The following is a 42,735-nucleotide window of genomic DNA, read 5'->3' on the forward strand; positions in this document are numbered from 1 at the left end:
CCATGCCGAACTCAGAAGTGAAACGCGGTAGCGCCGATGGTAGTGTGGCATTCGCCATGCGAGAGTAGGACACTGCCAGGCACCCAATTAAACAGCGATGTGAAGAATCACGTCACTGGCTGCGAGGATGACACCTCACTGACGCGGCAAACAATTTAGCGCAAGCTAACCGAATGCGGAGCGGTAGTTCAGTCGGTTAGAATACCGGCCTGTCACGCCGGGGGTCGCGGGTTCGAGTCCCGTCCGCTCCGCCACTAATTCGAAGGCCTTCCCGATTGGGAAGGCCTTTTTGCTATGGGCGTTCTTTACCCAGTGACCTCCAGATTTGCACACCAGAACGTGCGCCAAAGCCCGGCCCCATGACCGAGCTTTGGTGTTTTTAGCTTGTTAAACCAGCCAATGGCTCGCTTTTATCTGTCGGAAGGATGGCCAGATAGCCGATTATTTCCACCATTTTCTGGCTATATCCGAGCCTTATCAGCCATTTGAGCGAGTTTACAGGCGGCCAAATCAGGCTTCTGCCGCCTGCTGGTTGCAGGGCAGTTCCATATTGACCACCCCCTCTTCCATTTGCACATCGATCTTGAAGCCAAGCCGTTTGGCGAGGTTGATCATGCCACGATTGCTGGGCATGGTCATGCCGGATAACTGGCCAATCCCCTGCTCTTTGGCGTAACGGATGATCTTCTCCATCATCAATTTTCCGAGACCCACCCCTTTCAAGTCCGATCGCACCAGAATGGCAAACTCGGCATCGCTCAGGTCCGGGGTCGAAATGGCGCGCACCACGCCGAGGATCTGATCCTGCAGCTCGCCATCTTGCCCCACTGCCACAAAGGCCATCTCCCGGTCGTAATCGATTTGGGTCATACGAGCCAGCTCTTCATGACCCAGTTCACCCACATCGGCGAAGAAGCGTTTGTACCTGTCTTCATCGGAGACTTGCAGCACGAACTGCTTGTGAGCCGGTTCATCTTCCGGCCGGATCGGGCGCAGCAGGATATGGCGCTGATCTTTAAGCCAGGCGCCTTCCTCCAGTTCGGTAGGATAGGGGCGGATCGCCAGTCGGTTGCTGGCCGGGAGGGCGGGGTCAGCCAGCGTGAGGCTGGCATCCAGCACCACCATCTCGGCACCGCACGCTTGTAGCGGGTGCAGATCCAGCTCCTGAATTTCCGGAAAGGCGAGCAGCAGCTCGGAGAGCTGGCAAAGCACTTGGCCCAAGGCATCGATATCCAGTCGTTCCGGCGTCGCCTGTTCGCGGATTTTACGGCTCTTGAGTGCACCGATGATCTGGTAACGGGCCAGCGCCTGATTGAGCGGCGGTAACGCTGCCACCATCTCCTGCGGTTCGGCGCCCGACTCACCCAACAGAATGACGGGGCCAAAGATGGCGTCTTGCTGGATGCGTACCCGCAGCTCGAGGCCGCCGCTGCGGCGAGCCATGCGTTGCACCAGCAAGCCTTCGATGCGGGCGCCCGGATCATGCTGTTTGACCCTGTCCAGAATGGCATCTGCGGCTTGCGCCACTTCGGCCGAGGTGCGCAGATTGAGCACCACACCGTGTACGGCAGACTTGTGCAGGATATCGGGCGAGCGCAGTTTTACCGCCACTGGATAGCCGATCTGCTCGGCGGTGAGGGTCGCCTCGATGGCGTCTGTGACGATCCAGGTTGGCAGGGTCGAGAGACCGGCGGCTTGCAAAATCGGGTGTACCAGATGGGTATCCAGCCTCAGTTGCTTGCGCTCCTGCGCCTGGCGGATCAGTTGCTGGCACAGCTCGACATTGAGCTGGTTGCCATGCAGGGATGCCGGGGTTTCCATCAACTGCTTCTGGTTGCGGCGGTATTCCACCATGTGCATGAAGGCGGCCATGGCGCTTTCCGGCGTGCGGTAGGTCGGGAAACCTGCCTCGGTAAAGAGTTTGCGCCCCTCCTGTGCCGAGTATTCGCCCGCCCAGTTGGTGAGGATATTGAAACGGCGCGCTCTGGGATGCTGTTTCAGATGGGCGATTAGATGGCTGGCCAGCGGCGCGCTCGGTGCCGTGAGCGAGGGGGCGTGGATGATCAGGATGGCGTCGATGCCATCCTCCTGCAACACGTTGTCCAGCGCCTCCTGATAAGTGGTGATGGTGGCATCGCTGCCGATATCGAGTGGCGGGCGAGCCAGCTTGCCGCCCCGCTCCAGCAGTACATCTACCGCCATATTGGCCAGCCCTCGGCCGTTGGAGATGATGGCGAGCCGCTCTCCCTTGAGGGTCATGGAGTGGCTCAAGGTTTCTACCGCGGCGAATAGTTCGTGGGTATCCCGCACCCGTAACATGCCGGCGCGACGGATGGCGGCATCATAGACATTGTCGAGACCGTGGGCCGGTTCGTGGCGCCCGCTTTTCAGCACCAGGATCGGCTTGTTGCGCGAGGCTGCCCGCGCTGCCGAGAGAAAGTGGCGGGCGTCGTGCAACTTGTCCATGTAGATCAAAATGGCGCGGGTGACGCTGTCGCGGGAGAGCTGATCCAGCAGCTGGCCGAAGTCGATGTCGCAGTGCTCACCAAGGGAGATAAAGGCGGAGAAGCCCAGCTCATGCTGCTTGGCCCAATCCAGAATGGTGGTGCTGACGGCGGCGGATTGCGAGAGAAAGGCGACCTGTCCCGGCTTGGCGGCAATGGGTGAAAAGCTGGCGTTGATCCCCTGGCCGGGCAGCAGCATCCCCATGCTGTTGGGGCCGAGCAGGCGAATGCCATATTGCTGGCAGACCCGTTTCAGCTCCAGCCGCTCCTCGGGGGAAAAGTCGGCGGCCAGTATGATGGCTGCGCCCGCGCCCTTCTGGCCGAGCGCTTCCAGCAATGGCAAGACTCGCTCCCGCCTGGTGCAGATGATGGCGAGATCCGGGGTCAGCGGCAGGCTGGCAATATCGGGATAGGCCAGCACGCCGGCGATGGCCTTGTTGCGCGGGGTTACCGGGAGGATGGGCCCTTTGAACTGGCCCGCCAGCAGGTGGCGCACGATTACGTGACCCGCCTTGAGCGGGTCCGTCGAGGCGCCGATCACGGCGATTGAGTGGGGTTTGAACAGCCGATCCAGACCGCTTGCTATCATGGGCACTCCCGTCGAAAGGGGGAAGATACCAGTCTAATACGCCTTTGCTGCGGGTTCTGTGACCGGATCCTGATCACCGTTTGTTCAGGGCATTGGCACGCAGATAAAAGCGCAGTTCGCCCTGCACCCGGCGAATGGCTCCCAGGTGGCGTTCCTGCAGATAGATATCCTGCTCCCGATCGAGCGCTGTACTGGGCACGCCCATGCTCTGCAGATACTCGTCAAACAGGGTTGAACCCTTGATCTCTACCAAATGCTGTTTCATGGCTCTCCTCCCTGCGCCTTGGCGTTTGTTGATGAACGCCCAGTCTGCGATGACCTGCCGGGTTTGCCTATTGTCACTTTTGACACGAGATTTGACACAAGAGCGCTCACACATCTTTCAGAGAGGGCGCCGTTGAGGCGCTGGCTGACGTTATAGTATGGCGAGGAGCACGAGGCACGGATGGGGTACGGGATGATCAGAGTCTGGTGGTGGTGCATGGCACTGTGGGCGGCTGGTGTATCGGCAGCCGAGCAGCCTATCCGCGCCTGGAATCTGCTGCTGGATCATCCCAACCCAGCCGTCATCCAGTTGCTGCGCCTCTCCCTCGACCTCACCGTGCCCGAATATGGCCCTTACCAGCTGGTTTCCAGCCCGCAGATGGAGCAGGGGCGGGCGGTGAAGGAGCTGCGTAGCGGCGAGCTGGTTCAGGTCGGTGTCTTTGCCCCGGATGGTGAGCGAGAACGGGAGTTGCTGGCAATCCACATTCCGCTGGCCAAGGGGCTGCTCGGCTGGCGGGTTTGCCTCATTCGGCAGGGGGATGAGGGGCGATTTGCCGCGATCGGGTCGTTGGCGGACTGGCATCTCGCCGGGCTCTCCATCGGTCAGCACAGATCCTGGCCAGACACCCAGTTGCTGCGGGCTAACGGCCTCAAGGTGACGGTGGGCAATCTTTATGAGGCGCTCTTCAACATGCTGCGAAAGAAGCGCTTTGACTGCTTCCTGCGTTCGGTCATCGAGATCGAGGATGAGCTCAGGCAGCATCCGGATCTCGCCATCGAGCCCCGTCTGGTGTTTCGCTATCCGTTGGCGCTGCTCTTCTTTGTCTCGCCAAAATATCCGGAGCTGGCCCAGCGCATCGAGCTTGGCCTGCGGCGGGCGCGGCAGTCTGGTGCTTTTGACCGGGTCTTTGAAGAGGGATTTGGCAGCACCATTCGGCGGCTGAAACTGGATGAGCGGGTGCGCCTCGAGCTGCACAACCCCGACTTGCCGCTGCCCAGCCGCATCATGATGGCCGATCCGGCCCTTATCTATAATCCGGTGTCAGCGCAGTGAGCCCTGATTCTGCGCAGTATCCCAGAAGGCGCGGATCAGCGGTTCCTCCAGCCGCTTCTTGAGTACCCCGATCCCCACATCAAATGGCTTGAAGGCGGGTTTGAGGTCGATGATCCGCACCTTGTCGCCGAGCGGGCTGTGGTCGATCACCGCCGCCGGCACCAATCCTACGCCACAACCGAGCGCTACCATGGCGACAATCCCCTCATTACCCGCCACTTCGGCATAGATGTTGGGGGCGATCCCCTTGTTGCGAAACCACTGATCGCTGCGTTTGCGGGCCAAGCCCTGCTCGGAGAGGATGACTGGCAGCTGCTCCCAGTCCGGCTCGCCCTGACGGAACCACTGGTTCAGCTGCGGGGCATTGCGCGGCGCGATAAAGACCAGCGGCACCAGTTGCAGGCTGGCGAACTCCAGCTTGGCGGGCAGAGCGTCGGGACGGGCGGCGATGGCGAGATCGGCCTCGTCGGCCAGGATCTTGTCCACCGCCAGCGCCGGGTCACCGGTCTCCAGCTTGATCTCCAGCTGGGGGTAGCGGCGGCGAAAGCGCTCCAGTACCTCGGGCAGCAGAAAGTAACTGGCGGTGACCGAGCAGAAGACCCGCAGCCGCCCCTGCAGCGGTTCATCGCTGCGCTTGAGCTCCTGCTTGAGCTGGCGCCACTCCTGCAACAGGCCGCCGCCAAATTCGCGCAGCTTCTCGCCGGCGGGGGTGAGCCGTACCGAGCGGTTGTCCCGTTCGAACAGGATGCAGCCTGTCTCCTGCTCCAGTCGCTGGATGGCGCGGCTCAGGGTGGAGGGGCTGACCGCCATGGCATCGGCGCTCTTGCCGAAGTGGAGGGAGTCGGCGAGGTGGAGAAACAGCTCGAGATTGCGAAGATCCATCTTTCAGCTCCTGGCGCCGCTTGTGTGCCCGATATCCAGCGGTTGGCGGCTTGTTTCTGCCATCTCGCGGTACATTCAGCAGGCGATTATGAAGGGCTAGCGTTTCAGTTATTGCAATGTACTGTTTCGAATATATCAGTTCAGGCAATAAGTGTCCCGCGCTATAGTGGTTCAGACAACGCCGCTATCCGGCATGGAATCAATCGAACGGAGCAATCACCATGGCTAACTATTTCAACACCTTGAACCTGCGTCAGCAGTTGGCCCAACTGGGCAAGTGTCGTTTCATGCAGCGCGAAGAGTTCGCGGACGGCTGCAACGTGCTGAAGGGCAAGAAGGTGGTGATTGTGGGCTGTGGTGCCCAGGGTCTGAACCAGGGCCTGAACATGCGCGACTCCGGGCTGGATATCTCCTACGCCCTGCGCAAGGCCGCCATCACCGAGAAGCGTGCCTCCTGGCAGAAAGCCACCGACAACGGCTTTGCGGTCGGTACCTATGAAGAGCTGATCCCGACCGCCGATCTGGTGCTGAACCTGACTCCGGACAAGCAGCACTCTGACGTGGTGAAAACCGTGATGCCGCTGATGAAGCAGGGCGCCGCGCTGGGCTACTCCCACGGCTTCAACGTGGTGGAAGAGGGTCAACAGATCCGCTCCGACATCACCGTCGTGATGGTTGCGCCCAAGTGCCCGGGGACCGAAGTGCGTGAAGAGTACAAGCGTGGCTTTGGTGTGCCGACCCTGATCGCCGTTCACCCTGAAAATGACCCGAAAGGCGAAGGCATGGCCATCGCCAAGGCGTGGGCCTCTGCCACCGGCGGCGACCGTGCCGGGGTGCTGGAATCCTCCTTCGTGGCGGAAGTGAAATCCGACCTGATGGGCGAGCAGACCATCCTCTGCGGCATGCTGCAGGCCGGTTCCCTGCTCTGCTACGACAAGCTGGTTGCCGAAGGCACAGACCCGGCCTACGCCGGCAAGCTGATCCAGTTCGGCTGGGAGACCATCACCGAAGCCCTGAAGCAGGGTGGCATCAGCCTGATGATGGACCGCCTCTCCAACCCGGCCAAGCTGCGCGCCTTCGAGCTCTCCGAGCAGCTCAAGACCCTGATGCGCCCGCTGTTCGAGAAGCACATGGACGATATCATCGCCGGTGAGTTCTCCCGCGGCATGATGGCCGACTGGGCCGAAGACGATGCCAAGCTGTTCGGCTGGCGCGAAGAGACCGGCAAATCTGCCTTCGAAAATGCGCCGGCGTTTGCAGGCAAGATTGCCGAGCAGGAGTACTTCGACAATGGCGTGGTGATGGTGGCCATGGTCAAGGCGGGTGTCGAGCTGGCGTTCGAAACCATGGTGGCCTCCGGCATCTATGAAGAGTCTGCCTACTACGAATCCCTGCACGAGTTGCCGTTGATCGCCAACACCGTTGCCCGCAAGCGTCTGTACGAGATGAACGTGGTTATCTCCGACACCGCTGAGTACGGTAACTACCTGTTCGCCAACGCCGCCGTGCCGTTGCTGCGTGAGCACTTCATGCCGACCCTGAAAGCGGGCGATCTGGGTGCCAGCAAGGCGGAAGGGCAGAGCGTCGACAACCTGGCGCTGCTGGCGGCCAACGAAGCGACCCGCAACCACCCGATCGAAAAAATCGGCCAGGTATTGCGCGGTTATATGAAAGACATGAAACGCATCGCCGTTGGCGGTTAAGCCCGCATCGGGCTGGATGATGAAGGGGCGGGGATGACGATCCCCGTCGCCGGTCGGACTGGACACCCGACCGGCCCGCCAGAAAAACCAGCCTGACAGTCATAAAAAAGCCCCGCTCATCGAGCGGGGCTTTTGCATTCAGAAAGGCCGGATAAATCAGGCTTTCCACGCTTTCCAGGTATTAATCAGACCGTTGGTGGAGCAGTCGTGGCTGGTGACAGCCTCGTTGTTGCCCAGCTCCGGCAGGATCTTGTTGGCCAGCTGTTTGCCCAGCTCCACGCCCCACTGGTCGAAGGAGAAGATGTTCCAGATTGCGCCCTGTACGAAGATCTTGTGCTCGTACATGGCGATCAGGGCACCCAGGGTTTTCGGGGTCAGACTCTTGAACAGGATGGAGTTGGTCGGGCGGTTGCCTTCGAACACCTTGAACGGCACCAGATCCTTGACCTGCTCCAGCGTTTTGCCTGCCGCCAGGAACTCGGCTTCGACCTCTTCCTTGCTCTTGCCGAAGGCCAGCGCCTCGGTCTGGGCGAAGAAGTTGGCCAGCAGTTTCGGGTGGTGGTCACCGATCGGGTTGTGGCTGATGGCCGGCGCCAGGAAGTCACAGGGGATCAGCTTGGTGCCCTGATGGATCAGCTGGTAGAAGGCGTGCTGGCCGTTGGTGCCCGGCTCACCCCAGATGATGGGGCCAGTCTGGTAGTCAACCGGCTTGCCGTTGCGATCCACGTACTTGCCGTTGGATTCCATGTTGCCTTGCTGGAAGTAGGCAGGGAAGCGGTGCATGTACTGGTCGTACGGCAGAATGGCTTCGGACTCGGCACCGTAGAAGTTGTTGTACCACAGGCCAATCAGCGCCAGCAGCACCGGCACGTTCTGCTCATAAGAGGCAGTGGCGAAGTGCATGTCCATCTCGAAGGCGCCTTGCAGCAGGGCTTCGAAGTTCTCGAAACCGACAGACAGGGCGATGGGCATGCCGATGGCAGACCAGGAGGAGTAGCGGCCGCCAACCCAGTCCCAGAACTCGAACATGTTGTTGGTGTCGATGCCGAACTCGGCCACGGCCTTGCCGTTGGTGGAGAGGGCCGCGAAGTGCTTGGCAACGTGGGCCTTGTCACCGGCGATGTTGATGAACCAGTCACGGGCGGTCAGGGCGTTGGTCATGGTCTCCTGGGTGGTGAAGGTCTTGGAGGCCACCAGGAACAGGGTGGTTTCCGGATCGATCTTCTTCAGGGTCTCGGCGATATGGGTGCCATCGACGTTGGAGACGAAGTGCATCTGCAGGTGGTTTTTGTAGGGACGCAGTGCCTCGGTGATCATCACCGGGCCCAGATCAGATCCACCGATACCGATGTTGACCACGTGCTGGATCGCCTTGCCGGTGTAGCCTTTCCACTCGCCTCCGATTACCTTCTCGCAGAAGCCCTTCATCTTGGCCAGCACGGCGTTCACTTCCGGCATCACGTCTTTGCCATCGCACTCGATGGGGCGGTCGGAGCGGTTGCGCAGGGCCACGTGCAGTACGGAGCGCCCTTCGGTCATGTTGATCTTGTCGCCATTGAACATGGCATCGATCGCGCTGCGAAGATCGGTCTCTTTGGCCAGATCAACCAGCAACTTGAGGGTTTCTTCGGTGATCAGGTTCTTCGAGTAATCAACCAGGATGTCGCCGCCGAAGGTAAGGGAAAACTTGTCAAAGCGCTTCGGGTCCTGCGCGAACAGATCCTTGAGTCGAGTCTCTTTGTTTGCTGCAAAGTGGGCTTCCAGTGCCTGCCAGGCCTGGGTTTGGGTTGGATTGATATTTTTCATAGGATTCCTGAAATGCCAAGTTGTGTTTGAACCTTGCAGGCAAGGTCCCGCCAAACCTTATTATCCGAGCATTATAGCGAGCCGATCGGGCGGCCCGTGTAACAGATTTTTACCGATTGTCTTTTACCGCAATGGGTCAGTGTCGGGAGCATACAACCAGAACATTGGGATTATGTGTCACGAAAGCAAGGCGGATCTTGCGCTTGCTCATGATTGGGGCCACCCCGATAGCCTGAAATTGTTTTCATCCGGTTGGCGTGGTTATGCACCGACATGGCCATGGGCTGGGGCCAGAAACGACAATGCCAGCCCGAAGGCTGGCATTGTCTGTTGCAGCAGAACCGCGATCACGCCTGCGGTTTTTGCATGTGCATCACCATCTGCGGGAAGGGGATCTCGATGCCTTCGGCATCAAAGGTCAGTTTCACCTTCTCATGGAAGTCAAACCAGACACCCCAGTAGTCAGCGGTTTTCACCCAGGGGCGCACCACGATATTGACCGAGGAGTCGGCCAGCGCGGCAACGGCGATGGTAGCTGCCGGATCTTTCAGGATGCGCGGCTCTTCGCTTACCAGACGCTCCAGGATCTGCTTGGCCTTGCGCAGGTCGGAGCCGTAGCCGATGCCAAAGGTCATATCGACGCGGCGGGTATCCATGCGCGAGTAGTTGACGATGGTGCCGTTGAGGATGGCGGAGTTCGGTACTACCACCATCTTGTTGTCACCGGAGGTGAGGGTGGTGGTAAAGAGCTGAACGGACTGCACTACACCCGCGGTGCCCGCCACTTCGATAAACTCGCCCGCCTTGATGGGGCGGAAGATGATCAGCAGGAAGCCGGCAGCGAAGTTGGAGAGCGAGCCTTGCAGCGCCAGACCGATGGCCAGACCGGCGGCACCGATAATGGCGACGAAGGAGGCGGTCTGCACGCCGACACGGCCCAGCGCGGCGATCACCACGAACACCAGAATGGCGTATTTGAGGATGCTGCCGACGAAGTGGGTGACTGTAGTGTCCAGCTTGCGGGCCTGCATCACCTTGACCACGCCACCGCTGACGAGGTTGGCGGCGATATAGCCGACCAGCAGGGTCAGCAGGGCGGCGGCGATATTGACGCCGTATTCGATCAGCAGTCCCTGATTATTGACCAGCCAGGTCTGCGCTTCGGTAATGATTTCGGGTTCCATAGGATGTCCTGTCAGGTTCTAAAAGGTTTATGGTGGATAAATCTAACACCGCAGCGCGACAGTACGGGTCGCATCTGGTACTTCTTTTCTGCCATAAAAACCTGACACAAAAAAGAAGGGAGGCCAAAGCCTCCCTTCTTTTTGCTGAATGATGCGAAAAAACCATCAGCTCTGCAGCAGTTGGCTGCGGATAAATTGCCACTGATCTTCGAAACCGGCGGTCGGCTTGAGCTTGAACTCGGAGCGCACGAACTGGCTGATGCGGCCTTCGGTGTAGGCCAGCAGCAGATTGGCCAGCATAGTCTCGTCGAGCTGGAAGCCTTGACCCTCGCGCAGCCGCTTTTCGCGCAGCACCTGTTTGATCTGGGTCTCCAGCTTGTCGAACAGGATGCTGATGCGATCCCGCAGCCGATCGTGCTCACCCAGCAGGGCGTCGCCATTGAGGATGCGGGTAATGCCGGGATTGCGCTCGGCGAACACCAGCAGCAGCTGCAGGATATGGTGGCAGCGCGCCATGGTGTCCTTCTCTTCCGCCATGATCAGATTGACCCGTGACAGCAGGGAATCCTCGATAAAGTCGATCAGCCCCTCGAACATCCGCGCCTTGCTGGGAAAATGTCGATAGAGGGCTGCTTCAGAGACGCCGACCTCGGCCGCCAGACGGGCCGTGGTGATGCGCTGACCCGGACTGGTTTCCAGCATATGGGCGAGCGCCTGCAGGATCTGATCGCGCCGACTCTGTTTCTGATTACTGCTTGCCATGGATTCCCCTAAAAAAACAATGGCTTGATTCTATTATTAAGCACCGCCCATCAGGCTGGTGTGGTCTGTTATTGGCGACCAGAAGAACCAAAACCGCCTTCACCCCGTTCGCTCTGATTGAACTCATCGACCAGTTGGAAGCTGGCCTGAACTACCGGCATGATCACCAGCTGGGCGATGCGCTCGCCGGGTTGCATGGTGAACTCATCTTTGCCGCGGTTCCAGACCGAGACCATCAGCTGACCCTGGTAATCGGAATCGATCAGACCGACCAGGTTGCCCAGCACGATGCCGTGCTTATGGCCGAGACCAGAGCGGGGCAGAATGGTGGCACACAGACCCGGATCCTGGATGTGGATGGCCAGACCGGTCGGCACCAGGGTGGTATCACCCGGAGCCAGAGTCAGCGGCGCATCCAGCAGTGCGCGCAGATCCATGCCAGCAGAGCCCGGTGTGGCGTAGGCGGGCAGCGGGAACTCGGTACCGATACGGGCATCCAGAATCTTCAGTTCAATTTGTGTAGTCATGAATCGCTTTTTCAGTTGGATCTTGTATTGGCGCCCCTCTTGGCAAGGCGGGGCGCCGTGAGTCTTGTTCTTTCGGGACGCTCAGTGCCGGTAGTGGCGTGCAATCAGGGCGATCAGGTGACGGGCCAGCGTCAGCTTGTCGGCCAGCGGCAGCGGGGCCTGGCCCCCTTGCCAGAACACGGTCAGGGCGTTGTCATCGGCGTTGAAGCCTTGCCCCTCGCGGGACACATCGTTGGCGGCGATCATGTCCAGCCGCTTACGCTGCAACTTGTCGAGGGCGTATTGTTCCACATCCACGGTTTCGGCGGCAAATCCGACGGTGAAGGGTTTGTCTGAAAGGGCACCAACGGCCGCGATGATGTCGGGGTTTTTCACCAGCTTCACCACCATCTGGTCGTTTTCGTCGGTCTTCTTGATCTTCTGGCTGGCGACCTGCTCGGGGCGATAGTCGGCCACCGCCGCGCAGCCGATGAAGAGGTCGCACTCGCCGACCCGGCTCATCACCGCCTGATGCATCTGCTCGGCGCTCTCGACATCGATGCGGGTGACTCCAGCAGGTGTAGCCAGCGTTACCGGGCCGCTCACCAGCGTCACCTCGGCGCCCGCTTCGCGGGCGGCGCGAGCGATGGCGTAACCCATCTTGCCGGAGCTGTGGTTGCTGATGTAGCGCACCGGATCCAGTGCCTCGCGGGTTGGTCCTGCGGTGAGCAGCAGCTTGACGCCCGCCAGCAAGGGCTCGGCGGCCAGCTGCTGGCAGCAGCGATCCACCAGTTCGAGGGGATCCAGCATCCGCCCCGGGCCCACATCGCCACAGGCCTGGCTGCCGGCATCCGGCCCCCACAGCAGAATGCCGCGGCTGGCCAGGGTCTTGAGGTTGGCCTGGGTGGCGGCGTTGAGATACATCTGCTGGTTCATGGCGGGCGCCAGCGCGATGGGCGCCGGAGTGGCCAGACAGAGGGTGGCCAGCAGTTCGTCGGCCATGCCTGCCGCCATCCGCGCCATCAGGTTGGCGCTGGCGGGGGCGATCAGTACCAGATCGGCCCACTTGGCCAGTTCGATATGGCCCATGCCCGCCTCGGCAGAGGGGTCCAGCAGGCTGTAGGCCACCGGATGACCGGAGACCGCCTGCAGGGTCAGCGGGGTGATGAACTCCTTGGCGGAGCGGGTCATCACCACCCGCACTTCGGCGCCCTGATCTTTCAGGCGGCGTACCAGCTCGGCACTCTTGTAGGCGGCGATCCCGCCGCTGACACCCAACAGGATGCGTTTATCGGCCAATCTCATCTGCTGTTTCTCTATCCGGCTCATTCTCACTGGTCGGCTAAGATACCACAGGCAATGGATGACGACAGGGGTTGGCATCAAGGGGTGTGGTCGGGCGCGCGCAATTTTTTGCTATGTTTTTTCTCAACAGGGATGAGGGAGAGACAAATGAGCATCAAAGAGTGGCCGGAAGATGAACGCCCCAGAGAGAAGTTGCTGCGTCAGGGGCCCGCGGCGCTCTCCGATGCCGAGCTGCTCGCCATCTTTCTGCGCACCGGCGTCAATGGCCTGAGTGCGGTGGATCTATCACGTAATCTATTGAATCAATTTGGCTCTTTGCGAAGCTTGCTGGGGGCGGATCAACAGGCATTCTGCGAGGCGCACGGCCTTGGCCCGGCCAAATATGCCCAGCTACAGGCGGTGCTGGAGATGGCCAGACGCCATCTGGCCGAGCAGCTGCAACGGGGCGATGCCCTCACCTCGCCCCAGCTGACCCGCGACTATCTTCAGGCTCAGCTGCGGGATCGGCCGAGGGAAGTGTTTGCCCTGTTGTTGCTCGACAATCAGCACAGAGTCATTCAATTTGTTGAGCTTTTTTTCGGCACCATCGACTCGGCGAGCGTCTGGCCAAGAGAAATCGTGCAGATCGCGCTCAAACATAATGCAGCCGCGGTGATTCTGGCGCATAATCACCCGTCCGGCGTCGCCGAGCCCAGTAGGGCCGACCGCCAGATCACGGATCGGATCACGGCCGCTTTGGCCCTGATCGATATCAGAGTGCTGGATCACTTGGTGATCGGTGATGGCATCACGGTTTCTTTTGCCGAGCGCGGTTGGCTATAACTGTGCTCTGGCACCGTATTAGTTGATCTTTGATCACGGATGCTGTATAAAATGCCGCCTTCTGTTTGCCCCGCAATCGAAGGCCAGCGGGGCAGATATTTGCTCGAGCAATGAAGTAAGATTTGGAGAGACTGACATGTCTAGAGTATGCCAAGTAACCGGCAAGCGCCCGGCAGTTGGTAACAACCGTTCGCACGCTAACAACGCCACCAAGCGTCGTTTCCTGCCGAACCTGCACACTCACCGTTTCTGGGTTGAGAGTGAAAAACGCTTCGTAAGCCTGCGCGTATCCGCAAAAGGCATGCGTATCATCGACAAGCGTGGCGTTGAAGTGGTTCTGGCTGAACTGCGCGCCAGCGGTGTTAAGGTATAAGGAATTAGATCATGGCTAAAGGTATTCGCGAGAAAATTCGCCTGAACTCCAGCGCCGGTACTGGTCACTTCTATACCACTACCAAAAACAAGCGCACCATGCCCGAAAAAATGGAGATCAAAAAGTTTGATCCCGTTGTTCGTCAGCATGTGATCTACAAGGAAGGCAAAATCAAGTAATTACTTGATGCTGCATTCCCAAAAACCCGGCCTTGTGCCGGGTTTTTTTATGCGCCGAATTCAGTACACTGCCGGTTCAAAGGGAGGCTTGCCATGTTCAAATTGAGCCGCAAAGGCTGGAATAACGTGATCATTGTGGTGGTGCTGATCGTGATCACCCTGTTGCATCGTATGGAGACTGCCCAGCAGGAGAACAGCGCCAAGCGGGCTCGCCCCTTGCTGCCGGATGCGGCCGTGGTGCTCACCTGGCAGGGGCCGAGCTGGCAGATTGAGCGGATTGGTCAGGGCTGGCGCAGCGTGCCGGATCTGGGGCTCGACACGGCTCAGCTGGATGCCCGTCTGGCGCGCTGGCAGAGCTGGTTGCTGCCCCCCGGCGAGGTGGTGCGCGGCACCCCGGTGGCCATCAAGGTGTGGATTGCCGGCCAGAACGATCCGGTCGAGATCGGCCTCTATCAGAACAGCGGCCAATATGGCGCTCAGCTCCCCTCCGGTCTCTGGCTCGCCCTCACTGCCGAGCAGTATCGCGATCTGCTGCGTCCTGCTCCCTGAGTTTCTTTTCCTTGCGAGGTGCCCATGCCCGAATTGCCAGAAGTTGAAGTCAGTCGTCAGGGGATCTCCCCCTGGCTCACCGGTATCAAGGTGACGCGCGTGGTGGTGCGGGATGGCCGCCTGCGCTGGCCGATCCCCGGTGAGATTCAGGAGCTGGTGGATCTCACCATCCATCGGGTGCGTCGCCGTGCCAAATACCTGCTGCTGGAGACCGATTTCGGCACCGCCATCCTTCATCTGGGGATGTCCGGCAGCTTGCGGGTGCTGGATATCGGCACCCCGGCCGAGAAGCACGACCACGTGGATATCGAGCTGGAGAATGGCAAGCTGCTGCGGCTCAACGATCCGCGCCGCTTCGGCGCCCTGTTGTGGACCCGGGAACCGGCCGAAGCCCACGCGCTGCTCGCCAAGCTGGGGCCAGAGCCGCTCACCGATGCCTTCAGTGCTGATTACCTGCAGGGGCGCGCCAAGGGGCGCAGCACTGCCATCAAGCAGTTCCTGATGGACAATCAGGTGGTGGTCGGGGTGGGCAACATCTACGCGAACGAGGCGCTCTATGCTGCCGGCATTCACCCCAAACGGGCGGCGGGTAATATCAGCGCCGAGCGGTTGGGAACCCTGGTGGCCGAGATCAAGCGGGTGTTGGCCGAGGCGATTCGCCAGGGCGGCACCACTCTCAAGGATTTCACCAGTGCCGACGGCAAGCCGGGCTATTTCGTGCAGCAGTTGCAGGTTTATGGCCGTGGCGGTCAGCCCTGTTTCCACTGTCACACCCTGCTGACCGAGACAAGAATGGGCCAGCGCACCACGGTTTTTTGCAGTCATTGCCAGCGCTGAGCGCACTTTTTGCCCCAATCCGGGGGAAGTTGTAACAGCGTATTTCCACTCTGTTGAAGATTTGCACAGCTGTCACTAGTATCCCGACCGTTCAGGCGGTTTGAGAATATAAAAATGACAGTTAAATCAATAGACTGGGAATATTTATCCCGGCAGGAGCGCTATTGCGCAAAATCCATGGCCCGCTTCCTCTACCCCGAGGGATGTGACCGGAAAACCTTCAATCGCGGCAAGTTCGTGCTGCGCAGCCTGCTCTATCGCAAGTCGCTGAGCCGGGTCTTCAGCCTGTTTCAGTGCGACTCGCTCAAGGCGCTGCCGGCGGTCTATCCCGAGCTGCTCGACAAGCCGATGCGTCCCTATCGCTTCGCATGTGCCAGCGCCCGTCAACGGGCCGAGATGCTGGAAAATCACTATCGGTTGCTGCTGGAGTGCTACCCGCAGCTGATCGACCCCCTCTATCTGGGCGAGGGGATCGCGTTGGGGCACTATCCCCAGAGCGGCTGCCGCATTCTGTTGCGTCACGATGGCACCTTCCGCCGCGAGGCCGAGCTGGCACTCTCCATCGTCAACGGAGAGGGGCAGCGCCTCTACAGCTGCGCCTTTTCGCTGGCGGGTAGCGTGGATCGTTTGATTCTGATGATCGGCTCCATGCAGGGGCCGGAGCCTGCGGTCGACAATGCTCAGGATCGGGTGCGCGAGCTGACCAAAGAGGGGCACGGCCTGCGGCCCAAATCCCTGCTGGTGCAGCTGGTGCTGCAACTGGCGCAGGCCATGGGGGCGGCAGAGGTGCTGGCGGTGCGCAAGCGGGCCCACGTGTTTCAGGCCAAGCGCTACAGCAGCAAGCAGAAAGCCAATTTGCAGGCCGATTATGACGAGCTGTGGCAGGAGTTCGACGCCCGGGATGTAGACGCCAACTTTGTCGCCCTGCAAGCCCAGCCGCGCAAGCCACTGGAGGAGATCGCTTCCAAGAAGCGGGCCATGTATCGGCGCCGCTATGAGTGGCTCGATCTGCTGGTGCAGGAGATGAACGAGCGGTTTGCCCGGCAGTAACCGGCAAGCGGGCTGACCTCTCCATAGCGAGAGAGATACAACAAGGGCTACCCGCGGGTAGCCCTTGTTCGTAGTTGCCGTCGGGAATGGCGAGTGTGGAAGGGGATCACCCTTTCTGTTTGGCTGCGATGGCCTGGGCCACCACGGGATCGACAAACTGACGAATGTCGCCACCGTGCAGCGCCACCTCTTTCACCAGAGTGGAGGAGATAAAGGAGTTCTCCTCCGCCGGGGTGAGGAAGACGCTTTCCAGCTCCGGCATCAGGCGGCGGTTCATATTGGCCAGCTGGAACTCGTACTCGAAGTCGGAGACGGCGCGCAGGCCGCGGATCAGCACGTTGGCCTGATGCTCTTTGGCGAAATCGACCAGCAGGCCGGAGAAGCCCACCACCTTGACGTTGGGAAGCGTGCTGGTCACTTGCTGGACAAGCTGGACACGTTCTGCCAGATCGAACAGAGGTCGCTTGCTCGGGCTGTTGGCGACACCGACCACCACCTCGTCAAACAGCTTGGCGGCGCGGCCGATGAGATCGGCGTGGCCATTGGTAACGGGATCAAACGTCCCGGGATAAATCACCCTGGTAGTCATCTTTGCGGTCCTGCAACCTGGAAATTTGGTCGCATTATAAGGTCGTCGCTTGAGAATAGCAGTGCATCAGGCAAGAATACGCCATCGCGCATCAAGCCTCCTTGCATTGGTGACAGGGAGCAAAGGGATTTTTTATGAAACGTATTCTGGTCGTTCGCAATGACAAGATTGGTGACTTCATGCTGGCGTGGCCTAGCTTCGCCATGCTCAAAGGCTCCATGGCGTGTCATGTGACTGCCCTGGTTCCGGCCTACACGGCGCCGCTGGCCCGACTCTGCCCCTGGATTGACGAGGTGATCATCGATCCGGGCGTGCGTGCCGACAAGGAGCAACAGCGGGCGCTGCTGGCGCGGATCAAGGCGGCTGCGTTCGACGCGTCCATCTGCCTCTTCTCCAACTCCCGCAACGCCATGCTGGTGTGGAAGGCGCACATCCCTTACCGGCTGGCCCCGGCGACCAAGCTGGCGCAAGTGCTCTACAACCAGCGACTGGTGCAGCGCCGCTCCCGTTCCCAGAAGCCGGAGTCCGAGTACAACCTGGAGCTGATCCGCCGCTTCCTGGCCGATCAGCAGGTGGCTGTGGTGGAGCCCAAGACCCCCTTCCTGCAGTTCGATGACGAGACCTTGCTACAGGTGCGCGAGCAGTTGGCACTCAAGCTCAAGCTCGATGCCAGCCGCCCCTGGCTGATGGTTCACGCCGGCAGCGGCGGTTCGGCCAACAACCTCTCCATCGAGCAGTATGCTCGCATTATCATCAAGCTCAATCAGGCCTGCCCCGAGCTGCAGTGCGTGCTGACCGCAGGACCGGGCGAGGAGAAGATGGCCGAACAGCTGGCGGCCGAGTTGCTGGCCCACGGTGGCAACGGCTGGATCTACCGCTCCAGCGATGGTCTGCCGATGTTCTGTCAGGTGCTGGCCAACGCAGCCCTGTTTATCGCTGGCAGTACCGGCCCGCTCCATATCGCCGGTGCGCTCGATGTGCCGACTATCGGTTTCTTCCCGATGCGGCGCTCCGCGACTCCGCTGCGCTGGAAGCCCCTCAACAGCGAAGGGCGTCACCTTGCCTTCAGCCCGCCGGAGGATAGCGACCATCCTGAGGATATGAGCCAGCTCGATCCCAAGACCATGGTGCCGGTGATGGCCCGCTGGGCGGCGCCTTTCTGGCGCAAGTAACGTATGCAGCAATGCAAACAGGGCCCCGCGGGGCCCTGTTTCGTATGACGGTTATTCCGGCTGCTGCGGTTGCTGGCGCACCCAGAGGTCGGCGTATTTTACGAAGGTGGAGTGGGCGGAGAGGATCGCCAGCAGCAACCCTTGCTTGCCATCGAGGAAGCCCGCTTTGAGCAGGTACATCTTGAGGAAGCAGCCGACGGCGTGCATCAGCCCCTGACTGAGGGAGCCCTTCTTGCCGCGAGCGGTGCGCTGATCGGCCCAGGCGCGGGCATAACCGGCGGATTTGACCAGATAGTGCTCCAGATCCCGATAGGTGAAGTGGAGCAGGTCGCCGTAGAGGTTGACGATCTTCATGTTGGCGCGCACCTCCACCTTCTCGTGCACCAGCGCCTCGTTGTAGCTGGTGAGCGCCTTGGGGTAGAGGCGCAGCACCCGATCCGGATACCAGCCACTGTGGCGGATAAAGCGGCCAAAGACCCAGGAGAGGCGCGGGATCGAGTAGATGGTATCGCTGGCCGGATTGGTCATCACGTTGGCGATGGCGGTTTTCAGCTCGGGGGTGAGCCGCTCGTCGGCATCCAGCCACAGCACCCAGTCGGATTGCACGTGGGACTGGGCCAGTCGGCGCTGTTTGCCAAAGCCGGGCCACTTGGCGTTGACGAAGAAGCGGGCCCCAAATTCGGCGGCAATGGCCGGGGTCTCGTCCTGGCTGCCGGAGTCCAGAATGACGATCTCGTCCACCAGTCCGTCGAGGGAGGCGAGGCACTTGCGCAGGTTGTCGGCTTCATTCTTGACGATCAGAACGGCAGCCAGAGTCGGTTTTTTCACGAATGTGGGCTCACGGTTATTGCCCGGCTGGCGGGTCGAATGCGTATTGATGGGCCATTCTAACGGAAAAACGGGCCAAAGAGAGAGCCGCCATTGCCCGTTTCTATCAGCTGTTTGCCTGCTCGGCTGGCGTTGCATCTCTTCAGAAGACCTGTGGAAAAATGAGACGGCAGGGGGGATTGCCAAGGATCTTCTGTTATTTATCCAGTCATTCTTGGGGCATAATCTCGCCCAGTGATGATTAACAGCCGGGCCAGTCCCGAGAGAAGACGCGTGATGAAAATATTGGTGATCGGCCCCTCCTGGGTCGGCGATATGGTGATGTCCCAGAGCCTCTACAAGGCGATCAAGGCCAACCATCCGGAGTGCGAACTGCACGTGATGGCCCCCGCCTGGTGCTGCGCCCTGCTGGAGCGGATGCCGGAGGTGGACAAGGCGATCACCATGCCCCTCGGCCACGGTGACTTCAAGCTGGTGGCGCGCCGCCGCCTCGGCAAGCAGCTGGCCGCCGAAAAATACGATCAGGCCATCGTCCAGCCCAACTCCATGAAGTCGGCGCTGATCCCCTGGTTTGCCCGCATTCCGGTCCGTACCGGCTGGAAGGGCGAGAGCCGCTACGGCCTGCTCAACGACCTGCGCAGCAACAAGTCCGCCTTCCCGCTGATGGTGGAGGGCTATCTGGCGCTCGCTTATCCCAAGGCGCAGATGAAGAGCCGGGCCGATATTCCGACCATTCCGCATCCGGCGCTCCATGTCGATCTGATAAACCAGAGCAAGGCGCTGGAGCGGCTGGGGCTGGATCGCGCCCGCCCGGTGCTGGTGCTCTGCCCCGGTGCCGAGTTTGGCCCGGCCAAGCGCTGGCCGGAGGGGCACTACGCCGTAGTGGCCCAGCAGCATCTGGACGAGGGGTGGCAGGTGTGGATCTTCGGCTCCAACAAGGATGTGCCGGTAGCCAATACCATCCGGGATCGGGTCAATCTGCTGACTCGCCCCAACTGCCACGTGCTGGCGGGCAAGACCAGTCTGCACGAGGCGATCGATCTGATGGCGCTGGCCAGCCGGGTCATCTCCAACGACTCCGGCCTGATGCACATCGCCGCCGCCCTCAACCGGCCGCTGGTGGGCGTCTATGGCTCCACCTCGCCACTCTATACTCCGCCGCTGGCGGATCGGGTCGAGATCGTTCACACCGACATCGAGTGTCGCCCCTGCTTCAAGCGCACCTGCAAATTCGGTCATCTCAAGTGCCTGATCGACCTGGCGCCGGAGCAGGTGGTCGATGCCTGCAAGAAGCTGGAGCAGAGCCAGTAAGATGCCCTACCGTCTGCTCTACAACCTGCTGATCCATCTGGGATTGCCGCTGGCGCTGCTGGCCCTCTACAAGCCGAAAAAGGGCAAGCCCGGCTTTGGCGAGCGCTGGGCCGAGCATCTCGGGCGGCTGCCCGCCACCGGACAGGAGGCGCCGCTCTGGATCCATGCGGTGAGCGTGGGGGAAACGCTGGCCATCACGCCGCTCATTCGCGCCCTCAAGGCGGAGCGGCCCGATCTGCCGATCCTGCTCACCACCACCACCCGCACCGGCGCCGATCAGGCTGCCAAGCTGGGGGATCTGGTGATCCATCGCTACGCGCCGCTCGACTACCCCTGGGCGGTGGCGGCCTTTCTCGACACCTTCAAGCCGCGCGTACTCTGGGTGATGGAGACCGAGCTGTGGCCCAACTGGCTGGCCGCCTGCGAGGCGCGCCATCTGCCGGTGACCATCATCAATGCCCGTCTTTCCGAGCGATCCTGCCAGCGTTATGCCCGTTTCCACGGCGCCTTCGACGCCCTGAGCCGACCGCTGACCCATCTGCTCTGCCAGCATCAGGATGACGCCGACCGCTTCGCCCGCCTCGGTATCGATCGTTCGCGGCTGGCGGTGACCGGCTCCATCAAGTTCGATATCCAGTTTGGTGACGAGGTGCAGGCAAAAGGGCGCGCCCTGCGCCAGCAACTGGGGGCGGATCGGCCGGTCTGGATCGCCGCCAGCACCCATCAGGGTGAGGACGAGCAGGTGCTGGCCGCCTTCGATCTGCTGCTCAAACGCCATCCCGATGCGCTGCTCATTCTGGTGCCACGCCACCCCGAGCGGTTCGATCGGGTGGCCGAACTGTGCGCCCCTTATGGCTGTGTGCGGCGCACTGATGGTGCTGCGGTGAGTGCGGAGGATAAGGTCTATCTCGGCGATACCATGGGCGAGCTGCCGCTGATGCTGGCGGCGACCGATGTGGCTTTCGTCGGCGGCAGTCTGGTGAAGATCGGCGGTCACAACCTGCTGGAACCGGCAGCCCTCGGCAAGCCCTGCCTTACCGGCCCCGCCTATTTCAACTTCAGCGACATCACCCGCCAGCTGGTGGCTCAGGGGGGCGCCGCCATCGTGGCCGATGCCGCCGAGCTGGGCGAGCAGGTGAGCCAGCTGTTTGCCGACGGCAACGCCCGCCGCGAGATGGGCGAGCAGGCCCGCGCCGTGGTGCTGCGCAATCAGGGAGCGCTGGCGCGTACCCTCTCGCACTGCCTTACTGCGCTGGAGAACGACTGAACCCATGATGAGCACCGCACTGGCTCTCGATTTTCAACTGCAAAAGCGTCAAAGCAACTGATCCCCGTTTCACACGTCATCAAAGAGGCAACCATGTTCAAGGCTCTGTTACTGGAAAACCAAGACGGCAAGACTGTTCCGACTCTGACCCGGCTGGCCGAGAGCCAGTTGCCGGAAGGTGAGGTGCGGGTGGCGGTCGCTTACAGCTCCATCAACTACAAGGACGGGCTGGCCATTACCGGCAAGGGCAAGATTGTGCGTCAGTGGCCGCTGGTGCCCGGTATCGACTTCGCCGGTACCGTGCTCGAGTCTGCCGACAGCCGCTATAAGCCCGGCGACAAGGTGGTGCTGACCGGTTGGGGCGTGGGCGAAGGGCATTGGGGCGGTATGGCCGAACAGGCGCGGGTCAAGGGGGACTGGCTGGTGCCGTTGCCCGCCGGGCTTGATGAACTGCAGGCTATGTGCATCGGTACCGCCGGTCTCACCGCCATGCTCTGCGTGTTGGCGCTGGAAGAGGCGGGCATTACTCCCGCAAGTGGCGAGGTGCTGGTCACCGGTGCGGCAGGCGGTGTTGGCTCCACCTCGGTTGCCCTGCTGGCAGCCCTTGGCTATCAGGTGGCTGCGCTTACCGGTCGTCCGGAAGAGCAGGGCGCCATGCTCACTGCGCTGGGTGCCAGCCGCATCGTGCCGCGCAGCGAACTGCTGGTGCCTGCCAAACCGCTGGAAAAACAGCTGTGGGCCGCTGCCATCGATACCGTCGGCAGTCAGGTGCTGGCCAAGCTGCTGGCTCAGATGAACTATGGCGGCGCTGTGGCGGCCTGCGGGCTGGCGGGCGGCTTCGATCTGCCGACCAGTGTGATGCCCTTTATCCTGCGCAACGTGCGGTTGCAGGGGGTCGATTCGGTGATGTGCCCGTTTGAACGTCGTCAACTGGCGTGGCAGCGACTGGCACGGGATCTGCCAGCCAGCTTCTTTGAACAGGCGGTTACCGAGATTGGGCTGGAGCAGGTAGTGGAGGCCGCCGAGGCCATCACGCAAGGCCAGATCGCCGGTCGCACCTTGGTCAAACTTTGAACTCTCTCTGACTGGCGAGCCCGACAATTCCGGATAAAATTGGAGGGCGGGTGAACTATCCAAGGAGAGTGAAGATGGGTGGACACAAGCCGGATTACGACTCCTCTGATGATGATTGGGAGCCGGATTCCTGGGAAGAAGAGCTGGATCAGTGGGAAGATGAAAGCTGGCAGGATGATGACACTTTCGATGACCAGTGAACCACAGCATTGAACGAACAGGCGGGCTTTGGGCCCGCCTGATTTTTTTGCCGCGCTCACACGGCTGAGCGTTCGTCCTTGGTCAGGGGCGGGGCGCTCGGTAGAATGAACTGCCCAAATGACGCTCAAGGATGACTATGCGACTCACCATCATATTGTTGGCTGCCCTGCTGGGTGGCTGTGTCTCCAACGATGATCCCTGCGAGAAGGTGTGGAGTGAGGTGGGGGAGGCGGATGGCAAGCTGGGCTTCACCACCGAGCGGATCGAGTTCCATCAGGGCCAGTGTGGCAAGAAGGTGGATCCTGAACTGTGGAAGCAGGGACATCAGAAGGGATTGGCATGGTATTGCCGCCCCGAGCACCTCTATCTGGCTGGCCGCTCAGGCGAGGAGTATCGCGGCGTTTGCCCGAATGATACCCAGGCGCGCAGATTGTTCGAACAGGGACGTCAGGGGTGGACCGATCAATAACACCGTGACAGGGAGGGGTGTTACTCCTCTTTCAAACGCAGCGGTTGGCAGAGGTAACCCTTGTCATTGGCACTGCGGGCACACTTGCTGCAGACAAACTTGGGTTTGCGGACTATCTTGCGCAACGCCTTGAGATCGGTGGGGATCTCGTGACGGCGCCATTCACACAGGGTTTTGCTGCCCATAACGACTACCTCTACGACTTGACGGCCGTATTGTAATCGATTTTCATTTCGAATAAACCGGCGAAGCTCGCTTATTGGCCGATATGCCAATAAGCGATTGTTTCGGGAGGGATTACTGGTAGAGGAACTTGGTGAAGATAAGCTCGCGCACCGCTTTCTTGCCGGTCTCTTTCACCAGCAGTTCGTTGACGGTTGTCTCGCACTCCTTGCGCAGCTCTTCTCTGTTGGTCAGGGACTTCACTTGATCGGCATTTTTGCTGCCAATCAGACGGATGATGGCATCGCGGATCAGCGGGTCATGCTGTTCCAGCAGCTTGAGGTCGGCTTCGTTTTCCGCCATCAGCTCTACTGTGACCCGGATATAACCGAGGGTTTTGCTATCACTCAGGTAGTTGGTGATGATGTCGGGATCGAGCGCGTGGTAGGAGAAACCGGGCTTGGCAGCCCCCTCTGCGCCCTCGGCGGGCGGCTCATCTTCAGCAAGAGCTTGCTGCTGCAGGGCGCCACAGCTCAGTAACAACACCAGCAGAATTTTGAAGATCTTCATATAGATGGCTCATCAGCAAGAGATAACCCATTTTTGATGTTGCCATCGGGGCCGTCAAGCACGGATGTTCTTACATTTCGCTATTGATTTACGGATAATAAACCGGATTTTAACCTGAACACGGAAATCTCTGGATGGTGAAGCTGTGAAGTCCGAGTTGACTGTTCCCCTCACGCCGTTAAGCGGGTGGCTGGCCCCTGAATGTTGCGAATTGCCCGCCAGCTTGCGCCCCTGGCTGCTGGAGCCCGGCTCCATGACCCGGCGGCTGCGTCAGCACAATCGCCACTTTTCGGTGGAGTGGCTGGGCAATCACCCGGTCGCCCTTACTGCCGATGAGCAGTGGCTGGTGGATTCGGCCTCGCCGGCCGGTACCTGCCGCGAGGTGATCCTGCACGGGGATCGTGGGCCCGCCGTGCTGGGCTGGACCCTGTTTGCCGATGGTGCACTGCAAGGGAGCGGCATTGCCGAGCTTGGCGAGCAGCCGCTGGGTGAGCGGGTATTTGGCCATGAGCCTGCCCGCCGCGATCATCTGCAGCTGGCCCGTTTCGATATTGCCGCCAATCCCCGTTGCCCGGTCGCCACTGTCTGGGGGCGTCGTTCCCGTCTGTTTCTGGGGCAGTGGCCACTGCTGGTGCACGAGCTGTTTCTGCCCTCTCTCGTCTGTGACAAGGAGCTGGAGTGAATCTGTTAACCAAGGAGCGGGGACTTGCCTATATGCAGTTGGCCCGCGTCGACAAACCCATAGGCACTCTGCTGCTGCTGTGGCCAACCCTGTGGGCGCTCTGGCTGGCCGCTGGTGGCCTGCCCAATCTCTGGGTGCTGACCGTGTTTGTGGTCGGCGTCTTTCTGATGCGCTCGGCAGGGTGCGTGATCAACGACTATGCGGATCGCAACTTCGACGGCCATGTCAAACGCACGGCCGGTCGCCCCTTGCCCACGGGCAGAGTCAAGCCGTGGGAGGTGCTGGCGCTCTTCTTCGTGCTGGCGCTTATCTCGTTTGGTCTGGTGCTGACCATGAATCCGCTCACCATCGGTCTGTCGTTTGTCGCCCTGCTACTGGCGGTGAGCTACCCCTTCATGAAGCGCTTTATCTCCAATCCCCAGCTGGTGCTCGGGATGGCCTTCTCCTGGTCGATCCCCATGGCCTATGCGGCGCAGGCGGATGCTCTGCCGCTGGTGGCCTGGCTGCTCTTCTTTGCCAACCTGCTCTGGACCGTGGCTTACGACACCCAGTACGCCATGGTGGATCGAGATGACGACCTCAAGATCGGCCTCAAGTCCAGCGCCATCCTGTTTGGCCGTTACGACAAGCGGATCATCGGCGCACTGCAACTCTCGACACTGCTGCTGTTGCTGGCGGTCGGGCAGCTGATGACGCTGGGGGGCTGGTATTACTGGGGATTGCTGGGGGCGGCGGTGCTGTTTGTCTATCAGCAGCGGCTCATTCGCGAGCGGCAGCGAGAAGCCTGCTTCCAGGCGTTTCTCAACAACAACTATGTGGGGGCGCTGGTGTTTGCCGGTCTGGTGCTCGATTACCTGCTGGTGTGACATGTTCCCGCGCAGACTCCGATAAAAAAGAAGGCCGCATCATGCGGCCTTCTTTGTTTGCGTTGCAGATCAGAGCTGATTGCCTGCCTGAATGGTGCGGCGGATCTTGTTGCTCAGCAGCGGCACTATGTTGTCGGCCAGCGCCTGGAAGCGGCCGAGATCCGGCTTGCACTCGGGAGAGAGGTAACCCTCTTTGCGCAGCGTGTGGATCAGGGTACTGAACAGCTTCTGGTCGAAGAACTCGGGGGCGTTGATGCCGTGCAGGGTGCCGAGGCGCTCTGCCATCATCAGGCCGTCCGCCTCCAGCTGCTCCGCCTCGATATGAGGCTGTGCCAGCACCCGGGTCAGCACGATGGCGTAGCGTTGCAGGGTCTCCTGAATGCTCTCCGCCAGCAGCAGCAGGCGCATCTGGTTGGCCGGATTGACCCAGTAGCCGTCATCGTGGGTCTCGATCAGTTGCTGGGTCTGCAGCGCGTCGAGCAGGCTGTCGACCAGCGCCGGCAGATCCTCCTCTTCATAACGCAGGAACAGCTCGGTCTTGAGCAGCGGATAGATGTCGATGCAACGGGCCATGATCTCGCTGCGGGAGATCCCTTCGCACCGTTCGATCAGTGCCGCCACCAGAGAGGGCATGGCAAACAAGTGGAGGATGTTGTTGCGGTAGTAGGTCAGCAGGATCGCCTGATAGCGGTCCAGACTGATGATCTGCCCCAACTTGTCCTCGCTCACCTCGAACTTGTTGAGCTCCATCGCCTGATCCAGCAGGGTCTTGGCATCCTCATCCGGAATGGTGCTCTGCGGGCTGTAAGGCACCGCTTTGAGCAGATCCAGATAGGTGTTGAGCTGGGCCTGCAACTCGTCGCGGGTCAGGGCGTGGCGCTCGGCGGCCAGCAGCGCCAGCGCGCTCAGGGTCAGGCCGTTGACCGCGGCAGCGCCGTTGATGCGGGTCATCAGCAGTTCGGCCAGATTGTTGACGGTGCCCGCCATCCACTCCGGACGCTCCTCTTCCCCGATGTGCTTTTTCCAGTCGGGGATGTGTTCGCTCAGGTAGCTGTTGAGAGTCAGCGGCTCGCCGAAGTTGACGAAACCACGGCCGTAGTTGCGCAGCTTGCGCAGGATGCCGAGCACCTGCAGGAAGCTCTCTTTCTCCTTGCGACTCCCCTTGAGCTCGTTGTGGTAGGTGTTCACCTCCATCACGTGCTCGTAGCCCAGATAGACAGGCACCAGAGTCACCGGCCTGTCCAGCCCGCGCATCATTGCCTGCAGGGTCATCGCCAGCATGCCGGTCTTGGGCGGCAGCAGACGGCCGGTACGGGAGCGACCGCCTTCAGTGAAGAACTCTACCGAGTAACCCTTGGCAAACAGCAGGTTGAGGTATTCACGAAATACCGTGCTGTAGAGCGGGTTGCCCTTGAAGGTGCGACGGATGAAGAAGGCGCCGCCGTGGCGGAAGATGGGGCCCGCCGGCCAGAAGTTGAGGTTGATGCCTGCCGCGATATGGGGCGGTACCATCCCCTGGTGGTAGATGACGTAGGAGAGCAGCAGGTAGTCCATGTGGCTGCGGTGGCAGGGAACGTAGACGATCTCGTGCCCTTCTTGCGCCAGCTGGCGTACCTTCTCGGCGCCATTGACCGACAAACCGCGGTAGAGTTTGTTCCACAGCCAGCCGAGGAAGCTCTCGCCCAGGCGGATCAGACGGTAGGAGAAGTTGGAGGCGATCTCGTCCATGTAGCCATGGGCACGCTTTTGCGCCTTCTCGAGGCTGATCCCCTCGCGCTGGGCCTCCTCTTTAATCGCCTGCTGGATCACCGCGGAGTCGAGCAACTGCTTGAACAGCAGGTTGCGGTTCGGCAGTTTCGGGCCAGTGGCGGCCAGCTGCTGGCGGCTGAAGTGGGTACGGGCCACTCGTGCCAGCTTGTGGGCGATCGCCTCGTCGGTGCCGTGTTTGTCGGCCATGTAGCGCAGGGAGAGGGGCGGCGAGAAGCGCACCAGATTCTCGCGACCCTTGAGGATCACGATGAGCGCCTTCTTCAGCCGGTTCGGCGCCAGGCTGCTGATGATGTTGAGGCCGGAGGCTTCTTCCCCTTCCCGACCCGGAGCGCGGCCCCAGAACAGGGTGACGGGCACCACCTGGATATCCAGCTCGGGATCCTGCTTGTGCAGATCCAGCAGCTGGTGGAACTCCTGCAGGAAGGGGAGCGGTTTGCTGCGTTTGCCAAACAGGGGAGGCGGACGATCCAGACAGACATAGCGCGGCAGCAGCTGGCCGTTCAGTTCCAGCGGCGTGAAGGGACCGGGCAGACCGAGATCCTCGCAGCACTGCTGCAGGGTCATCAGGTCGGTGATCGAACTGGTTTTCAGGGCATAGACGATGGGTCTGGCCGGATCCAGATTGAGTTCTGTGATGGGATTTTCCGGCAGGCTCTTGTGATTGACCAAGCCGCTGACCGGCCATTGCAAGATGGCTCTGGAAATCTTCTGTCCTAGGGACATGTGCGTCTGCTCTCCAAAAAAATGCGGCGTGAGCATAGCAAATCGACAGCCCCTTGTCGCCGAGAGGTACGATGAGTCGGCTGCGCAGGATCAAAACAGCAGTAAATGAGGGGTTGGTTGCGACAAATGTCAGCTGCGCCTTGCCTTGGCCACTGCACTGTATATACTGCCAGTGTGCTGTATAAAAAGACAGGTGCCAATTCTATGAAACCCCTTACCCCCCGCCAGGCCGAAGTGCTGGAGCTGATCAAGGTGAACATGAGCGAGACCGGTATGCCGCCGACTCGTGCCGAGATTGCCCAGAAGCTTGGTTTCAAGTCGGCCAATGCGGCCGAAGAACATCTGAAGGCCCTGGCCAAAAAAGGGGTCATCGAGATCATGCCGGGCACGTCCCGCGGCATTCGCCTGTTGCTCGAAGAGGAAGAGGTGCTGGAAGAGAGCGGCCTGCCGCTCATCGGCAAGGTGGCTGCCGGTGAACCTATCCTGGCTCAGGAGCATATCGAGAGCCACTATCAGGTGGATCCCGCCCTGTTCCACCCGCGCGCAGATTTTCTGCTGCGGGTGCAGGGGATGAGCATGAAGAACATCGGCATTCTGGATGGCGATCTGCTGGCGGTGCACAAGACCCAGGAGGTGCGCAACGGTCAGGTGGTGGTCGCCCGTCTCGATGAGGATGTTACCGTCAAGCGCTTCCAGCGCAAGGGCAGTCAGGTATGGCTGCTGCCGGAGAATGAAGAGCTCTCCCCCATCGAGGTGGATCTCTCCTGCCAGCAGCTCACCATCGAAGGACTGGCGGTCGGGGTGATCCGCAACGCCGACTGGATGTAATCATCCCCGCCAACTGCGTTTGCCACACGGCCTCCTTCGAGAGGCCGTGCTGTTTCTGGCGCACTTTCCCTGTCATATCAAACAGATCATCGGCGGCGGCATTTTTGTCCTGCGTGACCGGCTACCAATCATCCATTTCAGATATATGCTCAGATCAGTGCCCTGTCGCCGAGACTGGGCTTGGCGCCTCCCTCTGACCATCGCAATGCGCAGGACGGGAGGGCCGGTAACAACGAGAATCGGGCAGTACACCTTCACGGGATATGAAGGGGGAGTGGGGAGATCCCGAGCCTTGTCGGGCAAAGGGGACCACTCGTAATGGTTGCAGATAGTCGTGACGGGCCTGTTCCCAGTTCAGGCCGACGAAGCAACATGACCTGTCGGTCAAGGAGGACTGGTATGGCATCAAGATCGCCATGGGATTCAGAGGCTGGGGCTGCGCCAGCGGAATCGTCAATCACCCGTTTCGTCAAAGGTAGCCGGATGACCTGGTTTTACGGTGTCTGGCTGCACCATCGTGGTTCGCACTGGACGCTCTGGCTGGGATGTCCGAAAGAGAAGGTGGTGCGTCTGGTGCTGCTGTTCAAACGGGGTCACGGTGATCGCCAGGGGGAAGAGGGCTGGCTGGCCCCCGTGATTCCCATCGGCGTGCGGGCCATCGGCAAGATGTTGCAGCAGGGACGTAACGCTCGCCCCTGAGCAGAAGAGACCAACAAATCCATCCATAACCGGCACCCAAGGGGGCCGGTTTCTTATGGCCGCAACTGGCGATTAATTATGCCAAATGGTCGACTCCTGACAGGGCGTTGCACAAGGTTGAACCACCTTGGCGGCTCGCTGAGGTACAATGCCCCCCTCTTGTCCGGTCACTGCTGGCCATCTGCCTCGAACTGAAAGGGTCTCTTGTTATGATGAAGCTCCGCTATCCCCTGCTCTTTCTGCTGCTGACAGCTTGTCTGATCCTGGTGTTTTACGCCACGCAGCCAGAGCAGCCGGAACAGGCCGATTATTATCCGGCGGGGCGGGACATCAATGATTTTGCCTTTACCGATGCGGACAACCAGCCGTTCACTCCTGCCAACCTGAAGGGGCACTGGACCTTCCTGTTCGTCGGCTACACCTTCTGCCCCGATATCTGCCCCACCACGCTGGCAGATATGCGCTCCGTCTATGACCAGCTGAAGAAGATGGCGCCCGACAGTCAGGTGGTGTTTATCTCGGCGGATCCCCAGCGTGACGATATTCCACGCCTCAAGACCTATACCGCCTTCTTCAATCCCGAATTCAAGGCGGCTACCGCCCCCCACGACAAGCTGTTCCCGTTTGTGCGCAATCTGGGGCTGATCTACTCCATCGCCAATCAGGGGGAGAAGGATTATCTGATCGATCACTCCGCCTCCATCGTGCTCATCAATCCCAAGGGCAAGCTGCAGGCGGTATTCCGCCCGCAGGTGGCGCCGGGTCAGGTGCCCAGGGTGCAGATGGCCACCATGCTCTCTGATTTCGCCCGCATCCTGAAGTTGGCAGGCCACTGAGCGTGACCCCAGCTGTTGCCCCCTGGTGGCGAGATCCCTCTCGCCACCGCGCTGTTTTTGCGCTCGCCCTGCCCATGGTTTTCTCCAATATCACCACCCCCTTGCTGGGGCTGGTGGACACCTGGGTGATCGGTCATCTCGGTCAGGCCTGGTTTCTGGGGGGCGTTTCGGTCGGTGCAACCCTGATCAACCTCATTTTCTGGCTGCTCGGCTTTTTGCGGATGTCGACCACCGGCCTGACGGCGCAGGCGCACGGCGCCGCCGACGGTCGTGCTCAGCTCGATACCCTGATGCGGGCGCTGGGGCTGGCCATTGCTCTTGGCCTGGCGCTGCTGTTGTTGCTCTTCCCCCTGTTGCCACGACTGATCGCCCTGAGTGGCGGCTCGCCCGAGGTGCAGCTCTATGCGGGCCAATATGTGGCGGTGCGGATCTGGAGCGCCCCGGCGGCGCTCTGCAATCTGGTGATCATGGGCTGGCTGTTGGGGATGCAGGATGCCCGTAGCCCCATGGTGATGCTGATCCTCACCAATCTGGTCAACATGGCGCTCGATGCCCTGTTTGTGCTCAGGCTTGGCTGGCAGGTGCGGGGTGTGGCGGCGGCCTCGGTCATGGCGGACTACTGCGCGCTGGCAGTCGGTATCTGGCTGGTACGCCGTCAGCTGCGGCAACTGGCGCCGACGGTGTGGCAGGATGGTTGGCAGCGCTGGCGGCAGCTTGCGCCCATGGTGCGGTTGCTCGGCCTCAACCGCGATATCTTCCTGCGCTCCCTCTGTTTGCAGCTCTGTTTCGCCTTCATGACTCTGCAAGGGGCACGACTGGGGGATGTGGCGGTGGCCGCCAATGCGGTGTTGCTCAACTTCCTGATGCTTATCTCCTACGGACTCGATGGTTTTGCCTATGCGGTGGAGGCCATGGTAGGACGAGCCATCGGTCAGCGGGATCGGCAGAAACTGCGGGAGGCCATCGTGCTCAATCTGGGCTGGGCCGCCCTCATCGCCAGTGGTTTTACCCTGGTGTTTGCCCTCTTCGGTGCCCACCTTATCGGCTATATCACCGACATTCCGGCCGTGGTGGCGGAGGCAAATCGTCAGCTTCCCTGGCTGATTGCCATGCCCTTGCTGGCGGTCTGGTGTTTCCTGCTGGATGGCGTATTTATCGGGGCGACCCGGGCGCGGGAGATGCGCAACTGCATGTTGTTGGCCGCGTTTGGCGGCTTCTTCCCGATCTGGTGGCTCTGTCAGTCGTGGGGCGTGGCCGCGTTATGGGCGGCGATGGCGGCGCTGATGGTGGGGCGCGGCCTGTCGCTGGGGGTCACTTGCTGGCGGCTGGAGCGCAGCGGGCATCTGCTCGATGCCCGCCACTGATCATCGGTGGCGCTTACATGGCGCCGTCGTAGCCGAGCTGGCGCCAGCTCTCGTAGACAAAGACAGACACCGCGTTGGAGAGGTTCATGCTGCGGCTCTGGGGCACCATAGGGATGCGCAGCCGCTGCTCGAACGGCAGACTCTCGATGATCTCGATGGGCAGGCCGCGACTCTCCGGGCCAAACAGCAGGGCATCGCCAAGGGCATATTGTGCTGCCGAGTGCGCGGTGCGCCCCTTGGTGGTGCAGGCAAACACCCGCTTGGGTGCCACGGCAGCCAGAAAAGCCTCATAGCTCGGCCAGCGCTTCACCTCGGCAAATTCGTGATAGTCGAGTCCCGCCCGCTTTACCCGCTTGTCATCCCACTCAAACCCCAGCGGCTCGATCAGATGGAGCCGGTAACCGGTATTGGCGCAGAGCCGGATGATATTGCCGGTGTTGGGCGGAATTTCCGGCTGGTAGAGGACGATATCGAGCATGACGAGCTCCTGCAAAGAGATGTAAAGCCAAGAAGGGGCGCCAGCATACCCAGCGCCCGTCCGGATGAAAAGGATCAGGCGATGGGCAAGCGGATGGTGATGGTCAGCCCGGTGGGGTGATTGTTGCTGGCCGCAATGGTGCCGCCGTGGCGCTGTATTGCCTCCGAGGCGATGGCCAGCCCCAGCCCGGTGCCGCCAGTCTTGGCGTTGCGGGCGTCATCGACCCGGAAGAAGGGCTGGAACAGCAGCGCCTGCTGCTCGTCAGGCACGCCGGGGCCGTCATCCCGAATGGTCATCACCCACTCCAGTCCCTCCCGATACCAGTCCACCTTGATGAACTCGCGGGCATATTTGAGGGCATTGCGCAGGGGGTTTTCCACCGCCCGGGCCAGCAGCTCGGGCCACATCTGGATCGACTCGGCAGGTAGCGGCGGCAGTCTGAGCTGTTTGCCGCTCTGATTCGCTTCGAACATGGCATCTTCGAGGATGGGTTCCAGCAGGTCGGCCAGCGGGTGTACCACCGGCGCCTCTACATGCTGCTGCACTCGCGACAGATCCAGCAGATCGCCGATCAGCTTGTCCAGCCGCCCGATCTCCGATTCGATCCGCGCCAGCTCGGCGCTGTCACCCTGCTTGCGGCGGATCAGCGCCTGTGCCAGCTGCATCCGGGTGAGGGGGCTGCGCAGCTCGTGGGAGATATCGGAAAGCAGCTGTTTCTGCTTCTGGATCATGCTCTTGAGTGTCTCCACCATGCGGCTGACGTTATCCGCAAGCTGGCCGATCTCGTCGCCCCGTCCCAGGTTGGGGATCTGTACCTCCAGATTGCCAGCCGCCAGTTGGGAGACCGACTTCTGCAACTGCAGGATGGGCCGGGTCAGCCGCCAGGCGAGCAGCAGGCAGAGCGGGGTGCTGACCAGCATCGAGATGCCCAGAATGCGGATCGGGTGATCCAGCACCTGAATAAACAGGAATAGGTAGGGATTCTCGGCATTGAGGCCGAAATAGACGTGATAGCGATGACCGTGGTGCTCCATCAGGAAGGGGCCGGCGATCGCTTTGCGATCCTCGTTGCCTAGCATGGGATTGGCCGGGTCATCGGCATCCACCATAAAGCGCACCACGAACTTGCGCGGATGGGTGGTGGACTGGATCTGCCCCTTCTCGTCGCGCAGGTAGACGTTATCCACCGGCAGCATGGCGATCTTGTCCATCGCCTTGGCCAGATCGAAATCCTGATCCGGCTCGGCGGCGTTGAGCAGGGCCTGCACGTTGTTCTGCATCCGCGCGACTTCGTGGGTCGGCAGCGGGATCTGGTTGCGGGGATCCAGGGTCGGCAGGCTGATCACGGCGGCCAGCATCACCAGCAGCATGAACCAGAACCAGAGGAAGATGTGGGTCGAGATCCCGTTGAGGGAGTTGATGCGCTCTATTCTTGCTCTAGCCACAGGTACCCGCGCCCCCGTACGGTTTTGAAGCGGGGCTGGCCATCGGTGCGATCCGGCAGCTTCTTGCGCAGGTTGCTCAGGTGCATGTCGATGGCGCGATCGAAGGGTTCCAGCTTCTTGCCCAGCACCTGCTCGGAGAGGTGGCTCTTGCTGACGATCTGGCCGGGATTACGCAGCAGGCACTCCAGCAGGCCAAACTCGGTGGCGGTTAACTCCAGCAGCTGTTCGCCGCAGCGGGCCTGCTGCAGGCCGGGTTGCAGCACGATATCCATGAAGTGCACTTCGTCGGAGGAGTTGCCGCGCTGGGGCGGGGCGCTCTGGGTACGGCGCAGGATGGCGCGTACCCGGGCCAGCAGCTCCCTGTCATCGAACGGCTTGGCCAGATAGTCGTCGGCACCCGCTTCCAGACCGTTGACCCGATCCTGGCTGTCACCGCGGGCGGTCAGCATCAGCACCGGGGTATCGTGGGTCTTGCGCAGCTTGGTCAGCATGGCAAAGCCGTTGAGTTTGGGCATCATTACATCCAGCAGCACCAGATCGAAGCTCTGCTCCGCCAGTCGTTGCAGCCCCTCTTCACCATCCTCGGCGACCGTGACCTGAAATCCCTCCAGGGTCAGAATTTCGGTGAGCAGTTGGGTCAATTCAAGATCGTCGTCGACCAGGAGTATTCTGTTCATCTGGTGTTATTCCGCAGATTTTCGCGCCAAACTGACGCCGGGGTCAGGGTATAATAAGTTTTTCATCGCCAGAGGAAAGCCGGTTTTGAGCCATCAACAATATTCCCGTTGGGTGACCTTTGCCAGCCTAGCGGCGGTCACCACCGCTACCTTGCTGATCATCGGCAAACTGATCGCCTGGTTGATGACCGACTCGTCGACCCTGCTGGCGTCGCTCACCGACTCCTTCATGGATGTGAGTGCCTCCATCATCAACCTGCTGGCCATTCGCTATGCGCTGGCCCCCGCCGATGACGAACACCGTTTCGGTCACGGCAAGGCGGAGTCGCTGGCGGGCCTCATCCAGTCGGCCTTTATCTCCGGCTCCGCCCTGCTGCTGGTGATGCACGGAATTTCATCCTTGCTCAATCAGGCGCCTATTCTGCGGCTGGAGGCGGGTCTCTGGGTCAGCGGTGGCTCCATCGTGCTGACCCTGCTGCTGGTCAGCTTCCAGAGCGTTGTCATTCGCAAGACCAACAGTGTGGCCATCAAGGCCGACATGCTGCACTACCGTTCCGATCTGCTGCTTAATGCCGGTGTCTTGCTGGCGCTGGTGCTGGCGGGGCAGGGGTGGTACTGGGCCGACGGCCTGTTTGCCATCCTGATCGGGCTGTTCCTGCTGTGGGGGGCGGGACACATCGGCTACGAGTCGGTGCAGGCCCTGCTCGATCGTCAGTTGCCAGCGGAAGAACAAGCGAGAATAATGGCGCTCTGCTGTGCCGTAGAAGGTGTACACGGCGTACATGACCTGCGCACCCGTCAATCCGGGCCGACCCGATTCGTACAGTTGCATCTTGAACTGGATGATCAGATCCCCCTGGTCAAGGCCCATCAGATCGCCGATGAAGCCGAGCTGGCGGTACGCCAGGCATTCGAGCGGATGGATGTCATCATCCACATGGACCCCATCTCGGTGCTGACAAAAGAACAACAGAGCCCTCACCCAGAACAACAGTAGGCTGCAACATGGATGAACTGGTTGCCAAAACCTGGCACAAAATTCAGCAAGAAGCGGAGTGCATGGCGGCCCAGGAGCCGATGCTGGCCAGCTTCTTCCACTCCACCATTCTAAATCACAAGAATCTGCGTTCGGCCCTCAGCTTCCAGCTGGCCAACAAACTCGACAGCGCCACCATGCCCGCCATCGCCTTGCGCGAGGTGATCGAGCTGGCCCTGCGCAGCGAGCCCGAGCTGCTGACGGTAGTGGCGGCCGACATCTGCGCCGTGCAGGAGCGGGATCCGGCGGTCGACCTCTTCTCCACCCCGCTGCTCTATCTCAAGGGGTTCCATGCCCTGCAGGGGTATCGGGTCGCCAACTGGCTGTGGCGTCAGGGGCGCCGCTCGCTGGCCCTCTATCTGCAAAACCAGATCTCGGTGGTGTTCGGGGTGGATGTGCACCCGGCCGCCCGCATCGGCAAGGGGATCATGTTCGACCACGCCACCGGCATAGTGGTGGGCGAGACGGCGGTGATTGAGGATGATGTCTCCATCCTGCAGAGCGTGACCCTCGGCGGTACCGGCAAGGAGAGCGGCGATCGCCACCCCAAGATCCGCGAAGGGGTGATGATAGGGGCGGGCGCCAAGGTGCTCGGCAATATCGAAGTGGGCATGGGCGCCAAAATTGGCGCAGGCAGCGTGGTGATCAACCCGGTGCCGCCTCATACCACGGTCGCTGGCGTACCTGCCAAGATCGTCGGCCGTCCGGAGTGCGACAAGCCTTCACTGGATATGGATCAGTGTCTCTGATCTCCCGGCCGGAGTAGTCGATGGCCAAACGTTGGTCGGGTTATCTGATTTTGGGGATGTGGCTGCTCAACCTGCTCCATCTCTATCTGGGACTCTCCCCCTGGCCTGCGGCCATTGCGGCCTGGGGGGCATCACTGCTCACCTGGCCCTGGCTGGTGGGGGCCGCCAAGCGGCAGGCGCTGGCCTTGTATGGCGCGGCGCTGTTGCTGCTCATCTTCTCCTGGTGGCAGGGTGCTACCCTCAGTGCCGGTGACTGGCTGCTGCCCAACATCAATATGCTCACCATGTTTGCCGCGGTGAGCACTCTCAACCTCGCCACCTCAGGTCTCTTGACCGGCACCACCTCCTGGACCGGGCGCAAAGGGCTGTGGAGCACCATGGCCAGCCTCAATCTGCTGGGTGCGGTCATCAATCTCTCGGTGCTGTTTATCATCGGCGATCGGCTGGAGCGCAATGGCACCCTGGAGCGGCGTCAGGTGATGGTACTGAGCCGGATATTTTGTGCCGCCGCCTTTTGGTCACCCTTCTTTGTCGCCATGGCGGTGGCGCTCACCTATGCGCCGGGCTTGCAGCTCTCTCATATTCTGCCGTTCGGGATCCTCGCCGCCTTGCTGGCGATGGGGCTGACCGCCTGGCAGGTGGAGCGGATCGGAGTGGCCGATTTTGCCGGTTATCCGCTGCGGCTGCAGACACTGGGGTTGCCGGTCACGCTGGCGCTGCTGGTGCTGCTCATCAAGCAGGTCTGGCCCCAGCTCGGCATTCTGGCGGTGATCGCGCTGGTGGCCCCGCTGCTGGCGCTGCTCTTTATGCCGAGGGTCGGGCGCAAGGCGGCCCTCAAGCGGCAGGTGGTGGAGCGCTTCCCCGCCATCGGTGGTCAGCTGGTGCTGTTTCTGGGGGCCGGTTTGCTGGCGGCAGGCATCAACAGTGCGTTGTCGGTCATCGATCTCGGTGCTGGTCACGGCCTGCCGCTGTTCAACCACTTTGGCTGGCTCGAAGCATCCCTCACTCTGCTGCTGATCCTGCTGGTGGCCATCGTCGGGGTGCATCCGCTTATCAGTATCTCCGGGCTGGCGCCGCTACTCTGGCCGCTGGCACCGGATCCCAGCCTGCTCGGCATGTGTTTCCTGCTGGGATGGGGGCTTGCCACCGGCACCAGTCCGCTCTCCGGCTCCAATCTGGCGCTGGCCTCCCGCTACAACCTCAGTGCCGGGCTGATCCTGCGCTGGAACCTGCTCTACGGCCTGCTGATGTATGTGGTCGCCTGTCTGTTGCTGGGGGCTTATATCGCCTTGCATGGATAACGGTGGCGCCGTCAGGAGGGGGCAAATGATGCGCGGGTGGCGGGGCCTTTTACGCACGGTTCAGTGTGTTGTCGCGACTCGGGCGCAGGATGCGAGAAAAATAGACGCATATTTAGACAATACATCTATGGAAGGCGCATTTTACAGCGCACTGGCTTGTTTGTGCCGATGCGCTCGGGGTATGCTGGCTTCACGCGCTTGAATCGCCCTCTGTGGGGCATCGCAATTGAACAAACAGGTATGCATATGTCACTAGAAGTCCTTGAGCAACTCGAATCCAAAGTACAATCCGCCGTCGACAACATCTCCCTGCTGAAGATGGAGCTGGACGAGCTGAAAGAGCAGAACAGCAAGCTGCAAGACGAGAACCATCAGCTGCGCAACGAGCACACTGCGTGGCAGGAGCGTCTGCGTGCCCTGCTGGGCAAAATGGATCAGATGGGCGAAACCATCTAATTCATTGCCTTCAGGCAGAATTGAAAACGGGCCGCTCCATGAGCGGCCCGTCTGTTTTTGGCGGGATGGAGATTACAGCGCCAGCAGTTGCTTGACTGTCTTCTCGATGCCGTCCGCCGCTTCGACTATGTTGTTGGCCAGCATGTAGGCGGGGGTGGAGATCACCTTGCGCTCCTGATCCACCACGAATTCGTTGACCGGGCAGTTGAGATGGCTGCCACCCATCGCCTCGATGGCGTTGGCGGTACTCTCGTCATGGCCGATGGTCGCCAGCGTCCCGGCACCATAGATCAGCGGGATCATGGCGGGTGCGATGCAGATATAGGCGGCCGGTTTGTTGGCTTTGGCAAAGCTCTGGCACGATTTCAGCACATCGGGCTGGATCTGGCACTCGGCTCCTTTGATAGCGAAGTCGCACAGGTTTTTGGCCGCGCCAAAGCCGCCGGGCACCAGCAGCGCGTCGTAATCGGCCGCATCCAGCTCGGCCACATCCTTTATCTGGCCACGACAGATGCGGGCCGCTTCGACCAGTACATTGCGGCTCTCTCCCTCGCTCACTTCACCGGTCAGGTGGTTGATGACATGGAGCTGCGCTACGTTCGGGGCGAAGCACTGGACGGCGGCTCCCTGACGGGCCAACGCCAGCAGGCTGATTACGACCTCGTGGATTTCGGCCCCGTCAAAGACACCGCAGCCACTCAAAATCACGGCCACTTTTTTCATGGCAAACTCCTCGTTGTTGAAAATGTGAGCCAGGATGGATTGTTGTACTTTTGTATGGTTATCGCTCGCCCTCCGCTGGTCAAGTCATCTTGCTGTGCTAGGATTGTTTCGTTTTGGATCCTGCCGTACCTACTCCCTTAAATCTTTTTCCACATTGATCGAGATCATTCTAACTGTCTCTCGATCGGTTTTTACGATCTCAATTAATTGTTTTTAATGGCTTTTTGTATTCTTGTGCACAGCTTCATCACTGTGCACTCTGATGCGCCCCATTTTTGAACACAGAGTTATCCACAGACTGAGTCCCTTTATCAGGCGCTGTGTGCTGTTGCTGCGCCCCTTGGTGTGAGGGGGGCCCTGTGGCATCCTAGCGGCTGTTTATCTCTGGCAGGACGATTTCATGGCCCCTAGCAACCCCCTTATTCTGGTCGACGGCTCCTCTTATCTTTACCGCGCCTTCTTCGCCTCCCAGCAGGCTGATCTGCGCACATCGACCGGTTTGCCGAGCGGCGCCGTCCGTGTCATGGCCAACATGATGCGCAGCCTGCGCAAGCAATATCCTGACTGTCATGTGGCCGTGGTGTTTGATGCCAAGGGCAAGACCTTCCGTGATGACATCTATCCCGAGTACAAGGCGACCCGTGCCAGCATGCCGGACGATCTGCGCAGCCAGGTCGCCCCTATCCACCAGATGATCAAGGCGATGGGTTTCCCCTTCCTGATGGTGGAAGGGGTGGAGGCAGACGATGTGATCGGCACCCTGGCCCGCCAGGCGACCGAGAAGCAACTGCCGGTGCTGATCAGCACCGGTGACAAGGATATGGCACAGCTGGTCTCCGACCATGTCACCCTGATCGACACCATGAAAGATGTGAAGACCGATCGGGAAGGGGTGATCGAGAAGTTTGGCGTGCCGCCCGAGCTCATCATCGACTACCTGGCCCTGATGGGTGACAAGGTCGACAACATTCCCGGCATGACCGGTGTCGGCGAGAAGACCGCACTGGCCCTGCTGCAGGGGATTGGCAGCATCGACGAGATTGCCGCCAACCTCGACAAGGTCGCCGCCCTCGGCTTCCGTGGCTCCAAGGCGTTCGCTGACAAGTTTCGCGAGCAGGAGGAGCAGGTTCGTCTCTCCTATCGACTGGCGACCATCAAGACCGATGTCGAGCTGGAACAGAGTCTGGAAGAGCTGTTGCTCAAACCGGTCGACAAGGAGTCCCTGCTGGCGGTCTATCGCGAATACGAGCTGCGCAACCTGATCAAGGAGCTGGAATCCGGTGGTGAAGAGGGGAGCGAGAGCGCCGGACAGGACGAAGCTGGCGATGAGAGCACCGCTCCGGTTGCCGCCATCGAAACCGACTACCGCTGCATTCTGGACGAAGCCGAGTTTGACGGTTGGCTGGAACAGCTGAAAACGGCACCGCTGTTTGCCTTCGATACCGAAACCACCAGTCTCGACTATATGGAGGCACGGATCGTCGGCGTCTCCTTCGCGGTTGAGCCGGGCAAGGCTGCTTATGTGCCCTTTGGCCACGACTATCTGGGGGCACCGGTACAGCTGAGCGAGGCTGTGGTGCTCGGCAAGCTCAAACCGCTGCTGGAAGATCCGACCCGTCTCAAGGTGGGGCAGAATCTCAAGTACGATCGCAACGTGCTGCTCAACCACGACATCGACCTGCAGGGCATTGCCTACGACACCATGCTCGAATCCTACGTGCTCAACTCCACCGCCAGCCGCCACGACATGGATTCGTTGGCCAAGCGTTACCTCGGGGTCGAGACTACCTCGTTTGAAGATATCGCGGGCAAAGGGGTGAAACAGCTCACCTTCAACCAGATCGAGCTGGAGCAGGCGGCCCCTTATGCGGCGGAAGATGCCGACATCACCCTGCGTCTTCATCAGGTGCTGTGGGGTCAGCTGGAAGCCGTGCCGGGTCTTGCCAGGGTATTCAGCGAGATCGAACTGCCGCTGCTGCCAGTGCTGGCGCGGATGGAGTTGCTCGGCACCACCATCGATCCCAAGCTGCTGCACCAGCAGAGTCAGGAGATCGAGCTGCGGTTGGCGGAGCTGGAGAAGCAGGCCCATGAGCTGGCCGGGCAGGAGTTCAACCTCTCCTCGCCCAAGCAGCTGGGGGAGATCCTCTTCACCAAGCTGGGCCTGCCGATCATCAAAAAGACTCCGAAGGGTGCGCCATCCACCGCAGAAGAGGTGCTGGCCGAGCTGGCGGAGACCTATGAGCTGCCGCAACTGCTGATGGAACATCGCGGTCTGGCCAAGCTCAAGTCCACTTACACCGACAAGTTGCCGCTGATGATCAAGCCCCGGACCGGGCGGGTGCACACCTCCTATCATCAGGCGGTAGCGGCTACGGGCCGTTTGTCATCATCTGATCCCAACCTGCAGAACATCCCGGTGCGCAACGAGCAAGGGCGCCGGATCCGGCAGGCCTTCATCCCGAGCGCCGGTTACAAGCTGGTGGCGGCGGACTACTCCCAGATCGAGCTGCGCATTATGGCGCACCTCTCCGGTGACAAGGGGCTACTGACCGCCTTTGCCGAGGGCAAGGACATCCACAAGGCGACTGCCGCCGAGGTGTTTGGCGTAGAGCTCGATGCGGTCACCACCGACATGCGCCGCAGCGCCAAGGCGATCAACTTCGGCCTTATCTACGGCATGAGTGCCTTCGGTCTGGCCAAGCAGCTGGGGATCGGTCGTGCCGAAGCGCAGAAGTACATGGATCTCTACTTCGAGCGCTACCCGGGCGTGCTGGAGTATATGGAGCGCACCCGTCAGCAGGCGGAAGCCCAGGGGTATGTCGAGACCCTGTTTGGCCGCCGTCTCTATCTGCCGGATATCAAGTCACGCAACGCCGGTCTGCGCAAGGCTGCCGAGCGGGCCGCCATTAACGCCCCCATGCAGGGCACGGCTGCCGATATCATCAAGCGTGCCATGATCAATGTGGACAGCTGGATCCGCGGTATCGAGGATGAGTCGATCCGCATGCTGATGCAGGTACACGATGAACTGGTGTTCGAGATCCGCGAAGAGAAGCTGGAGGAGTACACCGCCATCATCAAGGAGAAGATGTCGGCCGCTGCCGAACTGCATGTGCCGCTGCTGGTTGAAGCGGGTACCGGTGATAACTGGGATCAGGCCCACTGATTTCCGGTCAGCCGTTCTGCACGGCTATATAGCTATATAAGAAGCGAAGCCCGGCATCATGCCGGGCTTCCTGTTTCTGCCAGCCCTATCAGGTCTCTTGCAGATACTCATCCTTGAGCAGGACATAGTTGTCGGCCGAGGTCTTGAGGAAGGCGATCTCGGCGGGCTTGAGCGGGCGAGCCTGTTTGACGGGATTCCCTATATATAGAAAGCCCGACTCGAGTCGCTTGCCTGGTGGCACCAGCGAACCTGCGCCGATCATCACATCATCTTCAACCACGACGCCATCAAGCAGAATGGCACCCATGCCGACCAGCACCCGGTTGCCAATGGTGCAGCCGTGCAGCATCGCCTTGTGACCAACCGTGACATCTTCACCGATCAGCAGCGGATAGCCGGTCGGGTTGCTGGCGCTCTTGCGGGTCAGGTGCAATACGGTGCCGTCCTGAATATTGCTGCGGGCGCCGATGCGGATATGGTTCACATCTCCCCGTGCCGCCACCATGGGCCAAATGCTGGCGTCGTCGGCCAGCTCGATATCGCCCACCAGTGTCGCGCAGGGATCTACATATACTCCTTTGCCCAGTTGCGGGCGTTTTCCTTTGTACGGTCTCAGTCGCAAGTCCATCTTGGCCTCCTTGTTTTCGGCCATTCTAGCAATCTTGAACCGCTTTCTGTGGATAAGTTTGTATAAAAGCTGTGGTTGGATATGAATAACTAAAAAAGTGCTGTTTTTTGCAATTTTATTGCAGATAAGGGGTTGCCAGAAAGAATCTGTTCCCTATAATGCGCCTCCATCGACAGGGCAAGCGGCAACGCAGAAAGCCAAGTCGATAACCTCGAAAAGCCTTTGAAAATAAGGCTTGACTCGAGAAGGCGGTTGAGTAGAATTCCACTCCCGCAGCAACACACTGTTGCGTCGCT

Annotated in this window: 44 protein-coding genes and 1 tRNA gene; 26 read left to right on the top strand and 19 right to left on the bottom strand. The window is 60.6% G+C overall.

Annotation, left to right across the window (positions count from 1 at the left end):
• Positions 1–177: 177 nt before the first annotated feature.
• Positions 178–254: transfer RNA gene (locus AB5Y86_RS08115), tRNA-Asp, on the top strand.
• Positions 255–510: 256 nt separating this feature from the next.
• Here the strand turns inward: AB5Y86_RS08115 and AB5Y86_RS08120 are convergent.
• Positions 511–3,093, bottom strand: a complete 2,583-nt coding sequence (locus tag AB5Y86_RS08120; protein WP_368192557.1) for a GNAT family N-acetyltransferase — start codon at positions 3,091–3,093, stop codon at positions 511–513.
• Between the two features lie 73 nt (positions 3,094–3,166).
• A complete protein-coding gene (locus AB5Y86_RS08125; RefSeq protein WP_005339486.1) occupies positions 3,167–3,358 on the bottom strand; it encodes a hypothetical protein in 192 nt (63 codons plus the stop codon).
• A 192-nt stretch (positions 3,359–3,550) separates the two neighbouring features.
• On the opposite strand from AB5Y86_RS08125, the gene AB5Y86_RS08130 reads away from it, so the two are divergent.
• On the top strand, positions 3,551–4,411 hold the full coding sequence (locus AB5Y86_RS08130; protein WP_368192559.1) for a hypothetical protein: 861 nt from the start codon (positions 3,551–3,553) through the stop codon (positions 4,409–4,411).
• On the opposite strand, the gene ilvY is transcribed toward AB5Y86_RS08130, so the two are convergent.
• Positions 4,400–5,293 carry an HTH-type transcriptional activator IlvY gene (gene ilvY, locus AB5Y86_RS08135; protein ID WP_005342097.1) on the bottom strand — a complete coding sequence of 298 codons (894 nt, stop codon included), beginning with the start codon at positions 5,291–5,293 and terminating at the stop codon, positions 4,400–4,402. The two genes, AB5Y86_RS08130 and ilvY, sit on opposite strands and share 12 nt — an antisense overlap.
• A 221-nt stretch (positions 5,294–5,514) precedes the next feature.
• Here ilvY and ilvC point away from each other — a divergent pair, with 221 nt between their 5' ends.
• Positions 5,515–6,996 carry a ketol-acid reductoisomerase gene (gene ilvC, locus AB5Y86_RS08140; RefSeq protein ID WP_041210772.1) on the top strand — a complete coding sequence of 494 codons (1,482 nt, stop codon included), beginning with the start codon at positions 5,515–5,517 and terminating at the stop codon, positions 6,994–6,996.
• A 156-nt stretch (positions 6,997–7,152) separates the two neighbouring features.
• Here the strand turns inward: ilvC and pgi are convergent, their stop codons facing one another.
• From pgi to coaBC, 5 genes are all read right to left on the bottom strand, one after another.
• On the bottom strand, positions 7,153–8,802 hold the full coding sequence (pgi, locus tag AB5Y86_RS08145; RefSeq protein ID WP_021231531.1) for a glucose-6-phosphate isomerase: 1,650 nt from the start codon (positions 8,800–8,802) through the stop codon (positions 7,153–7,155).
• A gap of 347 nt (positions 8,803–9,149) precedes the next feature.
• Positions 9,150–9,986 (bottom strand): mechanosensitive ion channel domain-containing protein, encoded by an 837-nt coding sequence (locus tag AB5Y86_RS08150; protein WP_139735999.1) that lies wholly within the window; start codon positions 9,984–9,986, stop codon positions 9,150–9,152.
• A 165-nt stretch (positions 9,987–10,151) separates the two neighbouring features.
• The gene (slmA, locus tag AB5Y86_RS08155) at positions 10,152–10,748 is read right to left on the bottom strand and encodes a nucleoid occlusion factor SlmA (protein WP_005339495.1); all 597 of its coding nucleotides are present in this window, start codon (positions 10,746–10,748) and stop codon (positions 10,152–10,154) included.
• 68 nt (positions 10,749–10,816) lie between these two features.
• Positions 10,817–11,275, bottom strand: coding sequence for a dUTP diphosphatase (gene dut, locus AB5Y86_RS08160; RefSeq protein ID WP_005355985.1), 459 nt, complete (start codon positions 11,273–11,275; stop codon positions 10,817–10,819).
• Positions 11,276–11,356: 81 nt separating this feature from the next.
• The gene (gene coaBC, locus AB5Y86_RS08165) at positions 11,357–12,559 is read right to left on the bottom strand and encodes a bifunctional phosphopantothenoylcysteine decarboxylase/phosphopantothenate--cysteine ligase CoaBC (protein WP_368192561.1); all 1,203 of its coding nucleotides are present in this window, start codon (positions 12,557–12,559) and stop codon (positions 11,357–11,359) included.
• Positions 12,560–12,706: 147 nt separating this feature from the next.
• On the opposite strand from coaBC, the gene radC reads away from it, so the two are divergent.
• From radC to AB5Y86_RS08195, 6 genes are all read left to right on the top strand, one after another.
• Positions 12,707–13,381: a DNA repair protein RadC gene (radC, locus tag AB5Y86_RS08170; protein WP_058059080.1), complete on the top strand. Its 675-nt coding sequence runs from the start codon at positions 12,707–12,709 to the stop codon at positions 13,379–13,381.
• Positions 13,382–13,517: 136 nt separating this feature from the next.
• Positions 13,518–13,754 carry a 50S ribosomal protein L28 gene (gene rpmB / locus AB5Y86_RS08175; protein WP_005307492.1) on the top strand — a complete coding sequence of 79 codons (237 nt, stop codon included), beginning with the start codon at positions 13,518–13,520 and terminating at the stop codon, positions 13,752–13,754.
• An 11-nt stretch (positions 13,755–13,765) separates the two neighbouring features.
• Positions 13,766–13,933, top strand: a complete 168-nt coding sequence (gene rpmG, locus AB5Y86_RS08180; RefSeq protein WP_005307500.1) for a 50S ribosomal protein L33 — start codon at positions 13,766–13,768, stop codon at positions 13,931–13,933.
• Between the two features lie 93 nt (positions 13,934–14,026).
• On the top strand, positions 14,027–14,482 hold the full coding sequence (locus AB5Y86_RS08185; protein WP_005339507.1) for a hypothetical protein: 456 nt from the start codon (positions 14,027–14,029) through the stop codon (positions 14,480–14,482).
• 24 nt (positions 14,483–14,506) lie between these two features.
• A complete protein-coding gene (gene mutM / locus AB5Y86_RS08190; RefSeq protein WP_005357390.1) occupies positions 14,507–15,319 on the top strand; it encodes a bifunctional DNA-formamidopyrimidine glycosylase/DNA-(apurinic or apyrimidinic site) lyase in 813 nt (270 codons plus the stop codon).
• Positions 15,320–15,433: 114 nt separating this feature from the next.
• The gene (locus AB5Y86_RS08195) at positions 15,434–16,369 is read left to right on the top strand and encodes a VirK/YbjX family protein (RefSeq protein ID WP_368192563.1); all 936 of its coding nucleotides are present in this window, start codon (positions 15,434–15,436) and stop codon (positions 16,367–16,369) included.
• Positions 16,370–16,475: 106 nt separating this feature from the next.
• On the opposite strand, the gene coaD is transcribed toward AB5Y86_RS08195, so the two are convergent.
• Complete coding sequence (gene coaD / locus AB5Y86_RS08200; protein ID WP_040069411.1) at positions 16,476–16,958, bottom strand: pantetheine-phosphate adenylyltransferase; 483 nt, start codon at positions 16,956–16,958, stop codon at positions 16,476–16,478.
• A 134-nt stretch (positions 16,959–17,092) separates the two neighbouring features.
• On the opposite strand from coaD, the gene AB5Y86_RS08205 reads away from it, so the two are divergent.
• Positions 17,093–18,130 carry a glycosyltransferase family 9 protein gene (locus tag AB5Y86_RS08205; protein ID WP_368192564.1) on the top strand — a complete coding sequence of 346 codons (1,038 nt, stop codon included), beginning with the start codon at positions 17,093–17,095 and terminating at the stop codon, positions 18,128–18,130.
• A gap of 51 nt (positions 18,131–18,181) precedes the next feature.
• Here AB5Y86_RS08205 and AB5Y86_RS08210 read toward each other — a convergent pair whose 3' ends face one another.
• Positions 18,182–18,958, bottom strand: a complete 777-nt coding sequence (locus tag AB5Y86_RS08210; protein ID WP_368192565.1) for a glycosyltransferase family 2 protein — start codon at positions 18,956–18,958, stop codon at positions 18,182–18,184.
• 276 nt (positions 18,959–19,234) lie between these two features.
• On the opposite strand from AB5Y86_RS08210, the gene waaF reads away from it, so the two are divergent.
• The 5 genes from waaF to AB5Y86_RS08235 all read left to right on the top strand — a co-directional run bounded on the left by waaF (position 19,235) and on the right by AB5Y86_RS08235 (position 23,280).
• Entirely contained in the window at positions 19,235–20,269 is a 1,035-nt protein-coding gene (gene waaF, locus AB5Y86_RS08215; RefSeq protein WP_005339516.1) for a lipopolysaccharide heptosyltransferase II, read from the top strand.
• A gap of 1 nt (position 20,270) precedes the next feature.
• Complete coding sequence (gene waaA, locus AB5Y86_RS08220; protein ID WP_368192566.1) at positions 20,271–21,536, top strand: lipid IV(A) 3-deoxy-D-manno-octulosonic acid transferase; 1,266 nt, start codon at positions 20,271–20,273, stop codon at positions 21,534–21,536.
• A 93-nt stretch (positions 21,537–21,629) separates the two neighbouring features.
• Complete coding sequence (locus AB5Y86_RS08225; RefSeq protein WP_368192567.1) at positions 21,630–22,610, top strand: MDR family oxidoreductase; 981 nt, start codon at positions 21,630–21,632, stop codon at positions 22,608–22,610.
• Between the two features lie 74 nt (positions 22,611–22,684).
• Positions 22,685–22,810 carry a hypothetical protein gene (locus tag AB5Y86_RS08230; RefSeq protein WP_005339521.1) on the top strand — a complete coding sequence of 42 codons (126 nt, stop codon included), beginning with the start codon at positions 22,685–22,687 and terminating at the stop codon, positions 22,808–22,810.
• Positions 22,811–22,947: 137 nt separating this feature from the next.
• Complete coding sequence (locus AB5Y86_RS08235) at positions 22,948–23,280, top strand: DUF2799 domain-containing protein (protein WP_040069401.1); 333 nt, start codon at positions 22,948–22,950, stop codon at positions 23,278–23,280.
• 20 nt (positions 23,281–23,300) lie between these two features.
• On the opposite strand, the gene AB5Y86_RS08240 is transcribed toward AB5Y86_RS08235, so the two are convergent.
• Entirely contained in the window at positions 23,301–23,465 is a 165-nt protein-coding gene (locus AB5Y86_RS08240; protein WP_005339525.1) for a hypothetical protein, read from the bottom strand.
• Positions 23,466–23,577: 112 nt separating this feature from the next.
• Entirely contained in the window at positions 23,578–24,012 is a 435-nt protein-coding gene (locus AB5Y86_RS08245) for a flagellar basal body-associated protein FliL (RefSeq protein ID WP_005339527.1), read from the bottom strand.
• A gap of 145 nt (positions 24,013–24,157) precedes the next feature.
• Here AB5Y86_RS08245 and AB5Y86_RS08250 point away from each other — a divergent pair, with 145 nt between their 5' ends.
• Complete coding sequence (locus tag AB5Y86_RS08250) at positions 24,158–24,694, top strand: chorismate lyase (protein WP_236323389.1); 537 nt, start codon at positions 24,158–24,160, stop codon at positions 24,692–24,694.
• On the top strand, positions 24,691–25,560 hold the full coding sequence (ubiA, locus tag AB5Y86_RS08255) for a 4-hydroxybenzoate octaprenyltransferase (protein ID WP_335844462.1): 870 nt from the start codon (positions 24,691–24,693) through the stop codon (positions 25,558–25,560). The genes AB5Y86_RS08250 and ubiA overlap by 4 nt, the downstream gene beginning before the upstream one ends.
• Positions 25,561–25,629: 69 nt before the next feature.
• On the opposite strand, the gene plsB is transcribed toward ubiA, so the two are convergent.
• Positions 25,630–28,053, bottom strand: coding sequence for a glycerol-3-phosphate 1-O-acyltransferase PlsB (gene plsB, locus AB5Y86_RS08260; RefSeq protein WP_335844461.1), 2,424 nt, complete (start codon positions 28,051–28,053; stop codon positions 25,630–25,632).
• A 204-nt stretch (positions 28,054–28,257) separates the two neighbouring features.
• On the opposite strand from plsB, the gene lexA reads away from it, so the two are divergent.
• The 4 genes from lexA (at position 28,258) to dinF (ending at position 31,780) form a co-directional block, all read left to right on the top strand.
• On the top strand, positions 28,258–28,881 hold the full coding sequence (gene lexA, locus AB5Y86_RS08265) for a transcriptional repressor LexA (RefSeq protein WP_005339540.1): 624 nt from the start codon (positions 28,258–28,260) through the stop codon (positions 28,879–28,881).
• A 483-nt stretch (positions 28,882–29,364) separates the two neighbouring features.
• The gene (locus AB5Y86_RS08270; protein WP_240337223.1) at positions 29,365–29,580 is read left to right on the top strand and encodes a hypothetical protein; all 216 of its coding nucleotides are present in this window, start codon (positions 29,365–29,367) and stop codon (positions 29,578–29,580) included.
• 209 nt (positions 29,581–29,789) lie between these two features.
• Positions 29,790–30,416: an SCO family protein gene (locus tag AB5Y86_RS08275; RefSeq protein ID WP_005339543.1), complete on the top strand. Its 627-nt coding sequence runs from the start codon at positions 29,790–29,792 to the stop codon at positions 30,414–30,416.
• 2 nt (positions 30,417–30,418) lie between these two features.
• A complete protein-coding gene (dinF, locus tag AB5Y86_RS08280; RefSeq protein ID WP_335844460.1) occupies positions 30,419–31,780 on the top strand; it encodes an MATE family efflux transporter DinF in 1,362 nt (453 codons plus the stop codon).
• Between the two features lie 13 nt (positions 31,781–31,793).
• On the opposite strand, the gene trmL is transcribed toward dinF, so the two are convergent.
• The 3 genes from trmL to AB5Y86_RS08295 all read right to left on the bottom strand — a co-directional run bounded on the left by trmL (position 31,794) and on the right by AB5Y86_RS08295 (position 34,380).
• Positions 31,794–32,258 carry a tRNA (uridine(34)/cytosine(34)/5-carboxymethylaminomethyluridine(34)-2'-O)-methyltransferase TrmL gene (gene trmL, locus AB5Y86_RS08285; protein ID WP_005339545.1) on the bottom strand — a complete coding sequence of 155 codons (465 nt, stop codon included), beginning with the start codon at positions 32,256–32,258 and terminating at the stop codon, positions 31,794–31,796.
• 74 nt (positions 32,259–32,332) lie between these two features.
• Positions 32,333–33,703, bottom strand: a complete 1,371-nt coding sequence (locus tag AB5Y86_RS08290) for an ATP-binding protein (RefSeq protein ID WP_005356054.1) — start codon at positions 33,701–33,703, stop codon at positions 32,333–32,335.
• On the bottom strand, positions 33,685–34,380 hold the full coding sequence (locus AB5Y86_RS08295) for a response regulator (RefSeq protein ID WP_005339549.1): 696 nt from the start codon (positions 34,378–34,380) through the stop codon (positions 33,685–33,687). The genes AB5Y86_RS08290 and AB5Y86_RS08295 overlap by 19 nt, the downstream gene beginning before the upstream one ends.
• An 85-nt stretch (positions 34,381–34,465) precedes the next feature.
• On the opposite strand from AB5Y86_RS08295, the gene AB5Y86_RS08300 reads away from it, so the two are divergent.
• From AB5Y86_RS08300 to AB5Y86_RS08315, 4 genes are all read left to right on the top strand, one after another.
• Positions 34,466–35,377, top strand: a complete 912-nt coding sequence (locus tag AB5Y86_RS08300) for a cation diffusion facilitator family transporter (RefSeq protein ID WP_043826424.1) — start codon at positions 34,466–34,468, stop codon at positions 35,375–35,377.
• An 8-nt stretch (positions 35,378–35,385) separates the two neighbouring features.
• Complete coding sequence (gene cysE, locus AB5Y86_RS08305) at positions 35,386–36,165, top strand: serine O-acetyltransferase (protein WP_076495375.1); 780 nt, start codon at positions 35,386–35,388, stop codon at positions 36,163–36,165.
• 20 nt (positions 36,166–36,185) lie between these two features.
• Positions 36,186–37,466, top strand: a complete 1,281-nt coding sequence (locus AB5Y86_RS08310) for a hypothetical protein (RefSeq protein ID WP_368192569.1) — start codon at positions 36,186–36,188, stop codon at positions 37,464–37,466.
• Positions 37,467–37,712: 246 nt separating this feature from the next.
• Positions 37,713–37,922, top strand: a complete 210-nt coding sequence (locus tag AB5Y86_RS08315; protein WP_005339554.1) for a cell division protein ZapB — start codon at positions 37,713–37,715, stop codon at positions 37,920–37,922.
• A gap of 72 nt (positions 37,923–37,994) precedes the next feature.
• Here the strand turns inward: AB5Y86_RS08315 and elbB are convergent, their stop codons facing one another.
• Positions 37,995–38,645, bottom strand: a complete 651-nt coding sequence (elbB, locus tag AB5Y86_RS08320) for an isoprenoid biosynthesis glyoxalase ElbB (RefSeq protein ID WP_144716151.1) — start codon at positions 38,643–38,645, stop codon at positions 37,995–37,997.
• 400 nt (positions 38,646–39,045) lie between these two features.
• Between elbB and polA the strand changes: the two genes are divergently transcribed.
• Positions 39,046–41,811 (top strand): DNA polymerase I, encoded by a 2,766-nt coding sequence (gene polA, locus AB5Y86_RS08325; RefSeq protein ID WP_368192570.1) that lies wholly within the window; start codon positions 39,046–39,048, stop codon positions 41,809–41,811.
• 88 nt (positions 41,812–41,899) lie between these two features.
• Here polA and AB5Y86_RS08330 read toward each other — a convergent pair whose 3' ends face one another.
• Both AB5Y86_RS08330 and AB5Y86_RS08335 read right to left on the bottom strand, forming a co-directional pair.
• Positions 41,900–42,439 carry a gamma carbonic anhydrase family protein gene (locus tag AB5Y86_RS08330; protein WP_159164585.1) on the bottom strand — a complete coding sequence of 180 codons (540 nt, stop codon included), beginning with the start codon at positions 42,437–42,439 and terminating at the stop codon, positions 41,900–41,902.
• An 89-nt stretch (positions 42,440–42,528) separates the two neighbouring features.
• On the bottom strand, positions 42,529–42,735 hold a 207-nt coding region (locus tag AB5Y86_RS08335), incomplete at its 5' end, for a hypothetical protein (protein ID WP_368192571.1).

Origin of the sequence: Aeromonas sp. s8 (genome assembly GCF_040907785.1) — a bacterium.
Lineage (GTDB): Bacteria > Pseudomonadota > Gammaproteobacteria > Enterobacterales > Aeromonadaceae > Aeromonas > Aeromonas veronii.

Bases quoted from the DNA above. Each gene is read 5' to 3' on its own strand.
- AB5Y86_RS08120 (WP_368192557.1), bottom strand. From the start codon at position 3,093: ATGATAGCAAGCGGTCTGGATCGGCTGTTCAAACCCCACTCAATCGCC.
- AB5Y86_RS08125 (WP_005339486.1), bottom strand. From the start codon at position 3,358: ATGAAACAGCATTTGGTAGAGATCAAGGGTTCAACCCTGTTTGACGAG.
- AB5Y86_RS08130 (WP_368192559.1), top strand. From the start codon at position 3,551: ATGATCAGAGTCTGGTGGTGGTGCATGGCACTGTGGGCGGCTGGTGTA.
- ilvY (WP_005342097.1), bottom strand. From the start codon at position 5,293: ATGGATCTTCGCAATCTCGAGCTGTTTCTCCACCTCGCCGACTCCCTC.
- ilvC (WP_041210772.1), top strand. From the start codon at position 5,515: ATGGCTAACTATTTCAACACCTTGAACCTGCGTCAGCAGTTGGCCCAA.
- pgi (WP_021231531.1), bottom strand. From the start codon at position 8,802: ATGAAAAATATCAATCCAACCCAAACCCAGGCCTGGCAGGCACTGGAA.
- AB5Y86_RS08150 (WP_139735999.1), bottom strand. From the start codon at position 9,986: ATGGAACCCGAAATCATTACCGAAGCGCAGACCTGGCTGGTCAATAAT.
- slmA (WP_005339495.1), bottom strand. From the start codon at position 10,748: ATGGCAAGCAGTAATCAGAAACAGAGTCGGCGCGATCAGATCCTGCAG.
- dut (WP_005355985.1), bottom strand. From the start codon at position 11,275: ATGACTACACAAATTGAACTGAAGATTCTGGATGCCCGTATCGGTACC.
- coaBC (WP_368192561.1), bottom strand. From the start codon at position 12,559: ATGAGATTGGCCGATAAACGCATCCTGTTGGGTGTCAGCGGCGGGATC.
- radC (WP_058059080.1), top strand. From the start codon at position 12,707: ATGAGCATCAAAGAGTGGCCGGAAGATGAACGCCCCAGAGAGAAGTTG.
- rpmB (WP_005307492.1), top strand. From the start codon at position 13,518: ATGTCTAGAGTATGCCAAGTAACCGGCAAGCGCCCGGCAGTTGGTAAC.
- rpmG (WP_005307500.1), top strand. From the start codon at position 13,766: ATGGCTAAAGGTATTCGCGAGAAAATTCGCCTGAACTCCAGCGCCGGT.
- AB5Y86_RS08185 (WP_005339507.1), top strand. From the start codon at position 14,027: ATGTTCAAATTGAGCCGCAAAGGCTGGAATAACGTGATCATTGTGGTG.
- mutM (WP_005357390.1), top strand. From the start codon at position 14,507: ATGCCCGAATTGCCAGAAGTTGAAGTCAGTCGTCAGGGGATCTCCCCC.
- AB5Y86_RS08195 (WP_368192563.1), top strand. From the start codon at position 15,434: ATGACAGTTAAATCAATAGACTGGGAATATTTATCCCGGCAGGAGCGC.
- coaD (WP_040069411.1), bottom strand. From the start codon at position 16,958: ATGACTACCAGGGTGATTTATCCCGGGACGTTTGATCCCGTTACCAAT.
- AB5Y86_RS08205 (WP_368192564.1), top strand. From the start codon at position 17,093: ATGAAACGTATTCTGGTCGTTCGCAATGACAAGATTGGTGACTTCATG.
- waaF (WP_005339516.1), top strand. From the start codon at position 19,235: ATGAAAATATTGGTGATCGGCCCCTCCTGGGTCGGCGATATGGTGATG.
- waaA (WP_368192566.1), top strand. From the start codon at position 20,271: ATGCCCTACCGTCTGCTCTACAACCTGCTGATCCATCTGGGATTGCCG.
- AB5Y86_RS08225 (WP_368192567.1), top strand. From the start codon at position 21,630: ATGTTCAAGGCTCTGTTACTGGAAAACCAAGACGGCAAGACTGTTCCG.
- AB5Y86_RS08230 (WP_005339521.1), top strand. From the start codon at position 22,685: ATGGGTGGACACAAGCCGGATTACGACTCCTCTGATGATGATTGGGAG.
- AB5Y86_RS08235 (WP_040069401.1), top strand. From the start codon at position 22,948: ATGCGACTCACCATCATATTGTTGGCTGCCCTGCTGGGTGGCTGTGTC.
- AB5Y86_RS08240 (WP_005339525.1), bottom strand. From the start codon at position 23,465: ATGGGCAGCAAAACCCTGTGTGAATGGCGCCGTCACGAGATCCCCACC.
- AB5Y86_RS08245 (WP_005339527.1), bottom strand. From the start codon at position 24,012: ATGAAGATCTTCAAAATTCTGCTGGTGTTGTTACTGAGCTGTGGCGCC.
- plsB (WP_335844461.1), bottom strand. From the start codon at position 28,053: ATGTCCCTAGGACAGAAGATTTCCAGAGCCATCTTGCAATGGCCGGTC.
- lexA (WP_005339540.1), top strand. From the start codon at position 28,258: ATGAAACCCCTTACCCCCCGCCAGGCCGAAGTGCTGGAGCTGATCAAG.
- AB5Y86_RS08270 (WP_240337223.1), top strand. From the start codon at position 29,365: ATGACCTGGTTTTACGGTGTCTGGCTGCACCATCGTGGTTCGCACTGG.
- AB5Y86_RS08275 (WP_005339543.1), top strand. From the start codon at position 29,790: ATGATGAAGCTCCGCTATCCCCTGCTCTTTCTGCTGCTGACAGCTTGT.
- trmL (WP_005339545.1), bottom strand. From the start codon at position 32,258: ATGCTCGATATCGTCCTCTACCAGCCGGAAATTCCGCCCAACACCGGC.
- AB5Y86_RS08295 (WP_005339549.1), bottom strand. From the start codon at position 34,380: ATGAACAGAATACTCCTGGTCGACGACGATCTTGAATTGACCCAACTG.
- cysE (WP_076495375.1), top strand. From the start codon at position 35,386: ATGGATGAACTGGTTGCCAAAACCTGGCACAAAATTCAGCAAGAAGCG.
- AB5Y86_RS08310 (WP_368192569.1), top strand. From the start codon at position 36,186: ATGGCCAAACGTTGGTCGGGTTATCTGATTTTGGGGATGTGGCTGCTC.
- AB5Y86_RS08315 (WP_005339554.1), top strand. From the start codon at position 37,713: ATGTCACTAGAAGTCCTTGAGCAACTCGAATCCAAAGTACAATCCGCC.
- elbB (WP_144716151.1), bottom strand. From the start codon at position 38,645: ATGAAAAAAGTGGCCGTGATTTTGAGTGGCTGCGGTGTCTTTGACGGG.
- polA (WP_368192570.1), top strand. From the start codon at position 39,046: ATGGCCCCTAGCAACCCCCTTATTCTGGTCGACGGCTCCTCTTATCTT.
- AB5Y86_RS08330 (WP_159164585.1), bottom strand. From the start codon at position 42,439: ATGGACTTGCGACTGAGACCGTACAAAGGAAAACGCCCGCAACTGGGC.